General features: G+C 64.8%; 50 protein-coding genes and 3 pseudogenes. 19 read left to right on the top strand and 34 right to left on the bottom strand.

Annotated features, from left to right (window positions below; genetic code table 11):
* The first annotated feature begins 102 nt into the window (after positions 1-102).
* On the top strand, positions 103-834 hold the full coding sequence (locus tag ABIA42_RS37295) for a transglutaminase-like cysteine peptidase (RefSeq protein WP_271527047.1): 732 nt from the start codon (positions 103-105) through the stop codon (positions 832-834).
* Positions 835-893: 59 nt separating this feature from the next.
* Here ABIA42_RS37295 and ABIA42_RS37290 read toward each other — a convergent pair whose 3' ends face one another.
* Positions 894-1,031 carry a hypothetical protein gene (locus ABIA42_RS37290; RefSeq protein WP_370157202.1) on the bottom strand — a complete coding sequence of 46 codons (138 nt, stop codon included), beginning with the start codon at positions 1,029-1,031 and terminating at the stop codon, positions 894-896.
* Between ABIA42_RS37290 and ABIA42_RS37285 the strand changes: the two are divergent.
* Positions 967-2,041, top strand: a pseudogene (locus tag ABIA42_RS37285) (lysozyme inhibitor LprI family protein). The gene ABIA42_RS37290 and the pseudogene ABIA42_RS37285 overlap by 65 nt on opposite strands.
* A gap of 271 nt (positions 2,042-2,312) precedes the next feature.
* Here ABIA42_RS37285 and ABIA42_RS37280 read toward each other — a convergent pair.
* The 6 genes and pseudogenes from ABIA42_RS37280 to ABIA42_RS37255 all read right to left on the bottom strand — a co-directional run bounded on the left by ABIA42_RS37280 (position 2,313) and on the right by ABIA42_RS37255 (position 9,106).
* Entirely contained in the window at positions 2,313-3,512 is a 1,200-nt protein-coding gene (locus tag ABIA42_RS37280) for an ABC transporter substrate-binding protein (protein ID WP_370116016.1), read from the bottom strand.
* A gap of 80 nt (positions 3,513-3,592) precedes the next feature.
* Positions 3,593-5,432: pseudogene (locus ABIA42_RS37275) on the bottom strand (long-chain fatty acid--CoA ligase).
* A 94-nt stretch (positions 5,433-5,526) separates the two neighbouring features.
* Positions 5,527-6,315, bottom strand: a complete 789-nt coding sequence (locus tag ABIA42_RS37270; RefSeq protein ID WP_370116019.1) for an ABC transporter ATP-binding protein — start codon at positions 6,313-6,315, stop codon at positions 5,527-5,529.
* A gap of 3 nt (positions 6,316-6,318) precedes the next feature.
* On the bottom strand, positions 6,319-7,077 hold the full coding sequence (locus ABIA42_RS37265; RefSeq protein WP_370116020.1) for an ABC transporter ATP-binding protein: 759 nt from the start codon (positions 7,075-7,077) through the stop codon (positions 6,319-6,321).
* Positions 7,074-8,225, bottom strand: coding sequence for a branched-chain amino acid ABC transporter permease (locus tag ABIA42_RS37260; RefSeq protein WP_370116022.1), 1,152 nt, complete (start codon positions 8,223-8,225; stop codon positions 7,074-7,076). Before ABIA42_RS37260 ends, ABIA42_RS37265 begins: the two co-directional genes overlap by 4 nt.
* Before the next feature lie 5 nt (positions 8,226-8,230).
* Positions 8,231-9,106: a branched-chain amino acid ABC transporter permease gene (locus ABIA42_RS37255; protein WP_028179067.1), complete on the bottom strand. Its 876-nt coding sequence runs from the start codon at positions 9,104-9,106 to the stop codon at positions 8,231-8,233.
* Positions 9,107-9,368: 262 nt separating this feature from the next.
* Between ABIA42_RS37255 and ABIA42_RS37250 the strand changes: the two genes are divergently transcribed.
* The 5 genes from ABIA42_RS37250 (at position 9,369) to ABIA42_RS37230 (ending at position 14,301) form a co-directional block, all read left to right on the top strand.
* Entirely contained in the window at positions 9,369-10,118 is a 750-nt protein-coding gene (locus tag ABIA42_RS37250) for an ABC transporter ATP-binding protein (RefSeq protein WP_370123705.1), read from the top strand.
* On the top strand, positions 10,115-11,641 hold the full coding sequence (locus tag ABIA42_RS37245) for a permease (RefSeq protein ID WP_370116023.1): 1,527 nt from the start codon (positions 10,115-10,117) through the stop codon (positions 11,639-11,641). The genes ABIA42_RS37250 and ABIA42_RS37245 overlap by 4 nt, the downstream gene beginning before the upstream one ends.
* A gap of 92 nt (positions 11,642-11,733) precedes the next feature.
* Positions 11,734-12,549, top strand: a complete 816-nt coding sequence (locus ABIA42_RS37240; RefSeq protein WP_370116024.1) for an MBL fold metallo-hydrolase — start codon at positions 11,734-11,736, stop codon at positions 12,547-12,549.
* 65 nt (positions 12,550-12,614) lie between these two features.
* Positions 12,615-13,136 carry a hypothetical protein gene (locus ABIA42_RS37235; protein WP_370116026.1) on the top strand — a complete coding sequence of 174 codons (522 nt, stop codon included), beginning with the start codon at positions 12,615-12,617 and terminating at the stop codon, positions 13,134-13,136.
* A 112-nt stretch (positions 13,137-13,248) separates the two neighbouring features.
* On the top strand, positions 13,249-14,301 hold the full coding sequence (locus tag ABIA42_RS37230) for an amidohydrolase (protein WP_370116027.1): 1,053 nt from the start codon (positions 13,249-13,251) through the stop codon (positions 14,299-14,301).
* Between the two features lie 82 nt (positions 14,302-14,383).
* Here the strand turns inward: ABIA42_RS37230 and ABIA42_RS37225 are convergent.
* From ABIA42_RS37225 to pcaB, 3 genes and pseudogenes are all read right to left on the bottom strand, one after another.
* Positions 14,384-14,841: pseudogene (locus ABIA42_RS37225) on the bottom strand (cupin domain-containing protein).
* Positions 14,842-15,250: 409 nt separating this feature from the next.
* Positions 15,251-16,507, bottom strand: coding sequence for an aminopeptidase (locus ABIA42_RS37220; protein WP_194390091.1), 1,257 nt, complete (start codon positions 16,505-16,507; stop codon positions 15,251-15,253).
* A 113-nt stretch (positions 16,508-16,620) separates the two neighbouring features.
* Complete coding sequence (gene pcaB / locus ABIA42_RS37215; RefSeq protein ID WP_370116029.1) at positions 16,621-17,982, bottom strand: 3-carboxy-cis,cis-muconate cycloisomerase; 1,362 nt, start codon at positions 17,980-17,982, stop codon at positions 16,621-16,623.
* Positions 17,983-18,451: 469 nt separating this feature from the next.
* Here pcaB and ABIA42_RS37210 point away from each other — a divergent pair, with 469 nt between their 5' ends.
* Positions 18,452-20,008 (top strand): winged helix-turn-helix domain-containing protein, encoded by a 1,557-nt coding sequence (locus ABIA42_RS37210; protein ID WP_271527056.1) that lies wholly within the window; start codon positions 18,452-18,454, stop codon positions 20,006-20,008.
* 158 nt (positions 20,009-20,166) lie between these two features.
* Here ABIA42_RS37210 and ABIA42_RS37205 read toward each other — a convergent pair whose 3' ends face one another.
* From ABIA42_RS37205 to ABIA42_RS37190, 4 genes are all read right to left on the bottom strand, one after another.
* A complete protein-coding gene (locus ABIA42_RS37205) occupies positions 20,167-20,850 on the bottom strand; it encodes a hypothetical protein (RefSeq protein ID WP_370116030.1) in 684 nt (227 codons plus the stop codon).
* Between the two features lie 90 nt (positions 20,851-20,940).
* Positions 20,941-21,654, bottom strand: a complete 714-nt coding sequence (locus tag ABIA42_RS37200) for a hypothetical protein (protein ID WP_370116031.1) — start codon at positions 21,652-21,654, stop codon at positions 20,941-20,943.
* Between the two features lie 134 nt (positions 21,655-21,788).
* Complete coding sequence (locus tag ABIA42_RS37195; RefSeq protein WP_124159385.1) at positions 21,789-22,037, bottom strand: hypothetical protein; 249 nt, start codon at positions 22,035-22,037, stop codon at positions 21,789-21,791.
* Positions 22,038-22,189: 152 nt separating this feature from the next.
* A complete protein-coding gene (locus ABIA42_RS37190; protein WP_370116033.1) occupies positions 22,190-23,155 on the bottom strand; it encodes an NAD(P)H-dependent flavin oxidoreductase in 966 nt (321 codons plus the stop codon).
* A 107-nt stretch (positions 23,156-23,262) separates the two neighbouring features.
* Here ABIA42_RS37190 and ABIA42_RS37185 point away from each other — a divergent pair, with 107 nt between their 5' ends.
* Positions 23,263-24,825, top strand: a complete 1,563-nt coding sequence (locus ABIA42_RS37185) for an AMP-binding protein (RefSeq protein WP_370116034.1) — start codon at positions 23,263-23,265, stop codon at positions 24,823-24,825.
* 337 nt (positions 24,826-25,162) lie between these two features.
* Here ABIA42_RS37185 and ABIA42_RS37180 read toward each other — a convergent pair whose 3' ends face one another.
* From ABIA42_RS37180 to ABIA42_RS37150, 7 genes are all read right to left on the bottom strand, one after another.
* A complete protein-coding gene (locus ABIA42_RS37180) occupies positions 25,163-25,936 on the bottom strand; it encodes a thioesterase family protein (RefSeq protein WP_271527061.1) in 774 nt (257 codons plus the stop codon).
* A gap of 144 nt (positions 25,937-26,080) precedes the next feature.
* Positions 26,081-27,049 (bottom strand): NAD(P)H-dependent flavin oxidoreductase, encoded by a 969-nt coding sequence (locus ABIA42_RS37175; protein ID WP_370116036.1) that lies wholly within the window; start codon positions 27,047-27,049, stop codon positions 26,081-26,083.
* Positions 27,050-27,332: 283 nt separating this feature from the next.
* Positions 27,333-28,733: an aspartate ammonia-lyase gene (locus ABIA42_RS37170; protein ID WP_370116038.1), complete on the bottom strand. Its 1,401-nt coding sequence runs from the start codon at positions 28,731-28,733 to the stop codon at positions 27,333-27,335.
* Positions 28,734-28,769: 36 nt separating this feature from the next.
* Entirely contained in the window at positions 28,770-29,309 is a 540-nt protein-coding gene (locus ABIA42_RS37165; protein WP_271527064.1) for a hypothetical protein, read from the bottom strand.
* A 150-nt stretch (positions 29,310-29,459) separates the two neighbouring features.
* The gene (locus ABIA42_RS37160) at positions 29,460-30,062 is read right to left on the bottom strand and encodes a YqaA family protein (protein WP_370116040.1); all 603 of its coding nucleotides are present in this window, start codon (positions 30,060-30,062) and stop codon (positions 29,460-29,462) included.
* 45 nt (positions 30,063-30,107) lie between these two features.
* The gene (gene hisE, locus ABIA42_RS37155) at positions 30,108-30,512 is read right to left on the bottom strand and encodes a phosphoribosyl-ATP diphosphatase (protein WP_035671782.1); all 405 of its coding nucleotides are present in this window, start codon (positions 30,510-30,512) and stop codon (positions 30,108-30,110) included.
* Between the two features lie 117 nt (positions 30,513-30,629).
* Entirely contained in the window at positions 30,630-30,998 is a 369-nt protein-coding gene (locus ABIA42_RS37150) for a hypothetical protein (protein WP_271527066.1), read from the bottom strand.
* Between the two features lie 230 nt (positions 30,999-31,228).
* Here ABIA42_RS37150 and ABIA42_RS37145 point away from each other — a divergent pair, with 230 nt between their 5' ends.
* The 6 genes from ABIA42_RS37145 (at position 31,229) to ABIA42_RS37120 (ending at position 38,901) form a co-directional block, all read left to right on the top strand.
* Entirely contained in the window at positions 31,229-32,275 is a 1,047-nt protein-coding gene (locus ABIA42_RS37145; RefSeq protein ID WP_370116042.1) for an ABC transporter substrate-binding protein, read from the top strand.
* 85 nt (positions 32,276-32,360) lie between these two features.
* Positions 32,361-34,157: a glucan ABC transporter ATP-binding protein/ permease gene (locus ABIA42_RS37140; protein WP_370116044.1), complete on the top strand. Its 1,797-nt coding sequence runs from the start codon at positions 32,361-32,363 to the stop codon at positions 34,155-34,157.
* Between the two features lie 190 nt (positions 34,158-34,347).
* The gene (locus ABIA42_RS37135; protein WP_370116046.1) at positions 34,348-35,859 is read left to right on the top strand and encodes a D-alanyl-D-alanine carboxypeptidase family protein; all 1,512 of its coding nucleotides are present in this window, start codon (positions 34,348-34,350) and stop codon (positions 35,857-35,859) included.
* Between the two features lie 191 nt (positions 35,860-36,050).
* Complete coding sequence (locus tag ABIA42_RS37130; RefSeq protein ID WP_370116048.1) at positions 36,051-37,736, top strand: long-chain fatty acid--CoA ligase; 1,686 nt, start codon at positions 36,051-36,053, stop codon at positions 37,734-37,736.
* 16 nt (positions 37,737-37,752) lie between these two features.
* The gene (locus ABIA42_RS37125) at positions 37,753-38,307 is read left to right on the top strand and encodes a DUF924 family protein (protein ID WP_370116049.1); all 555 of its coding nucleotides are present in this window, start codon (positions 37,753-37,755) and stop codon (positions 38,305-38,307) included.
* Between the two features lie 108 nt (positions 38,308-38,415).
* A complete protein-coding gene (locus ABIA42_RS37120; protein ID WP_271527072.1) occupies positions 38,416-38,901 on the top strand; it encodes a peroxiredoxin in 486 nt (161 codons plus the stop codon).
* A gap of 153 nt (positions 38,902-39,054) precedes the next feature.
* Here the strand turns inward: ABIA42_RS37120 and rnhA are convergent, their stop codons facing one another.
* The 3 genes from rnhA to ispH are packed head-to-tail and all read right to left on the bottom strand — an operon-like array spanning position 39,055 to position 41,474.
* A complete protein-coding gene (gene rnhA / locus ABIA42_RS37115) occupies positions 39,055-39,519 on the bottom strand; it encodes a ribonuclease HI (RefSeq protein WP_091895107.1) in 465 nt (154 codons plus the stop codon).
* Positions 39,516-40,499 carry a homoserine kinase gene (locus tag ABIA42_RS37110; RefSeq protein ID WP_271527073.1) on the bottom strand — a complete coding sequence of 328 codons (984 nt, stop codon included), beginning with the start codon at positions 40,497-40,499 and terminating at the stop codon, positions 39,516-39,518. Before ABIA42_RS37110 ends, rnhA begins: the two co-directional genes overlap by 4 nt.
* Positions 40,500-40,505: 6 nt before the next feature.
* Positions 40,506-41,474 (bottom strand): 4-hydroxy-3-methylbut-2-enyl diphosphate reductase, encoded by a 969-nt coding sequence (gene ispH, locus ABIA42_RS37105; RefSeq protein WP_061024173.1) that lies wholly within the window; start codon positions 41,472-41,474, stop codon positions 40,506-40,508.
* 265 nt (positions 41,475-41,739) lie between these two features.
* Here ispH and ABIA42_RS37100 point away from each other — a divergent pair, with 265 nt between their 5' ends.
* A complete protein-coding gene (locus ABIA42_RS37100) occupies positions 41,740-42,435 on the top strand; it encodes a DUF1013 domain-containing protein (protein WP_271527074.1) in 696 nt (231 codons plus the stop codon).
* Between the two features lie 255 nt (positions 42,436-42,690).
* On the opposite strand, the gene ABIA42_RS37095 is transcribed toward ABIA42_RS37100, so the two are convergent.
* The 5 genes from ABIA42_RS37095 to ABIA42_RS37075 form a co-directional block, all read right to left on the bottom strand.
* Entirely contained in the window at positions 42,691-43,437 is a 747-nt protein-coding gene (locus ABIA42_RS37095) for an OmpW family protein (RefSeq protein WP_028180280.1), read from the bottom strand.
* 192 nt (positions 43,438-43,629) lie between these two features.
* Positions 43,630-43,890 (bottom strand): hypothetical protein, encoded by a 261-nt coding sequence (locus tag ABIA42_RS37090; RefSeq protein ID WP_271527075.1) that lies wholly within the window; start codon positions 43,888-43,890, stop codon positions 43,630-43,632.
* A gap of 170 nt (positions 43,891-44,060) precedes the next feature.
* Positions 44,061-45,983, bottom strand: coding sequence for a propionyl-CoA synthetase (locus ABIA42_RS37085; protein ID WP_370116054.1), 1,923 nt, complete (start codon positions 45,981-45,983; stop codon positions 44,061-44,063).
* Between the two features lie 269 nt (positions 45,984-46,252).
* Positions 46,253-47,638 carry a tetratricopeptide repeat protein gene (locus tag ABIA42_RS37080; RefSeq protein ID WP_370116056.1) on the bottom strand — a complete coding sequence of 462 codons (1,386 nt, stop codon included), beginning with the start codon at positions 47,636-47,638 and terminating at the stop codon, positions 46,253-46,255.
* Positions 47,639-47,874: 236 nt separating this feature from the next.
* Positions 47,875-48,633 (bottom strand): tetratricopeptide repeat protein, encoded by a 759-nt coding sequence (locus ABIA42_RS37075; protein WP_370116058.1) that lies wholly within the window; start codon positions 48,631-48,633, stop codon positions 47,875-47,877.
* A gap of 115 nt (positions 48,634-48,748) precedes the next feature.
* On the opposite strand from ABIA42_RS37075, the gene ABIA42_RS37070 reads away from it, so the two are divergent.
* Together ABIA42_RS37070 and ABIA42_RS37065 are read left to right on the top strand one after the other, a co-directional pair.
* Positions 48,749-50,293, top strand: coding sequence for a cation:proton antiporter (locus tag ABIA42_RS37070; protein WP_370116060.1), 1,545 nt, complete (start codon positions 48,749-48,751; stop codon positions 50,291-50,293).
* Positions 50,294-50,348: 55 nt separating this feature from the next.
* Positions 50,349-51,119, top strand: a complete 771-nt coding sequence (locus ABIA42_RS37065) for a hypothetical protein (RefSeq protein WP_370116062.1) — start codon at positions 50,349-50,351, stop codon at positions 51,117-51,119.
* Positions 51,120-51,196: 77 nt separating this feature from the next.
* On the opposite strand, the gene ABIA42_RS37060 is transcribed toward ABIA42_RS37065, so the two are convergent.
* From ABIA42_RS37060 to ABIA42_RS37040, 5 genes are all read right to left on the bottom strand, one after another.
* Positions 51,197-52,003, bottom strand: coding sequence for an SDR family NAD(P)-dependent oxidoreductase (locus tag ABIA42_RS37060; RefSeq protein WP_271527081.1), 807 nt, complete (start codon positions 52,001-52,003; stop codon positions 51,197-51,199).
* Positions 52,004-52,081: 78 nt separating this feature from the next.
* Positions 52,082-52,504, bottom strand: coding sequence for a DUF1850 domain-containing protein (locus ABIA42_RS37055; RefSeq protein WP_271527082.1), 423 nt, complete (start codon positions 52,502-52,504; stop codon positions 52,082-52,084).
* Positions 52,465-54,579, bottom strand: a complete 2,115-nt coding sequence (locus tag ABIA42_RS37050; RefSeq protein ID WP_370116065.1) for a TRAP transporter permease — start codon at positions 54,577-54,579, stop codon at positions 52,465-52,467. Before ABIA42_RS37050 ends, ABIA42_RS37055 begins: the two co-directional genes overlap by 40 nt.
* A 160-nt stretch (positions 54,580-54,739) precedes the next feature.
* Positions 54,740-55,687, bottom strand: coding sequence for a TAXI family TRAP transporter solute-binding subunit (locus ABIA42_RS37045; protein ID WP_370116067.1), 948 nt, complete (start codon positions 55,685-55,687; stop codon positions 54,740-54,742).
* A 358-nt stretch (positions 55,688-56,045) separates the two neighbouring features.
* Positions 56,046-56,525, bottom strand: a complete 480-nt coding sequence (locus ABIA42_RS37040) for a hypothetical protein (RefSeq protein ID WP_370116069.1) — start codon at positions 56,523-56,525, stop codon at positions 56,046-56,048.
* A gap of 193 nt (positions 56,526-56,718) precedes the next feature.
* On the opposite strand from ABIA42_RS37040, the gene ABIA42_RS37035 reads away from it, so the two are divergent.
* Entirely contained in the window at positions 56,719-57,024 is a 306-nt protein-coding gene (locus tag ABIA42_RS37035; RefSeq protein WP_271527086.1) for a hypothetical protein, read from the top strand.
* Positions 57,025-57,067: the final 43 nt, after the last annotated feature.

Genomic DNA, 57,067 nt, shown 5'->3' with positions numbered 1-57,067 from the left:
GCAGAACAAAACGGCCCGCCTCGCACTATCTCCAGGAAAGCAACGAAGCCCGGCACGTCGAGATCGAGGGGGATCTCGCGAAGCCTGGCAAGGGGATGTCAGATGGAGACCGCTGCTCGCTCGCGCGCCTGGCGCGCAATCCTGATCTTGTGCGGCCTGATCCTGCTCGGATCGGCCGCCGAGCTTCGCGCCGGCACGCTGCTGTCGCCAGGCGCCGGCGTCCTCGTACGCAAATCCGCCGAACCGTTCGGCGTGTTCGCCTTCGCCATCTCATCCGGCGGCCTCCAGCAGAAATGGTCCACGCTGAAGGACAAGCTCGACGACGACATGGTGCAGCTCGCGCTGTGCGATGGCGACCGGGACAATTGCGTCTCGCCCGCAGCCCTGAAGCTGCTCGCCATCGTCGACCAGGCCCGCGCCCGCGATGGCCGTGCGCGCCTCGGCGAGACCAACCGCGCCATCAATCTCGCCATCCACGCCGCCAACGACGGCACCGACGATGTCTGGAGCTCGCCGCTCGCGACCTTCGCGCGCGGCGCCGGCGATTGCGAAGACTATGCCATCGCCAAGCTCGCAGCGCTGCGGCTGGCGGGCATTCCTCCCGAAGACCTCCGCATCCTCGTGGTGCGCGACACCCGCGCCGGCGAAGAGCACGCGATTGCTGCTGCACGGCTCGACGGCCACTGGCTGATGCTCGACAATCGCCGCATGGCGATGGTCGAGGACGACGCTGAGCGGAGCTATCAACCGCTGTTCGCGCTCTACCAGTCGGCCGTGATGAAGTATGTCGACGAGCCGGTGCGAGTCTCGATCGCGGCCGCCGAGGCGCGTTGATCCTTCCTGTAGCCCGGATTCAACCACCACAAACTCGTTTCGCCGCGCGATCCCAGACGCTAGCATGGCACCTTCCATTCGGGGGCGACCGGAATGCGATTCATCGTGCTGTCTGTGCTTGCGTTGCTGGCATTGCCGGCGGCCGCCTCGGCGCAATCCGAACGCTCGATCGCCGACAGGCTGCCGCTGTTTGCCAAGAACAACTGCCAGCAGATTCGCGACCCCGGCAACCAATTATTCTGCGGTGACGCCGAGCTGGCCGCCGCCGCCGAGAAGCTGAGCACGGCGATCGAGGCGCGTCTCGCCCGCCTGCCCGATCGCCTGCCTGCAATCGAGGAGAATGCGATCTGGATCCGACAGCGCAATCTCGGCTGCGGCATCGTCGGCCAGGCAGCCATCCGCCCCGACGATTTCGACCGGGTGAAGGCGTGCCTGCTCAAGGTGACCGAGGAGCGCGCCGCGATCGTGCGCGATCCTGATTTCGACTGCCTCGCGGCCAGCACCGCAGCGGGCGCACTGATCTGCGCGGACCCGGCGCTGGCGCTCGCCGAAACCGAGCTCAACGGCCAGGCGCTCGGCCTGATCGGCAAACTGGACCCCGACTGCGGCCCGCTTTGCCTTCGCCGAATATGGAAGGTGGACGCGGGAGCGCGACCGCAAATGCAATCTGGTCGGCAAGGAGAACGTGCCGCTGCAAGAGCTCGAATCCGCGGAGGACTGTCTCGCCGACCATCTGAAGCACAAGACCGACGAAATCCGCGCGGCGAAGGGGGACCCCAAGAAGGTGTTCGGCCGGCAGGTCGCGGCCCGCTCACCCGACACCGACGCGGTCGATTTCTGCGCCGCGCGCATCCATGCGGCCAATTCCTGCGGCAACTTCCTGCGCATCAATCGCGTCTACGCCATCGACAGCCAGGTGACCGAGCAGGAGGCGCAGGTCACCGGCGAAATCGAGATGGCCGTGCTGGCGCCCTTCACCATGTGCAGCAAGATCGCCTCCACCTGCACCGGCACCTGCTGGGACGCAAGGACGGGGCGTCCGCAGCCGGGAGCCGGCAACAAGGGACGTTCCACCGAGGCCTTCAGCGTCACCCGCCGCCTGAGGATCCAGCGGACGTTTGCCTTCGTGAAGGCCGCCGACGGCTGGCGCTGCCGGGAAGACGAGCTGGCTCCGGTGAACTCGGGCACCGCGAGCGGGGGATCATGAACCCTTACCCTCCCTGGAGGGGCAGAGCTATCGCATATGACTTTTCGGACGGGCCTGAGCAAGCGCCTCGTCCTCGAGACGACCGCTTTGCGGTCTCCTCAGGACGAGGCTTCGCTAAAGCGGCACCCTTGAAGCTGCTGCTGAACACTCCGGCCCTCATCCTGAGGGCCCGCCGGAGGCGGGCGTCTCGAAGGATGGCTGCAGGCGAGTTTCCCGCCGCATTTCCTCATATGCGATTGCCCTGCCCTCCAGGGGAGGGTGAAAGCAAACATCAGAACATCAGATTGTCCTTCACCAGCACCCAGCGGCCGCCCTTGACCTGCTGCACCTGGGTGATGGTGTTGGCGAGGTGGTCGGTCTTGGAGAACTTGGTCGGCGGCGAGTTGAAGATGTCGAGGAATTTCTCGCCCGACTCGAGCGAGTCCAACATCTTCTGGCCCGTCAGATCCTTGCCCGCCTTGTTCGCGTAGAAGGCGAACGTCATCATCGCGTTGTAGCCGATGATCGCCTGCGTGTTGGCGTCTGCGTTGAACATCTTCTTGTAGTTGACAAGCCAGTCCTTCACCTTGCCCTTGGCGGTGTCCTCATAGGGAATCTCGAAGCCGCTGGCGGCATAGAGACCCTCGACGGCTTCCTTGCCCAGCGCCGGAACCTCCATCACGTTGGTGGGCGTGGCACCGAGGAAGGTGACGTCCCAGCCGAGCTTCTTGGCTTCGGACATCGCCCCGATGGTCTCGCGGAGCACGGTGCCGAGCACGACGAGGTCGCAGCCGTCGGACTTCATCTTGGCGATCTGCGCGCTGAAATCGGAGGCGCCGCGCTTGTAGCTCGTGATCGACGCCGGCTGCGTCTTCATGGCGGTGAGTTGCTGATTGAAGCCGTCGAGCACGTTCTTCCCGTACTCGTCGTCCTGATGCATGATGCAGGGCTTCTTGAAGCCCTTCCACTCCATCATGTATTTCAGTGCGGCCCGCGTGCTCTCGACGTATGGCAGCAGATTGTTGAACTTCAATCGTTCCTGCGGCTTGGCTGGATCGAACTTGAAGGTGAACTCGGCCGCCGTCAGCGGGAAGAGCTGCAGGACGCCGGCGTCGAAGAGGATGTCCTGCGCGGCGAGCACCGTCGGCGATCCCATCGGTCCTACCATCGCGAAGATCTTGTCGCGCTCGATCAGTTTTTGCGAAGCCAGCACGGCCTTTTTCGGGTCATAGCCGCTGTCCTCGACGACCAGCCGGATCTTGCGGCCGTTGATCCCGCCAGACGCATTGATCTCCTCGGCCGCCATCTTCATGCCGTTTGCGACCGGGACGCCCCAGCCCTTGATCGGGCCCGACAGGTCCTGGTGAGTACCGACGACGATCTCGGTCGCCGAGATGCCTTCGTTGGTGACCTTGGTTTGCGCTGCGGCCGGCAGACAGGTGAGTGCCACCGCGCCCACCGCTAGGCCGAACGTCCTGAACGATTTCGACATTGACGTCTCCTCTCCTCAAGGCCCGTGTTGCACGAAGGGCGGGGCCATGGCTCCTTCGCTTTCTCGAGTTTGCAGGCGCCTCACGCCACCGCGCGCTCGCGATACATCGCCTCGATCTCGGCGGCGTAGCGCTTGTTCACGAAGCCGCGCTTCAGCTTCATGGTCGGCGTCAGCTCCTCGTCCTCGGGAGTGAGCTGGCGCTCGATCAGATAAAACCTCTTGATGGTCTCGACACGGGCAAAATTGCCGTTGACCTGTTCGATCTCGCGCCAGATCAGGTCCTGGATTTCCCTCGCCCGGCACAGGCTTGCGTAATTGGTGAAGGGGATGTCGTGATCCTGGGCGAACTTCTCGACGTTCTCCTGGTCGATCATCACGAGGCAGGTGAGATACGGCCGTTTGTCGCCGATCACCACGGCGTCGGAAATGTAGGGCGAGAACTTGAGCTGGTTCTCGATCTCGGACGGCGTGATGTTCTTGCCGCCGGAGGTGATGATGATGTCCTTCATCCGGTCGGTGATGCGGACGAAGCCTTCATTGTCGATGGTGCCGACGTCGCCGGTGTGCAGCCAGCCGCGCGGATCGATGGTCTCGGCCGTCTTCTCCGGCTGGTTCAGATAGCCCATGAACAGGAAGTCGCCCTTGATCAGGATCTCGCCGTCGGGCGACAGCGCGACCTCGCCCCAGGGCACCGCGGTGCCGACCGAGCCGAGCTTGATCCTTTCCGCCGGCATCATGGTGGCGACCCCGCAATTCTCGGTCTGGCCATAGACCTCGTGTATGTCGATGCCGAGCGCCAGATACCAGCGGATCAGCTCCGGTGCGATCGGCGCCGCGCCGGTGAACGCGATGCGGCAACGATCGAGCCCGATCATGCGGCGAATGTTGCGGAACGCGATCTGGTAGGCGATGCGGTTGGCGATCCGCAGCGACAGCGGCGGCGCCCTGCCCTCGAGCCGGCACTCGACCATGCGGTAGCCGATGCCGATCGCACGCCGATAGACCCATTGCTGCAGCGGCGTCGCATCCTTCAGCGCGATGGTGATGGCGGAATAGAACTTTTCCCAGATGCGCGGCACCGCGAGGAAGACGGTCGGCTGCACCTCGCGCAGATTGTCCGGCACGGTTTCCGGGCTCTCGGCGAAATTCATCACCGAGCCGAGCGCGACCGAGATGTAGTAGCCGCCGATGCGCTCGGCGACATGGCAGAGCGGCAGGAAGATCAGCCGGTCTTCGTCCTCTCGCGCCGGAATGAAGTCGTTGGCATGGCGCATCTGGTGCGTGACGCTGCGGTTGGCGTGCATCGCGCCCTTGGGCGGACCGGTCGTGCCGGACGTATAGACGAGGATCGCGAGATCGCCAGCGCTGCGGCTGTCGATCATCTCCTGCCACAGTGCTTCGCGGCCGACCATGTGGTTGCGGGCCGAGCGCGCGAAGCTCGTCGAGCGACAGCACCATGTCATCACAGAAGCCGCTGAGGCCCTCCATGTCGAACACGATGATCTTCTGCAGGGACGGACAGCGTGCGCGGCAGGTGAGAATCTTGTCGAGCTGCTCCTCATCCTCGGCGAAGATCACCCTGGTGCGGGAATCGTTGACGAGATACTCGACTTGGGACGCGGAATCGGTCGGATAGATTCCGGAAGAGACGCCGCCGGCGCACAGGATACCCATGTCGGCATGGACCCATTCCGGGACGGCGTTGGCGACGATGGAGGCGACGTCGCCGGGCATGAAGCCGATCGCGCGAAGCGCGTAGGCGATCTCCTTCGAGATCTCCAGCCATTCGCGCCAGCTCATCGGCTGCCAGATGCCGAACTTCTTCTCGCGGATCGCCGGCCTGTCGCCCCGCGTCTCGGCGGCGCGCAGGAAGCTCTTCGCGATCGTATCAGCGACCGTCAGCACCGCCGGTCGGGCCATGCGCCTCTCCTCCTCCTTGTCGCCAGCCTCCGCTGCCTGCCTTGCCGGCGGTCTATGTTGCGGATGGCAGGCTCATCTTACTGCCAGCTCTTCCTCACCGCCACGTCTTCTTCTTTTTCCAGCGCCGCTCGCCTCGCGCGCCCGCTTCCTTGGCGCCAAGGTAGAACTCCTGAATGTCCTGGGAATGCATCAAGCGGTCGCAGCTGTCGTTCATCACGATACGGCCGATCTCCAGCACATAGCCGTAATGTGCCGTCTCCAGCGCCACCTTGGCGTTCTGCTCGACCAAGAGGATCGACATGCCCTGCTCCTCATTGACCCTGCGGATGATGGTGAAGATCTCCTTCACCAGCAGCGGTGACAGACCGAGCGAGGGCTCGTCGAGCAGCAGCAGCGTCGGCCGGTTCATCAGGGCGCGTCCGATCGCGAGCATCTGCTGCTCGCCGCCGGAGAGCTGTCCGGCCGGCTGGTTGATGCGCTCCTTCAACCGCGGGAAATAGCCGTAGACACGCTCCAGATCCTCCGCAACGCCGTCCCGGTCCTTGCGCGGATAGGCGCCCATCATCAGGTTCTCGCGCACGGAGAGGAACGGAAACACCTCGCGCCCCTCCGGCACATGACTGAGACCAAGCCGCACGATCCGGTCGGCCTCCATGCGCTGGATCGGCCTGCCCAGAAACTCGATCGTTCCCTTCTGCGGATCGAGGATGCCCGAGATGGTCTTCAGCACCGTGGTCTTGCCGGCCCCGTTCGCCCCGAGCAGCGTGACGATTCGGCCGCGCGGCACTTCCAGCGAGATGCCCCGGATCGCCATGATCGGCCCGTAATAGCTCTCGACGTTGGAGAGCTTCAGGATGGTGTCCGGGGTCGTGGCGGCATCCATCGGTCAGGCTCCCAGATACGCGGCGACGACGTCGGGGTGCTGCTGCACCTCGGCGGGCGAGCCCATCGCCAGCACCCGGCCATAGTTCAGCGCGATGACCCGATCGGAGACGCGATTGACCAGCGACATGTCGTGCTCGACCATCAGCACGGTGACGCCGAGCTCGTTCTTCAGGTCGCGGATCCAGAACGACATGTCGCCGGTCTCCTCGACATTGAGCCCGGACGACGGTTCGTCGAGCAGGATCAGTTTGGGCTCCGAGCACAGGGCGCGCGCCAGCTCGATGACCTTGCGCACGCCGTAAGGCAGCCCCGAGATCAGCTTGTCGCGATAGGGTTCGAGATCGAGGAATTCGATGATCTGCTCGACCCGGCGGCGATGCACCTTCTCGTTGGCCCGCACGCTCGGCAGGAACAGCAGCTCCTGCCAGAGCTGCGTGGTCGAATGGCGGTGGCGGCCGACCAGGAGATTCGACAACACGGTCGCATTCTCGAACAACTCGATGTTCTGGAAGGTGCGGGCGATGCCGAGCCTGGCGATGTCGTAGGGCGGCTGCTCGGTAATGTCCTGGTCCTCGAAGAAGATGCGGCCCGAGGTCGGCCGGTAGATCCGCGAGATCAAGTTGAAGATCGAGCTCTTGCCGGCGCCGTTCGGCCCGATGATCGAGAGGATCTCGCCCTTCTCGACCGCGAACGAGACCGCATCGACGGCCTTGAGGCCGCCGAAATGCAGCGACAGGTTCTCGGCACGGAAATAGCTCATCGATTGCGCTCCGACTTCACATAGATCTTCTGCCGCTTGAAGGTGGCGCGCTTGTAGAGCGGGAACAGCTGGAAGAAGAGCTTGATCTTCAGCCAGCGGCCGTAGAGCCCGAGCGGCTCGAACAGCACGAACAGCACAATGATGATGCCGTAGATCGCGCCCTTCAGGCCATTGAGCGAGGCGAAGGCCGCGACGTTCGACTGGATGTTTCCCGCAGTCGCCGTGCTCGCCCCGAAGGTCGCGGCGATGCCGGCGATGATGCCGGGCATGTCGTCCTTGAGATAGGTCAGGAACGGATCAATCATCACGATGAAGATCGCGCCCAGCACCGCCCCGTGCAGGCTGAAAGTGCCGCCGATCAGGATCACGATGATGAACTCGATCGAGAGCTGGAGCGTGAACATCTCCGGCGAGATGAAGGAGAGCTTGTGCGCGAACAGAACGCCGGCAAAGCCGGTGATCGCCGCCGAGATGGCAAAGGACTTCACCTTGTAGAGCGCGACATTGACGCCCATACTGCGCGCCGCCGTCTCGCTGTCGCGGATCGCGACGAAGGCACGGCCGGTCGGCGAGCGAAGCAGGTTGAGCGTGCCGACGATGGTCAGCACCAGCACGGCAAGACAGAGGTAATAGAAGGTCGGGCTGTCGCGCGGCACCGCGACGCCGAGCAGCGACAGCGTCTTGACCCGCATGCCCTCGTTGCCGTGGGTCACGCTCTCCCAGCGCGCCAGGATCTCCTCGACGATCAAGGCAAAGGAGATGGTGGCGATGACGAGGTAGATGCCGGTGAGCCGCAGGGCAGGAAAGCCGACCATGGCGCCGATGATGCCGGTCAAGAGCCCGGCGGCGAGGAAGTAGACCGGGAACGGCACGTTGTATGTCTGCAAATAGGCCGCGGTGTAGGCCCCGATCGCGAGGAACGCGGCGTGCCCGAGCGAAGCCTGGCCGGTGAAGCCAGTCAGGATCAAAAGCGCCACGCCGACGATTGCGTAGATGCAGACGAAGACGAGCTGGCTCATCAGATAGCTGGACAGCACATGCGGTGCGATCAACAGCAGGGCGAGCAGGACACCGTAGGTGACGACGTAGCCCGAATGCGGAAACAGCCTGATGTCGTCTTCATAATCGGTCTTGAACATGAAGCGCATGGCGTTCAGACCTTCTTGCGGACGTGGAGGCCGAACAGGCCTTCGGGCTTCAGGAGCAGCACCGTCAGCAGCACGACATAGGGCGCGACGTCCTTCCAGCCCTCCGGCAGGTAGAAGCCGGCCATGCTCTCGATCACCCCGATCAGGACGCCGCCGACCACTGCACCGGGGATAGAGCCGAAGCCGCCGAGCACGGCGGCGGGAAATGCCTTCAGGCCGAGCACGAGGCCGACATTGGAGTGGATGAAGGTGATCGGCGCCAGCAGCACGCCGGCGCAGGTCGCGACCGCCGCGCTGATCGCCCAGACGACCGACACCACGCGCTTGACCGGAATGCCCATATAGTAGGCTGCCAGCATGTTCTCGGAACTGGCGCGCATCGCAGTGCCGAGCATGGTCTTGTTGAAGAACAGCCAGAGCAGCGCGCACAGGATCATCGTCGCCGCGATCACCGAGAGCTTGTCATAGGCCAGCACCAGCGAGCCCATGCGCAGCACGCCCTGGCTGAACGGCGTCTCGATCTTCAGGTCGTCGGTGCCCCAGATCATGCCGGCGACCGAGCGCAGGAAATAGCCCAGCCCGATCGTCGCCATGATGATCGAGAACTGCGGATAGCCGAGGATCGGCCGCACCACCACGCGCTCCGCCACCATGCCGAACAGCGCCATCGCGGCCACCGCACCGGCAAAGCCGATCCAGTAGTTCAGGCCCATCATGCCGATGAAGGTGAAGGCGAAGAAGCCGCCCAGCATCATCAGATCGCCCTGGGCGAAGTTGACGACCTCGGTGGCCTTGTAGACGAGCACGAAGCCGAGCGCGATCAGGCCGTAAACGCAGCCGAGCGCAACACCGCTGACCAGCTGCTGAACAAAATCCAGCATCGACGCGTGTCCTCCCGATGCGCCCCGCGGTTCTTCCCGACCGCCTTGCCGCATCTTGTGTCCAGTCGCTACGCAGTCGTTTCGCTGCGTTAGCGCCATTTGTCCCGGCGCCAATTCAGCCTGAACGCCCGCGCGCTGTCAACAAACGGTGACTTGCCTTTGGTCGATCCCGGATGAGGAATTTGAGGCAAAGCGATTCACCGTGCCGAAATATCTTCGGGTCATGGTCTCGGACGATGCAAAACCGGATGGTGTGGCCGTCATGAAGCCGGACAACTCGGCGCTGGAAGTCCGAGGGTTAACGAAGCGTTTTGACCGTCCGGCGGTCGACAGCCTCGATCTCACCATTCACGCCGGCGAATTCTATGCGCTGGTCGGCCCCAATGGCGCCGGCAAGACCACCAGCCTGCGCATGGTTGCGGGCCTGCTGCGCCCCGATGCCGGCGCGATCTCGATCTTCGGCGTCGATGCGTTACAGAGGCCCCCCGCCGCCAAGCAGGTGATGGCATGGGTCTCCGACGAGCCCATGATCTACGACAAGCTCACCCCGCTCGAATACCTCGAATTCGTCGCCGGCCTCTGGGGCATCGCCCCCTCGGCCTCGGAACCGGTCGCGCAAGAGCTGCTCAGCTCGCTCGGGCTCGCGCCGCACCGGCACGAGCGCTGCGAGGGCTTCTCCAAGGGCATGCGCCAGAAGGTCGCTCTCGCGGGGGCCCTGGTGCACGATCCCCGCCTCATCATCCTCGATGAGCCGCTTACGGGGCTCGATGCCGTCTCCGCACGCCACGTGAAGGACCTGCTCAGCGAGCGCGTCCGCGCCGGCTGCACCGTCATCATGACCACGCATATTCTCGAGGTCGCCGAGCGTATGGCCGACCGCATCGGCGTGATCGCGTCCGGACGCCTGGTCGCCGAAGGCACGCTGGCGGAGCTGCGTCAACAAAACGGCCATGCCGACACCAGCCTCGAGGATCTCTTCATCGCGCTGGTGACGCTTCAGGCCGCAGCATGAGCTCGGCAACGGCGCTGTCCTGGTTTGCCCGCCACGAGCTGCGGCTCGCCTGGCGCGAATGGTTCGCCATGATGACCGGCGGGCGGCGCAAGCGGACGCGCGCTGCCGTCATCGGCCTGCTCTGCTTCGCCGCGCTGCTGCACCTGCCGGCCTGGGCGGTGATCGGCCGTTTCGCCGACCTGCGGCTGCCGCTCGACAAATCCTCGCTGATCGTGATTTCGGCGACGATTTTTCTCGCCTGGACCTTGATGCTGTCGCAGGCGATCGAGTCCGTGACGCGGGTGTTCTACGCCCGGGCCGATCTCGACCTGATCATGTCCTCGCCGGCGACGCTGACCAATCTGTTCTCGGTCCGCATCGCCGCGATCGCGCTGACCGTCACCGTGCTGGCGCTGCTGTTCTCGACGCCCTTCATCGACGTGCTGGTGATCGGCGGTGGCGCGCGCTGGCTTGCCGCCTTCGGCGTCGTTATTGCGATGGGCCTGTCGGCCGCGGCGATCGCGATCGCCGTCACCATTCTCTTGTTCCGCCTGATCGGCCCGGCGCGAACGCGCCTGATCGCCCAGGTCCTCGCCGCGATCATCGGCGCGGGCTTCGTGATCGCGCTGCAGGTCGCGGCGATCATGTCCTACGGGACGCTGTCGCGCTTCACCATCCTGACCTCAGGCAGCCTCATCGCCCACGCGCCCGACATCGGCAGCATCTGGTGGTGGCCGGCGCGGGCAACCATGGGTGACACCGAGGCGCTGCTGCTGCTTCTCGCGTTCGCCCTGGTGCTGCTCGGCAGCGTGATGGCGATCTTCTCGCACCGATTCGCCGACACCGCGATCGATGCAGCGGCATACGGCACGTCCGGCCGCGCCCGCGCGAAGGAGCGCCCGTTCCGCGGCGGATCGCGCCAGCAGGCGCTGCGGCGCAAGGAATTCATGCTCCTGTGGCGCGATCCCTGGCTGATCTCGCAGACGTTGATGCAGCTGCTCTATCTGGTACCGCCGGCACTCCTGCTCTGGCGCAACTTTGCCGACAGTTCCGCGGCGCTGACGCTGATCACACCTGTCATCGTGATGGCGGCCGGACAGCTTGCCGGCGGGCTCGCCTGGCTGACGATCTCGGGCGAGGACGCTCCCGATCTCGTCGCCGCCGCGCCGCTGACGTCGTCCAGCGTCATCCGCGCCAAGATCGAGGTGGTGCTGATCGCAATCGCCGTGATCTTCAGCCCGCTGGTCGCGGCGCTGGCCTTCGCCTCGCCATTCCAGGCGGCCATCAGCGCCGGCGCGATCATCGTCGGCGCAGCCTCGGCGACGGCGATCCAGCTCTGGTTCCGGGTGCAGGCCCGTCGCAGCCAATTCCGCCGCCGCCAGACGTCTTCGCGGCTTGCGACCTTTGCCGAAGCGTTCTCCTCGATCGGCTGGGCCGCGACCGCCGCTCTGCTGCTCGTCCTGCCGCTTGCCGGCTTCATCAGCGGCCTGATCACTGCCAGCCTCGTCGCCGTCACCTGGAGGTTCAGCCCAAGGCGGGCGTGAAGGTGCGACACTGACGCGTTGTTGATCGCTAGCTGTTGGCGGCGCACTGCATTGCACGCTAGACTTTCCCCTGGCGTCATTGGGGACAGATCATGTGGCGACTGGTTTCGGCGGCTCTTGCGCTGTTCGGCGTATCCCTCGCACCTGCGCTCGCCCAGCAGCTACCTCAACGCAGCGAATGCCTGGCGATGGCCAACGCGGCGCCCCGCGTGATGCCGGCTGCGTTCCGACAAGCGGCAGCGGCGGCCGAGGTCCAAATCACCTATGCCGGCCATTCCACCTATTTCATCGACACGCCCGCCGGCTTGCGTATCGCGACCGACTATAGCGGCGCATACCAGGTGGGACGGCTGCCCGATGTCGTGACCATGAACCGGGCGCACAGCACGCACTATTCCTTGTATCCGGACAAACGAATTCCCCATGTGCTGCATGGCTGGGCCGATGACGGCAAGCCGGCGATCGTGTCGGAGCGCATCGGCGACACCTTCATCCGCAACGTCACGACCGACATCCGCCGCTATTTCGGCGACGATGCCGGCAGCGACATGATCCGCGACGGCAATTCCATCTTCATCTTCGAGGCGGCCGGGCTCTGCATCGGCCATCTCGGCCACCTTCACCACAAGCTCGATGACAGCCATTTTGCCCAGATCGGGCGGCTGGACATCGTGATGGTGCCGATCGACGGCACCTACACCATGTCGCTGGACGGCATCTCCGAGATCACCAAGCGGCTACGCGCCTCGGTGGTGCTGCCGATGCACCGCTTCGCCACCCCGCTCGACGACTTCATGCGCCGGATCGGCCAGCAGTTCGAGATCGACCGGCGCGTCGAGCGCTCGTTCCGGATGTCGCGGGATGCGCTGCCGCCAAAGCCGACCGTGATCATCCTCGACGGGGTCTGAGGCGCAATTTTCTCCAAGCCGGCTGTCAGCCTTTGGTGTTGATCTCCCCGCGACAGGAGATCGACATGACCGGCTTTGCGAGATTGTTGCACGCGGACGGACCGAATCCCGAGCACGCGGCGGCGCTTCAGCTTTACGGCCGTTTCGTCGGCGACTGGGACGCCGAGATCGCGGCCCATGGACCCGGCGGAACGAAACACGTAGCGCCAGGCGAGATCCATTTTGGCTGGGTGCTGGAAGGGCGCGCCGTGCAGGACGTCTGGATCATCCCCCGCGCCGCAGGCGGGGCGGCCTTCCCGATCGCCGGAAATTGGTACGGCACGACGCTGCGCGTCTATGACCCCGCCATTTCCGCGTGGCGGATCTCCTGGTTCGATCCCGGCCGCAGCGTGTTCCGCCAGCAGATCGGCCGTCCGCGCGGTGAGGACATCGTGCAGGAAGGCTCGACCGAAGCCGGCGAACTGACGCGGTGGAGCTTTACCGAGATCACGGACGACTCCTTTCACTGGCTCGGCGAATCCAAACCGGCCGCCGCGGCCGACTGGCGCCTCGTGGTCGATGTGAGGGCGAAGCGGCGCAAGGGCTGACGAAAGCGCCGCTGTGCTCGCGGCGACGGACGCGGTTGCAGAACGCGCGCTGCTGCGTGAAGAGATCAGATGCTAGGCTCCTTCCACAAAAACATAGAGGGAGCGAACGCCGATGGCCGCAAGCGGTCTGCCTGCCAACACGAGCGGGCTATTCGTCGAGCCGCGCGAGGACTGGCTCGCGCTGCACCAGGAGGAAATCATCGATCCGGCGCGGCCGATCGTCGATCCCCACCACCATCTCTGGAATCGCGGCCATCGCTATCTGATCGAGGAGATGGCCGCCGACATCGCGTCCGGCCACAACATCATCGCCACCGTCTATGTCGATTGCCGCTCGATGTATCGCGCACATGGACCTGAGGCATTCCGGCCCGTCGGCGAAGTCGAGTTCGCCAACGGCGTCGCGGCGATGAGCGCCAGCGGAGGCTACGGCCCGGCCGCGATCTGCGCCGGTATCGTCAGCCACGCCAATCTTCTGCTGGGAGACGCCGCCAAGCCGGTGCTGGAAGCCGAGATCGCGGCGGGCAATGGCCGCATCCGCGGCATCAGGCATTCCTCGGCCTGGGACGAAGACCGTGTCGTCGCCGGCATGTATGCGAACAGGCCGAAGGAGCTGTTGCAGGATCCGAGTTTTCGCAAGGGCTTTGCCTGTCTGGCGCCGCTGAACCTCAGCTTCGATGCCTGGCTATTCCATCCACAGATCGGCGAACTGACCGAGCTGGCGCGCGCCTTCCCCGATACCAGGATCGTGCTCGATCATTGCGGCGGCCCAGCCGGCGTCGGTCGCTTTGCGGGCCGGCGCGAGGAGGTGTTTCCGCAATGGCGCGCGTCGATCCAGGAGATCGCGACGTGCGAGAACGTCGTGGTGAAGCTCGGCGGGCTCGCCATGTGCCTGCTCGGCTACGATTTCCATCTGCGCGAGAGACCGCCGTCATCGGAGGAGCTTGCCGCGGCATGGCGCCCCTATATCGAGACCTGTATCGAGGCATTCGGCGTGAAGCGAGCGATGTTCGAGAGCAATTTCCCGCCGGACAAGGGCCAGTGCAGCTACCAGGTGATCTTCAACGCGTTCAAGCGTATCGCCTCGCCCTTGAGCGAGGCCGAGAAAGCGGCACTGTTCTCGCAGACCGCGACCGACGTCTACCGGCTCGAGCTGCCGTCATGACGAAAAGAGGGGCCGGGATGTTGATCCCGCCCCCTCTTCATCGTGGCCGCTGGGAAGCGTCCTTGAAACCTTATTGTCCGATTTAGCCGGCACCCATCAGCGAGGCCGGCCGGCGTTCGCCGGTGGAGGCGAACCCATCTTCTTCAGCTTGTTGACCACGCGGATCAGGAAGCCGATCATTACCGGATTGGTCTTGCGGCAGAACGCGATCTTCTTGACGTGCCCTTCGACATGCCATTTGGCATGCGCGCCATCACGGAAGAAAATGACATCGCCGGGGCCGTAGCGCTTGGGCGGCATGCCCTCGCTTTCGAGCACGATCGATCCTTCCATGATCATGATCGTCTCGTCGATGTCGTAGTACCAGTTGAAGCGCCCCTCGGTGCAGGACCAGATGATCGTCTGGGCGGTGCCGTCGGCGCTGGTCGACAGGACACGCGAACGGGATACCGGATCGCCCTCGATGATCCAGGACGGCTCGATCGGCCGCAGCTCGAGGTCCACATTGCAACTACCGACTTCAATCAATGCGCGCGACATCTGCTTCCTCGGGAAATGATATTTGCGGCCGGATCCCGGCCCGGGTTGCTTCGAAAGATGCCCGGACGCTAGTGTTCCGCTTTTAATTCTTTCTTACGCCGGCTTCGAGAATCAGCCGGAAGCGGCCAGTGCAAATCGGTTAACGTCCCGATTCCCTTGCAAATCCGCCCACATGCCCCGGTCCTCTCCCGGGTGCGACAAAATGCGCGAAGGCACTGGAGCGGAGCCCGCCAATGGCTCTACACCCAAGCGCTGGTAGCCGGCTCCGGCTGCGCGCGCGTTGCGTCCGCCGCAGGATGCGCACCAGGGCTCTCGATCTAACCGCGCAGGAATTATGGCCGGTAGATGGGCGCAGCGCGAACCTGAGGCCGTCGCGCTCACCTTCTCTCATCCAAGAGAGTGACGCAGGCTATTTCGCCCATTCGCCCTTGCGGAACACGGGCACCTTGCTGCCGTCGGCCAAAATGCCATCGATGTCGGTCTCGGCCGAGCCGATCATCCAGTCGATATGGATCAGGCTCTGGTTGCCGCCTTGCGCCGCGATCTGCTGCGGCGTGAGCTGGGCGCCGTTGACGAAGCATTTCGAATAGCACTGGCCGAGCGCGATGTGAGACGCTGCGTTCTCGTCGAACAACGTATTGTAGAACAACAATCCGCTCTGCGAGATCGGCGAGGAATGCGGCACCAGCGCCACTTCGCCGAGGCGCCGCGCGCCCTCGTCGGTGTCGAGCACCTTGTTCAGCACCTCCGCGCCGCGCGAGGCTTTTGCGTCGACGATCTTGCCGTCCTCGAAGCGCACGGCGATGTTGTCGATCAGCGTGCCCTGATAGGACAGCGGCTTCGAGCTCACGACATGGCCGTAGACGCGACGGCAATGCGGCGTGGTGAAGACCTCTTCGGTCGGGATATTGGCGTTGCAGCTGATGCCGTTCTTGGAGAGCGAGGCGCCGCCTTCCCATTCGTGGCCGTCGGCAAGTCCGATGGTGAGATCGGTGCCGGGACCCGAATATTGCAGCGCGCGAAAACGCTGGCCGTTGAGCCAGTTGGTGCGCTCGCGCAGCACCGCGTTGTGGCTCGCCCAATTGCCCATCGCGTCCTCGCGATCGACGCGGGACGCGGCGAAAATCGCATCCGCGAGCTTGCCGACCGCGACGTCCTCGGGATCATCAGGGAACACCAGCTTCGCCCAGGACGGGCTCGGATAGGCGATGATGTTCCAGTTGGTGTCGAAGTTGACGATCTTCTCCAGCGCGGGCTGATAGGCCATCGAATTCGCCTTGCTCGCGCGCGCCACCTTGGAAGGATCCTCGCCCGACAGCAGCATCGGGTTGTCGCCGACGATGGCGAGGCGTGCGGTGTTGTCCGAGAACGCCTTGGCCATGCCCTCGTAGAGCCAGCCGGCGGCACGATCGAAACTGGCGTCGTGGCCATGGCGGTAGCGCGCCAGCGTCATCTCCTCGTCCGACAGGATCGGCGTCACGAGGCCGGCGCCGGCCTTGTAGGCATGCACGGCGATCCGCCGCACCAGCGGCAGCGCAATCGCGGGCGCCGTCAGAAGCAGATCCTGTCCCGGCCGCAAGCCCAGGCCCACCTTCACCGCCACCTCGGCCAGCCGGTCGAGCTTCGCGGGATCGATGGGAGTGGAGGTGTTGCGTTGATCAGTCATGCCGGGCCCTCTGCCGAAAGTCTCTCGCTCAATCTAAGTCTAGCATCGCAAGACACAAGTGTGCGAGCGTCCTGCAACGCACGAAAGATACGCAGTTTCACGCATTTTGGTTTTCAACGCGTTGCCGATATCAGCACCCGGTCGACCATGGCGGGCGCGAGTCCGAGGTAATTTTTCGGTGAGGTGAGCGCCTCGATTGTGGCGCGATCGATGCGGCTCGATATCCGCGAATCTGCGGACAGCGCATCGGCAAGGCTGATTCCCTTCTCGTTGGCCTGACGGCATGCATCATAGACCACGTCATGCGCCTCCTGCCGCCCGATCTGCGGCGCCAGCCCCATCATGACCGCTTCGGCCACAATCAGGCCGCGGCTGATGGCGAGGTTGTCGTTCATCTTCGCCTCGTCCACGATGAGACCTGCGAGCGCAAATTTCGCCTGGTGCAGCGCGCCAGCGGTCAGCACGAAGCTTTCGGGGATGGCCATCCATTCGGCGTGCCAGGGACCCGTGGCGCGCTCGAAATCCTGCACCATGGCGTCGAGCATCAGGCCTGCGTGCTGGCGCACCGCCTTGGACGCCGCAAGCATCAGTTCGGAGGAGATCGGGTTGCGCTTCTGCGGCATGGTCGAGGAGGCGCCGCGCCCCTTGACGAAGGGCTCGTAGACCTCGGCGAACTCGGTCGAGGCCATGATCATGATGTCGAGCGCGATCTTGCCGAGCGAACCGGTGACGAGGGCGAGGAAGTTCACAGCTTCGGCGAATCCGTCGCGCGCGACGTGCCAGGTCGAGGCCGGAACGCCGAGCTTCAGCTCGGCACAGAGCGCCGCCTGCACCTCGAATCCCTTGTCGCCAAGCGAGGCCAGCGTGCCGGCAGCGCCGGCGAACTGGCCGACCAGCACGCGCGGCTTCATTTGCGCCAGACGCTCGGCATGACGATCGAACATCGCGAGCCAGATCGCGGTCTTGTAGCCGAAGGTCACCGGCAGCGCCTGCTGGAGATGGGTTCGGCCCGCCATCGCCGTGTCGCGATGGCGCTTCGAGAGGTCGGCAAGGATCTTGCGCAGCTCCGCGATGTCGCGTTCGACGATCTCGATCGCAGCGCGCAGTTGCAGCACAACAGCCGTGTCCATGATGTCCTGCGTGGTCGCGCCCCAATGCACGTAGCGGCCGGCCTCGCCGCATTGCTTTGCCATCTGATGCACCAAAGGGAGGATCGGATAGCCGACGACATCGGTCTCCTGCCTGAGCAGATCGAAATCGAGCGCAGCGACGTCGGTCCGCGCCGCGATCGCTGCGGCCGCCTCTTGTGGGATCACACCGCACTTCGCTTCCGCCTTCGCCAGCGCCACCTCGACCTCGGCATAGCGCGCGACCGTCGCGACGTCGGAGAACACCTCGCGCATCTCAGGCGTGCCGAAGGCGTCGCGAAACAGCAGGGAGTCGAGCACCGTGGTGGAGGCGGGGAAAGCTGGCATGGGCGTTTCTTCGTGGTTGGTGTTCTGTGTGGGCGGCAGCTTACGCAGGCCACGCATTTCGGCAATGGACATTCACCGTTCGCCACATTTACCGCGCCACGACATTGTGACGGCACGTCATCCTGTTAATCCGCCATTTGAAGGTGCGAGGCGTGCGATGCGCAGCAGCGCACGAAGAGCCTCGAAGGATGAGCGACCACGATGCAGCGGCCCTCCATCCTTCGAGGCCTCCGCTGCGCCTTGACGCCTCGGGATGACGGTGTGGAGCGACAAGCATGGTCCCGGCCCGGCGGCGATCCGCCGACCGCAACATTCTAGCTCCGGTTGTATTCCCCTCCGGAGAGGGCATGGCTGCCATCACGCAATCGCGATGAACCAAGCGCCCCCTTCGAAAGACACATGATTTTCGACCCGAATTTCATTTCGTCATTTCGCTTGCCCGATTTCACATGAGGTCTGAGTTTTCGAAGTGCAGTTTCTGTTCCGGGACCACCTTCTGGATACCGACCGGCGCGAGCTGAGCCGCGAGCAGGTTCCCATTGCCGTGGAGCCGCAGGTGTTCGATCTCGTCGTCCACCTCATGCAGAACCGCGACCGGGTGGTCAGCAAGGACGAGTTGATCGACAAGATCTGGCACGGGCGCAGCGTGTCCGAATCCACCCTGACCAGCCGGATCAACGCGGCGCGCAAGGCGATCGGCGACAATGGCGCAAGTCAGACACTGATCCGCACCATCACCCGCAAGGGCTTTCGCTTCGTCGGTGATGTCCAGACACAGCTCGGCGCGGTCGCAACGGAGCCGGTTCGTGTCGCCCAGACCCAGGCAGCCTTCGCGCTGCCCGAGCGGCCCGCGATCGCCGTGCTGCCCTTCACGAATATGAGCGGCGAGGCCGGGCAGGATTATTTCTCCGACGGCATCAGCGAGGACATCATCACCGCGCTGTCGAAGCTGCGATGGTTCTTCGTCGTCGCGCGCAATTCCTCCTTCGTCTACAAGGGCCGCGCCGTGCACATCCACGAGGTCGCACGGGAACTCGGGGTGCGCTACGTGGTCGAAGGCAGCGTGCGGCGGAGCGGCGAGCGGGTGCGCATCTCGGCCCAGCTCAACGACGTCTCGACCGGCAGCCATCTCTGGGCCGAACGCTACGACCGAGAGCTCGCCGACATCTTCGCCGTGCAGGACGAGATCACCGAGGCGATCGTCGCCGCGATCGAGCCGCAGCTCTATGCCGCCGAAAGCTTCCGAGCCCAGCAGAAGCCTCCGGGCAGCCTGGATGCATGGGACCTCGTGATGCGCGCCCTGTCGCATTACTGGCGCATTACCCGCGAGGACAATGCCGCCGCGCAAGGGCTACTGGAACAGGCCGTCGCGATCGATCCCGCCTATGGCAAGGCACTGGGCCTGCTTGCGACCAGCCATATGTTCGGCGCGCATATGGGCTGGGCCGACATGGCCGCGACCTTGCCGCTTGCCGAACGTGCGGCGCTCGCGGCGGTGGAGGCCGATCGCGAGGATGCCTGGGCCCATCACGGCCTCGCCTACACCTATCTGTTCCGCCGCCGCTTCGACGACGCGTTGGCAGAATTCGAATTGGCCCTGAGGCTCAACCCGAATTTCGCGATGGCGCACGCCTTTCACGGCGTGACGCTGTGCTATGCCGGACGATGGCAGGACGGCGATGCCGCCGCCCGTCGCGCGCTGCGGCTGAGCCCGCGCGACCCGCTCGCGGCGATCTATTGCGGGGTTGCGGCCTATGCCCGGTTCGTCGGCCGCGACTATGAGGGAGCCGTCCAGATGGCACGGGAATCGATGCGCCAGCGCGGAGATTTCGTCGGCGCGCACCGCGTGCTGACGGCCGCCGCCGGGATGTCAGGAGATCCGGCGCTTGCGGCGTCCGCCCTGGAAGGCCTGCGCCGCGCCCAGCCCGAGGTCTCGCTTGCGTGGATCACGCGCGAGCTGCCGATGCTGCGGGAAGAGGATCGTGCGCATTATCTCGAAGGCCTGCGGCGCGCGGGCATGAAATGACAGTGGCGCGACGTGACGGCGCACTTTGTCCCTTGCAGCGCGATCCTCGCTCGAGCGCCGAAGCATGATCCGGAAAAGTGTGCGGCGGTTTTCCGAGAACATCGTGCTCAAACACTGACCCGGAGCGCGATGACGATACATCCTGGTCTCATCGCGCTTTAGTCGTCATCAGGCCCGAACAGCCTGATCTGCGGAAAACCGCTGCGTGGCCGGCCTGCATAGTCGCGCGCATCGGAATCTTCGCGGACGTTGCGCGCGACGTCATCCCAATCGGTGCGGTCGCGCATGCCGCGCGGTTCGCGCAATTCATAGTGCCGGCGCTCGGCCCAGCGCTCGCGGCGCTCGGCGCGGCGCCGTTCGGTCGCGGCACGCTTCACGTCGGACTCCCGCGCTTTGGCATAGGCATTGTTCGAGGCGGATGACGGCTCGGTCGAGGCCTGCTGCTCGGCAGGTTTTGCCGCCTGTGGTGACGATGGCGGGGCCGGCCTGGACGGCTCGACTGCAGCGGCTTGCGAAGGCTGCGGCGCCGGTGGTTCAGGATTCGCCTGCGCGGTTTGCGTGTCAGGCTTTGCGGCTTCAGGCTTTGCTTCGGCCCGCGCGGGCGCTGCGATCATTGCGCCGAAGGCCTGCGAGCCGGTGAGATAGTTCACGCGCTCGGACGGCCCGTTCGCGGTCGCCGGCGTGGCAGCCTCCGTGCGCTGCGCCACCTTGCTGGTATCCGGGCCCTGCTTGGATGCGACCGGATGCATGATGTTGCCGGCAACGATACCGCCGCCGAGACCAATGGCGATGGCCGCGATGATGGTTCCGGCACCGACAAAATAGGCTGTCGAGGCGCGCATTCATCCACTCCCTCTTTTGGAGCGGGCAACGCGTGGGGATTGCCAGATGTTCCTGATGGCCGCGGCTCCTGAAACAGGAAACCGCGCGGATCAGATTTGCTGCGCGACCTTCTCGAGCCCGATGAGGCGAGCGAGCTTGCGCACTTCTTCCTTCTGGTCGTCACGCAGCTGGAACAACAGCGGCATCGCGGCCGACTTCAACTGCTGCACCTCGTCGCAATTCGGGTCGATCTGCGAACCGGGCGGCGCGTTCGGATTCGACAGCTTGTTCGCCTGGATCTTGCGGGCGACGTTGCGAAGCGCGGTCTCGACCGAGGGCCAGTAATATTCCTGCGACGACGACAGTTTCAGGCGATCCCTGATGCCTGCGATCTGCCCGTCGGACAGCAGCGAATAAGGCTTCTGCGGCTGCGGCTTGGCGACGACCTTCGGCTTGGCCGGAACTTCGACGGTTGGAACCTCCGTCCCGGCGGGCGCCTCGTGCACGCTCGCGTTCGGCATCGCGAAATCGGAGGGCGTCGCGGCGGCGAAGGCCTGACGCAGCGGCTCGGTCAGGACGGGCGCCTGCGAAAGCTTGTCGGCGGCCACCTGGACCGGCTCGATCGCGGCCGAGGCCAGCGCAAGCGTCGGGACCAGACGGTCGGCCTTGGCGGCGCGGTTGGTTGCCAGCGGCTTGGGAGGAGGCGTCTGGGCGATCATCTCGGCGCTGACGCTGGGCACGCTGTCGCGGCCGAGAATGGCGGTGGTGGCGGCGCCGAGGACGAGGAAGCAGGTCAGCGCGACGATGGTGATGGCTTTGGACAAACGTCTCTCCGCGTCCGACTTCAAGTCCACGTGATCAGTGCCCCAAAAACTGGGCGATAATTAAGGCTTAACGGTGCCATTGCAGCGGCAAATCGAGCGGACTGCGGCGACACCGCCCGAAAAGCTCAAGAAAATCAGGCAGCTGCCGCGAGGTCATAGGCATCCTGGATGTCGGCCACGATCTCCGAGGCCTCCCAGACCGCACGCGGCTCGACCGATTGCAGCGTCACCGTCCAATTGCCGCCGCGGCGGGTGCGGGGGACGCTGACGATGTCGAAACGGACGTTGCGGCACAGCGGGTGGCGGGCCAGGGCATGGGCGACGCGGACGCGGATCTCGTCCATCGTCGCAGCTGACTTGCTGTTGAGAAAATCGAAGTCCATCGCCTGTCCCCTCTCGGTCCTGGTTGGCGGCCGTGAAGGGGATTCTTGGCGGGCGATGGTTAATCTGCCGTTAAATGCGGGCGCGCAGGGGCGCGCTCGATTAACTGTGATCGGGCTGGGAGAACATCGATGTCCCGGCAGGACTGGATCGGCTACCGCCCACCCGCCTCGCGATATTCCGCACGCGTCCGCGCGACGAGATCGTCGACCGCGAGCACCTCCGTCACCCCAGATGCGGAGTGCCCGGCGCTCCAGATGTCGCGCCAGCGCTTCGGCCGGTTCTCGCGCGCGGCGACGTCGATGTCCTTGACGATGTCAATCGCGCCGCGCGCCGGCAGGTCGTCCGGATCAAGTCCGGCGGCGACGATTGACGGCCGCAGCATGCTGGTCTGCAAGCCCGTGAACGCGGTGGTGAGCAGGATGTCGTCGGCGCCGCTCTCGACCAGCATCCGCTTGTAGCGAACGTCCGCCATGCTCTCCCGCGTCGCAATGAACTTCGTGCCCATATAGGCGAGATCGCAGCCGAGCACTTCAGCGGCCCGCAGCGCGTAGCCGTCACTGATGCCGCCCGCCAGCACGATGATGCCGTCGTAGAATGCGCGCACCGCGCGGACGAAGGCGAACGGGTTGAGCCAGCCGGTCTGCCCGCCCGCGCCCGCCGTGAGCAGCACCAGCCCGTCCGCGCCGGCTTCCGCCGCACGCTCGGCGTGGCGGATCGAGGCGACATCCGCCAGCACCAACGCCCCGGCATCATGGAGTGGCCTCAACACCTGCGCGGGCGATCCGACCGAGGTGATGACGATCTCCGGCCCGTGCCGCAGCAGCACGGCGAGATCCTGTGCGAGCCGCGCATTGGAGCGGTGCACGATCAGGTTCGGACAGAGCGGCGCGACCTTGCGCCCGGTTTGATCTTCATGCTGTCGCAGCCGCGTGCCGATCTCGGTGAGCCATGCGTCGAGTTGTTCCGTGTCGCGGCAATTCGCGGTGGGAAAGCTGCCGATCACCCCATTGCGGCAAGACGCGACCATGAGCTCGACGCCCGACACCAGAAACATCGGCGCCGCGATCAGCGGCAGCGCGAGACGATCGCGGAAGCGTTGCAGTCGATCCGATGGCATGCATGCCTCCCTGCGCGGGCGTTGTCGTTCCCTCCCGCAGTCTCTGTGCTAGCGTCATCGACAACATTGGCACGCCAGAAGCCGGTGACAAAGCAACGAGGAAACATATGTCTGATCCGCTCCACGCATCGCCTCCAGCTTGTGCGCAGACGCTACGGGCGCTGTCGCGCTATCCCGACCGCACCGCTTTCGCCTGGCCCGGCGGATCGCTGAGCTATCGCGGTACGATCGACCTGATCGGACGCATCCAGGGCGTGTTCATGCGGCTTGGATTGCAGCCCGGCGCGCGCGTCGCCTTCCTCACCGCGAATCGCGCCGATACCTGGTGCGCCGGCGTCGCCGCGCAATTGGCACGGCTCTGCATCACCTGGCTGCATCCGCTGGGATCGCTGGAGGACCAGCTGTTCCAGCTCGAGGACTCCGAGGCCGAGATGCTGGTGGTCGATGCGGCCGCCTTCCGCGACCGCGGTGGCGAGCTCGCTGCCAAGGCCGGCCGGCTGAAGGCGGTCTTCACCATGGGGCCGGCCGGCTACGGCGTCGATCTGCTGGCCGCCATCGAAAATGCCGGACACGCGAGCCCGCTGTGCCTTGCCGGCCCCGACGATCTCGCCACGCTGAACTACACCGGCGGCACCACCGGCAAATCCAAGGGCGCGCTACGCTATCATCGCGAGAATGCCGGAGCCGCCGGCGCGATCCTGGCCGATTTCGAGATTCCGGAGGCTGCGCGCTATCTCACGGTCGCGCCGATCAGCCATGTCGCCGGCACAAAGGTGCTGCCGACCCTGATGCGCGGCGGCACGGTGCACATGCTGAAAGGTTTCGATCCCGAGGCGGTGCTGACGACGATCGCACGCGAGCGCATCAACTTCACGTTGTTCGTTCCGACCATGATCTATGTGCTGCTCGATCATCCCGCACTGGAGAAGACCGATTTGTCCTCGCTCGAGCTCGTGCTCTATGGCGCCTCCGCGATGTCGCCGAGCCGGCTGCTCGAGGGTATCGAATGCATCGGGCCCGTATTCTCGCAGCTCTACGGCCAGACCGAATGCTATCCCGTCTCGGTCCTGCGCAAGGCCGACCACGATCCCAAGAACCCGGAGCTGTTCCTGTCCTGCGGTTTCCCGATCGCAGCGTGCGAGGTCAAGATCCTCGACGACAACGACCAGGAAGTGAAGGCGGGCGAGCCCGGCGAAATCTGCGTGCGTGCCCCGCATGTGATGGCGGAGTACTGGAAGCGGCCGGACGTCACCGCCGAGACGCTGAAGAACGGCTGGGTCCATACCGGCGACATCGCGCGCAGGGACGAGCGCGGCTACATGTTCATCCTCGACCGCAAGAAAGACATGATCGTGTCCGGCGGCTTCAACATCTTCCCGCGCGAGGTCGAGGACGTGCTGTCGCAGCATGCGGATGTGGCGATGGTGGCGGTCGTCGGCATTCCCGACGAGAAGTGGGGCGAGGCCGTCACCGCCATCGTCGTACCGCGCGAGGGGGCAAAGCCCGATCCGGACGAGCTGATCAACCTGGTCAAGACGCGAAAGGGCTCGGCGCATGCCCCGAAGCAGGTTCAGTTCGTAGAGCAATTGCCGATGACCGGCGTCGGCAAAGTCGACAAGAAGGTGCTGCGGGCGGGCTTCTGGAGCGGGCGGGACCGGATGGTGGGATGAGCACCCCGGGATTCTACGGGGGAGTTGTGGCCGGGACACCACAACACGCAACGGAGTTGGGTGGCGGCGAGGTCCACGAATTGCCGGCGAATCAGGGAATCACCTAGACCGCTGATGGGGCTGGGAAGCGGAGTAAGAGATGAGAGTCGCTTCCCTGGAAAGTGCAATCGCCGCGGTCACGTTGATCACGGCGATCATCGTGGTGCTGTGGGAGATCAAGATCTTCTACGGAATGTGAACTGGCAGGATGCCCTGGTCGAGCACGACCTTGCATCCCTTCCGCGGCGGCGGAAGCCTGCCGTTCAATCGGCTCCAAGAGCGACGCTTGCCGTCGCGCTCACCGCTTCTCGATCACCAGGCTCTGCACCGCCCGGCCGAAATAGCCCTGCCGGTCTGCCAGCCGAGACATCGCAAGGCCGGCGCCGTCGGCACCGATCCACGACTCGCCATCGAGCAAGATCCACTCACCGATGGGTTGGCGCGAAAAATTCACGGTGAGATCGGCGTTGATGTAGGTCCAGGCACGGAAGTCGAGCGTTGAGGCAGTGCCGTTGGAGAAGTCGGCGGCGACCACGGCGCGCATCGCCTGCGACACCGCTTCACCGGCGATCAGCGGATGGTCGACGCGAAACCAGATCGCGCCGGCGCCGGCCTGGCCGAAACGGCCGCGCGCGGCGCGCATCGAGACCGATCGCACGAACGGGCTGGTGGCGGCGTGACCGTCCTCGACCAGCGAGTCCTCCGGCGACGGCAGCGTGACCGGCAACTCCTCGACGTCATCGGGCAGGTTCAGCACCTGGCGCCTGACCTTCAGCACGGTGGCTCCGACGACCTGTACGCCGTCCGCGAGCAGCTTGATCCCGCAGAGCTGGATCTTGCGGCCCTCGCGCAAGACTTCAGTCACGATCGTGAGCGGCGCGACCGGCACCGGCCGCATCAGATCGATCGTGACGCGGGCGATGTCCATCGCAACAGGCGTCGGAATGCGTTCGGCCGCCCATGTCACCAGCGAAGCCGGCGCCGAGCCGTGCTGCATGCGCCGGTCCCAGGGGCCGGCCGCATCCGGACTGGTGACGACGCTGTTGCCGTCGACGCGGTAGATGGCGGTCATCATTTCAATCCGTCTCGGTTGACGTTCCCCGGACGCGGCGGTGCGCATAGCGGTGCGCCGTCCGGGGTCCACGCGTGGCGGCGATGAGTCCCCCCGGCTCTGCGGAGCAATGCTACGCATTGCACCGCGTCCGGGACACGAGAACTACAGCGGCGGATCGATCGCTTCCTCGTACTCCTTCTTGAAGCGCGCGATCAGCCCGGCCGCTGGTACGACCTTGTCGATGCTGCCGATGCCCTGGCCGCTTCCCCAGATCTCCTTCCAGGCCTTCGGCTTGGCGCGCTCGCCGGAGGCGTCGGTGCCGAAATTCATCTTGGAAGGATCGGACGTCGGCAGATTGTCGGGATCCATTCCGGCCGCGAGGATCGAGGGCTTCAGATAATTGCCGTGCACGCCGGTGAAGAGGTTGGAATACACGATATCGTCGGCCGACGATCCCGCGATCATCTCCTTGTAGCGCTCGACCGCATTGGCCTCCTTGGTCGCGATGAAGGCCGAGCCGATATAGGCGAAGTCGGCGCCGAGAATGCGTGCAGCGCGGATGGCCTTGCCGTTGCCGATCGCTCCCGACAGCGCGATCGGACCGTCGAACCATTTTCGCGTTTCGGCAACGAAAGCCAGCGGCGAGATGGTGCCGGCATGGCCGCCGGCGCCGGCTGCGACCAGGATCAGGCCGTCGGCGCCCTTCTCGATCGCCTTGTGGGCGAATTTCTGGTTGATCACGTCGTGGAAGACAATGCCGCCCCAGCCGTGCACGGCCTGGTTCAGCTCCTCGCGCGCGCCGAGCGAGGAGATGATCATCGGCACCTTGTACTTGGCGCAGAGCTGCATGTCATGGTCGAGCCGGTTGTTCGACTTGTGCACGATCTGGTTGACTGCGAACGGCGCCGACGGCTTGTCGGGATGGGCGCGGTCATACGCCGCGAGCTCTTCGGTGATCCGCGCCAGCCATTCGTCGAGCAGCTCCGGCGGCCGCGCATTCAGCGCCGGAAACGAGCCGACCACACCAGCCTTGCACTGCGCGATCACGAGATCGGGCACCGAGATGATGAAGAGCGGCGAGCCGATCACCGGGATCGACAGGCGCCCTTTGAACAAGGCAGGCATAGACATTGCGAAACGATCCTCTGTTGACGGTCAAATCGAAGGTTGGGGTCATACCAACAAGGCAATCTTTCCACTGTCAAGTATTGCGTTTTGACGCCGGAGGAGGACGCGGCTGGCGCAATTCCAAGCAGCGGAATTCCTTCTTCGCCTCTCCCATAGGCAGAGGTCGAATCGCGCAGCAATTCGGGTGAGGGGATCAAGTCCCACGAGCGAGCGTAACCCCTCACCCGGCGCTACGCGCCGACCTCTCCCTATGGGAGAGGTAAACACCGCCAGCGCGGCAAAGAGCTCAACCAATCAAATCCGGATTGATCAGCCGCTCGAACGAGAACATCTCGTCCCACTTCTCCTGCGTGAGCAGTTTGCGCTCGACCACGACGATCTGGTGCAGCGGCTTGCCGCTCTTGTAACCCTCGCGCGCGATCTCGGCGCATTGCTTGTAGCCGAGCAGCGGCTTCAGCACGGTGACGATACCGAGCGAGTTCAGCACCATGTTGCGGGTGTGCTCCTCGTTGGCGGTGATGCCGACCACGCAATTCTCGCGCAGGCTGTTGACCGCGCGCTCCATGGTGCGGATCGAGAAGAACAGCGCGAACGAGATCACCGGCTCCATCACGTTGAGCTGGAGCTGGCCGGCGGAAGCCGCGAGCGTCACCGTGGTGTCGAGCCCGATGACGAGGAAGCTGGTCTGGTTGACGACCTCGGGGATCACCGGATTGACCTTGCCGGGCATGATCGAGGAGCCCGGCTGCAGCTGCGGCAGATTGATCTCGTTGAAGCCGGCGCGCGGGCCCGAGGCGAGGAGGCGGATGTCGTTGCAGATTTTCGTCAGCTTGCTCGCCGTGCGCTTCAGCACGCCCGAGAGCTGCACATAGGCGCCGGTGTCGGAGGTCGCCTCGACGAGATCGCCGGCAAGCACGAAGTCGACGCCGGTGAGCGCGCCGAGGTGCCGCACGGCGAGCTTGGGATAGCCGACCGCGGCCGTGACGGAGGTGCCGATCGCGGTGGCACCGAGATTGATCTCGCGCAGCAGCGCGCGCGCTTCCGAGATGCGGTCGACCTCCTCGCCGATGGTGGTGCCCCAGCCGCGGAATTCGGCCCCGAGCGACATCGGCACCGCGTCCTGGAGATGCGTGCGGCCCATCTTCAGCACGCGATCGAATTCGCGGCCCTTGGTGAAGAAGGCCTCCTGGAGCTGGCGCAGCGCCGTCATGTAGCTCTCGAGCCGCAGGATCAGCGCCAGCCGAAAGGCGGTCGGATAGGTGTCGTTGGTCGACTGGCCGTAATTGACGTGATCGTTGGGACTGACGTGCTGGTAGTCGCCCTTGCTGAAACCGAGCGCTTCCAGTGCGAGGTTCGCGATCACCTCGTTGGCGTTCATGTTGGTGGAGGTGCCGGCGCCGCCCTGGATGAAGTCGGTGACGAACTGATCCATCATGTCGCCGGCGATGACGCGGTCGCAGCCGAGGATGATGGCGTCCGCGACCTTGGCTTCGATCGCACCGAGATCGCGATTGGCCATGGCGGCAGCCTTCTTGACGTAGCCAAGCGCCTTCACGAAGTAAGGCTCCTGGCTCATCGGAATGCCGGTGATGTGGAAGTTCTCCTTCCCGCGGATGGTCTGGACGCCGTAATAGATGTCGTCGGCGATCTCACGCTGTCCGAGGAAGTCCTGCTCCGTCCGGCTCATGGGCGCTCCTTGCTGCTTCCGCGCTGGGCCGTCACGTCAGTTCTGGCACAGCGCGCTGGTCACGAAGGTGTCGGTGCGGCAGTCGTCCGGTTTACGCTGCCTGCCAGGAATGAGAACCTTGGCCGAGCACTTCTCGGCGGAGTCGGCATTCAGGCTCTTGCCTTCCTTGTAGCCCTTGCCCTGGCAGAGCTGGTCGGCGGCCTGCTTGCAGTCGGGCGCGCCGTTTGACGAGATGGGGCAGACCACGCGCCCTGATACCATGGTCGAGGGCGTGGCCAGCCGCGACAGGTCGCTCATGGTCTCGCTCGGGCTTTTGATCGGCGGCAGGATCGAAGGCAGCTTGTCGAACAGCTTGCCCATTTCATTGATCAGCCCGGGATTTTCCTCGCGCGGCGGCGCGGCGGAAGAGGCCGGCGTCGAGGGCGACGGCGCGGCCTGGGCCCCCTGCTGCTGGAGGCCGAGCGATGGCGGTGCAGATTGCGTCCACCCGATGCCGCCGCCACTGAGGAGGAGCAGCAGCGCCGCTGACGTCAGCGTCCCGAGCCGCACCGCCGGATTGCCGGATCGAACCATCATGGCGGCAACCGTAGCCGAAGCCGGTCCTGCGGCAAAGCCGCCAGGGCTCCTAAAGCGCGATGCGATTAGGATGAATCGTCATCGCGCTTTACGTTGTTGTTTTAGCATGATCTTTTCGGAAAACCGCTGCGCACTCTTCCGGATCATGCTTTAGATCAACTTGACCGCCACCACGAAGCCGAGCACCAGCACGATCGCGCCGATCGCGACCCACAATCCGAGATGCCGTTCGATCCTGACTCGGATCCAGTCGCCGTAGCGGTTGAGCAGGATCGCGACGACGAAGAAGCGTCCGCCACGCGCGACGATCGAGCAGAGGATGAACAGGATGATGTTGTAGCCGGCAAAGCCCGAGGTGATGGTGACGAGCTTGTAGGGGATCGGCGTCAACCCCTTGAGAAGGATGATCACCGCGCCCCATTCCGCATAGGAGGCGCGGAAGGCGTCGACCTTGTCGCCGAGGCCGTAGACCTGGATCAGCCATTGGCCGACCGAGTCGAACAGCAGCGCTCCGATGGCGTAGCCGACGATGCCGCCGAGCACCGAGGTCGCGGTGCAGACCGCCGCATAGAGCCAGGCACGCTGCGGGCGCGCCAGTGACATCGGAATCAGCATCACATCCGGCGGGACCGGAAAGAAGGAGCTTTCGGCGAAGGAGACGACACCCATGATCCAGAGCGCATAGGGCTTGTGGGCGGCGTCGATGCACCAGTCGTAAATACGTTTCAGCATGGCGCCGCGATGAAGCACCATGGGACGGATTTGTCCATGCCGAGATTGAGGCGAATTATGACGTTTCTAGTGGCGCTTGCGCGCGGCACGGCCCTCGAGCGCGACAATTGGCCGCCTGGCCGCAACGCGGGGTGACGCGACTTTGGGCAGTTTCATCGGTGATTTCGGCAGCTTCTCGGCAATGCCGAGCATGTCCTCACGCCGCGTCATCTCCCGCCAGACGTCCTCGGGACGTACCCCGGCCGAGGCCCACAGCACGGTGAGATTGTAGAGCAGATCGGCACTTTCCCGGATCACGGCCTCGCTATCGCCGTTGACCGCATCGATTACGACTTCGATGGCCTCTTCGGCCAGCTTCTTGGCCATTTTGGAAGGGCCGCGCTGAAACAGCCGGGCGGTGCGCGATGTTGCCGGATCAAGATCTCTGGCCGCGAGCACAGCCAGATATAGCCGCTCAAGCGAATCACTCATGGTACTCAAAACTACTCTAAACCAATGGCAAGCGCGTTAACGCGCGACAATAAAAGCAGAAAACGGGCCGACGCGGCAAGCGCGACGGCCCGTCATGGTCAACCCATGGATGCCGAACTAGTAGCAGTTCTGATAGTAGCCCTGGCCGCAGAACTCGGACGGAGCCGTGCCGCCATAGCGCTGATACTGGTAGTTCGGGCCCGGACCATAATAGGGACCGTAGGCCGGAGCGCTGTAATAGGCCGGACCGCCGTAATAGCCGTAGCCCGGACCGTAGTCATAGGCGTAGGCATTGCGGCTGGCCGCGATGGCGAGACCCGTGCCTATGGCCGCGAAAGCCGCAGCTGCGGCCGCGCCGCCTCCACCGCCATGCCAGTGGCGACCGCCCGCATATGACGCGGTCGGGGCAATCGTGGTCAGCGCCAGCACCGCGGTAGTGGCGAGAACGGCCTTTCGGCCCGCAAATCTGGAGAATCGCTCGAACATGTCTTGGGCCCTCCTTTGGGACCTGGAACGGACGCCTGCGGACAGGCTCATGCCTATCAAAACCCGCATAACCTAAGTTAGGTTCCTCAACCCCAACACAAGCTGAACGGGATTGCGTAACGATGCCGCAACGTCGCTCATCCGCCGTTCATGTTGGCGCGCGCACGGTCGTCGCGGGCCGCGCGCTGCAAGCGTCACGAAACCATAACAATGCGGGACCGGCGCAACCGATGTCAGGATTCAAGACGACCGCATTTCACTGCCTGCTGGCTTTCTCGATCTTGCTTGCGACGCTGATTGCACGCGACGTCAGCGCGACCGAGACCAACGCGCCCGTTGCGATCCACTTCACCTTCGACCGCCCGCCGGACGCAAGCATGGCGCCGTTTTTCCTTGCGGCGAAGGACGGCAGGTTCGGCGCCGAGCGCCTCAACGTGTCCTTCAACAGCGCAAGCGGATCGCCGGAGGCGCTCGCGCGCGTCGCCAGGGGCGACAGCGAGCTTGCGCTCGTCGACATCAACGAGCTGATCCGCTTTCGCGACAAGGACGACGCGGCGCCGGTCAAGGCGGTGTTCGTGCTGTTCAACAGCGCGCCCTACGCGATCGTCGCGCGCAAGAGCCGCGGCATCCAGCTGTTGGCCGATCTCGATCACAAGGCCGTCGGCGTCACCGACAGCGATCTGTCGATTCGGCTGTGGCCGGCGCTGGCGCGGCAGAACGGAATCAATCCATCGCGCGTCAAATTCCACAAGATCAGCGCGGCGGTACGCGAGCCGATCCTCTCCGCGGGCCAGGTCGATGCGGTCGCCGGCTTCAGCTATCTCTCGGCGGTGAACCTGCGCGACCGCGGCGTGCCCGGAGCCGATCTCGTCGTGCTGCGCTACGCGGACTACGGCTGCGAAGCCTACGGCTTTGCCGTGGTAGTCAATCCCGCCTTTGCCGCAGCAAAGCCGGACGCGGTGAAGGGCTTCGTCCGCGCCTTGATGGCGGGCATCACCGCGACCGTCAGGGAGCCGGGGCGAGCGGCGGAGGAGGCAGCGAGCCGCATCGACGACGGCGACCGCAACCTGGAGCTGGAGCGCCTGCGCACCATCCTCGCCGACCACATCCTGACGGACGAGGTCAGGCGCAACGGCCTCGGCGGCGTCGAGCCGGCGCGGCTGGAGCGCTCGATCGACCAGATCGCGCAGGACTTCAAATTCCGCAAGCGGCCCACCGCGGGTGACATCTTCGATGACCGGTTCCTGCCACCGGTCGCCGGGCGGCTGATCAATTGAGCAAAACTGACAGCTTCCGCTATATCTCCCGCACGATCCCTGCTTAAAATACGGGCTCCGTTACCCACTCGAGTTCGTCGCTCGCATGTCGATCCTCCGTCTCTACACCCGCGTTCTCGAACTGCTCGGCAAGGAAGCGCGGCTGGGCTGGATGCTCGCGGTCGCCAATCTCCTGCTCGCGGGCACGCAATTCGCCGAGCCTGTGCTGTTCGGCCGTATCGTCGACGTGCTCTCGGGCAAGTCGGTGGCCGGGTCGAACTCGGCCTGGCCGTTCCTGGCTGCCTGGGTCGCGTTCGGGCTGTTCACCATCGCGTGCAGCGCGCTCGTGGCCTTGCAAGCCGACCGGCTCTCGCACCGCCAGCGTCAGGCGGTGCTGACCAGCTATTTCGAGCACATCCTGCAACTGCCGTTGACCTTCCATTCCGGCACCCATTCCGGCCGGCTGATGAAGGTGATGCTCAACGGCACGGACGCGCTGTGGCGGCTCTGGCTCGGCTTCTTCCGCGAGCATTTTGCCGCGATCCTCTCGGTCGTGGTGCTGCTGCCGCTGTCGCTCTACCTGAACTGGCGGCTGGCGATTCTGCTGTTCGTGCTCTGCATCGTCTTCACCGCGCTGACCACCTTCGTGGTGCGCAGGACCTTCGGCATGCAGATGGCGGTCGAGGAGCACTACAGCGAGCTCTCCGCGCGCGCCTCCGACGCGCTCGGCAACGTCGCGCTGGTGCAGAGTTTCGTGCGCGTCGAATCTGAGGTGAAGGGGCTGCGCTCCGTCGCCGACGAGCTGCTGGCCGCGCAGATGCCGGTGCTGTCGTGGTGGGCGCTGGTCACCGTGATCACACGCGCCTCCACGACCATCACGGTGCTCGCGATCTTCACCTTCGGCATCGCCCTACACGACCAGGGGCTCACCTCGGTCGGCGACATCGTGATGTTCGTGAGCTTCGCGACGCTTTTGATCCAGAAGCTCGAGCAGGTCGTGAGCTTCATCAACAACGTGTTCATGGAAGCCCCGCGCCTGCGCGAGTTCTTCAATGTGCTCGACGCCGTGCCCGCGGTGCACGACCGGCCCGACGCAATCGATGCCGGCCGGCTGTCGGGCCTCGTCGAGTTCAACGACGTCACGTTCTCCTATGACGGCAAGCGGCCTGCGATCGAGGACCTCACCTTCACCGCCCTGCCCGGCCAGACCATTGCGCTGGTCGGCCCGACCGGCGCCGGCAAGTCGACTGCGATTGCGCTGTTGCATCGCGCCTTCGATCCGCAGTCCGGCGTCATCAAGATCGACGGCATGGACGTGCGCGGCGTCACGCTGACCTCGCTGCGGCGAAACATCGGCGTGGTGTTCCAGGAAGCGCTGCTGTTCAACCGCTCGATCGCCGATAATTTGCGCGTCGGCAAGCCGGACGCGACCGAGGCCGAGATGCGCAAGGCGGCGGAGCGCGCGCAGGCGCTCGAGTTCATCGAGCGCAGCGGTGGCTTCGAGACCAATGCCGGCGAACGCGGCCGCATGCTCTCCGGCGGCGAGCGCCAACGCCTGTCCATCGCCCGTGCGCTGCTGAAGGATCCGCCGATCCTGATCCTGGACGAGGCTACCAGCGCGCTCGACGCCGTCACCGAGGCCAAGGTGAATGCCGCTCTCGACGAAGTGATGAAGGGCCGCACCACCTTCGTGATCGCCCACCGCCTATCGACCATCCGCAACGCCACGCGGATCCTGGTGTTCGAGAATGGGCGCGTGATCGAAAGCGGAACTTTCGATGAACTCGTGGCCAAAGGCGGCCATTTCGCCGAGCTTGCCAGGGCCCAGTTCATGGTTCAGGAGGACGCACGGGCCAGCGTGACGGCGGCCGAGACTGCCGCGACGGCTGCCAAATCCCCATAGCAAGTCCCCACGGCACCGTCGAAATTCGGCCTATTTCATTGCGGAATACCGCGGCGATCCCCCTATTCTCGACGCACGAGCCGGTATAGGTTTGCGACGCCGCAAGCGGCGGCGCTGGATTTCAGGAACCGACCATCAGATCACGAGAGCCGACCGGAACCGGCGGATCTCCAAGGACCGGAATCGGATAGTGCACGCCCTTCGCCCGCTGCTTCGCAAATCGCTGTTCAACCTGTTCGCTGCGGGCCTCGCATGCGCCGCATTGCTCGCGCCGCGCGCGGCGAGCGCCGAAGCGCTGCTGCTGATCGAGGCCGACAGCGGCAAGGTGCTGCAGGCCGACAACGCGACCATTCCCTGGTATCCGGCCTCCGTCACCAAGATCATGACCGCCTATGTCACGCTGAATGCGGTCAAGGACGGCAGGCTGACGCTCGACACGCTGCTCACGGTGTCGCCGACGGCGGCCTCGCAGTCGCCCTCGAAGATGGGATTCCGCCCAGGAACGCAGCTCACGGTCGACAACGCGCTGAAGATGATGATGGTCAAGTCGGCGAACGACATGGCCGTGGTGCTGGCCGAAGGCGTCGGCGGCTCGATCGACGGCTTCTCCGCAATGATGAACGACACCGCGAAGAAGCTCGGCATGACGCAGACGAGCTACGTCAATCCGAACGGCCTGCCCGCCGACGGCCAGATCACGTCCGCGCGCGATCTCGGAATCCTGGCGCGCGCGTTCCTGCGCGACCTGCCGGAATACGAGTACTTCGCACACATCCCGGCGATCCGCTTCGGCAAGCGCGTGACCGGTAATTTCAACAAGCTGATCGGCCGCTATCCCGGCGCCGACGGTTTCAAGACCGGCTTCATCTGCGCCTCCGGCTACAACCTCGTGGCCTCGGCCACGCGCAATGGCCGCCGGCTGATCGCGGTGGTGCTCGGCGCCAGTTCCGGCACGGCGCGCGCGGTGAAGGCGGCGCAGTTGCTCGAGCGCGGCTTCGCTCAAGACAATCTCACCTGGCTGCGCCCCTCGCTCGGCACCGTCGACAATCTCGTGCCGGTCGACGCCTCGCCGCCGAACCTGCGCGACGAGATGTGCGGGCCCCACCGCAGGCGGCCGGCCAGTGACGACGACGATGCGCTGATTGCGGCCAATGGCGGCGCGACCGGATCGGCCTCGGCCACTGGCGGAGAAGCCCAGGTCACCTTCTTCACGGCGGGCCTGCAGCCGCCCCTGATGATGAAGGCTTCCGAGCTGATGGCCTCGGCCCCCGCGGCGGCCGAACCCGTGCTGGTCTATACCGGCCCGACGCGCACCGGCACCGCCCTGATCGCGGCGGTCGCGGCCGATGCCGACCAGCAGGCCGCGTCCAAGCCGCGCGGCAAGAAGTCGCGCGTCGCCAAGAAGCCTGACGCCGCCGACAAGCCCAAGGATGGAAACAAGGACGCAGGCAAGGACACCAAGACGGCGGCGGTGAAGCCGGACGCCAAGTCCGAAGCCAAGTCTGCCGCCAAATCCAGTGCCAAGAGTGACGCCAAGGGTGACGCCAAGACCGCAGCCAAGCCGGCCGGGTCCAAGCAAGCCGCGACCAAACACGATGCCGTGGCGAAGCCTGCGGCAGGCGGCGATCAGGCGGCCAAGCCCGCCAAGCCCAAGGCCGCGACCAAGCCCGCCGCTGCCGCCAAGCCGGCGAACAACAGTTAACGTTTCCCGGGATTAAACCGCAGCCCGCGCTTCGCACCCGCGGCAGCGCGGTTTGCGACGATTCCAGTAGCTACGCCCCGACCTTTGCCCTAAGCCACGACGGCTTGCCACCAGTTCCGGCAGGCTGGATACTGGCGGCAATGCGGCAAGCCCGTGACACAACGGGCTCTGGTCAATGAGGGGAGTTTTCCATGGAGCGCATCTGGCTCAAGCAATATCCGCCCGGCGTGCCCGCCGATATCGAGCCGACGCAATACGCATCGCTGGTCGACCTTCTGGAGGAGAGCTTCACCAAGTTCGCCGACCGCAAGGCGTTCATCTGCATGGACAAGTCGATCAGCTATCGTGACCTCGACCAGATGTCGGTCGCGTTCGCCGCCTACCTGCAGGGCCGCGGGCTGCAGCGCGGCGCCCGTGTTGCGATCATGATGCCGAACGTACTGCAGTACCCCGTCGCGATCGCCGCCGTGCTGCGCGCCGGATACGCGGTCGTGAACGTCAACCCGCTTTACACCCCGCGCGAGCTCGAGCACCAGCTCAAGGATTCCGGCGCCGAAGCCATCATCGTGCTGGAGAACTTTGCTCACACCGTCGAGCAGGTGATCGCGAAGACGCAGGTGAAGCACGTCATCGTCGCCAGCATGGGCGACCTGCTCGGCTTCAAGGGGATCATCGTCAATCTCGTCGTCCGCCGGGTCAAGAAGATGGTCCCGGCCTGGTCGCTGCCGGGGGCGGTGGCGTTCAACGACGCGCTCTCGGCCGGCCGCGGCATGACGTTCAACAGGCCGAAACTCTCGCCGGGCGACGTCGCGTTCCTGCAATATACCGGCGGCACCACCGGCGTCTCCAAGGGCGCGACGCTGCTCCATCGCAACATCGTCGCCAACGTCCTGCAGAACGACGCCTGGCTCCAGCCGGCGCTCACCGCGCCGCCACACGTCGACCAGCTCATGATCGTGTGTGCACTGCCGCTCTATCACATCTTCGCCCTGACGGCCTGCTACCTGCTCGCGGTGCGCGCCGGCGGCTGCAATCTCCTGATCCCCAACCCGCGCGACATTCCCGGCTTCATCAAGGAGCTGGCGAAATACCAGGTCAACAGCTTCCCGGCCGTGAACACGCTGTACAACGGGTTGATGCACCATCCCGACTTCAAGAAGCTCGACTTCTCCAAGCTGAAGATCTCCAACGGCGGCGGCATGGCGGTGCAACGCCCTGTGGCCGATCAATGGAAGGCGATCACCGGCTGCTTCATCGCCGAGGGCTACGGCCTGTCGGAGACCTCGCCGACGCTGACCTGCAACCCGGCGACGGCGACGGAGTTCACGGGATCGATCGGCATCCCCGTGCCCTCGACCTGGATCTCGATTCGCGACGACGACGGCAACGAAGTCCCGCTCGGCCAGCCCGGCGAGATCTGCGCCAAGGGCCCGCAGGTGATGTCGGGCTACTGGAACAGGCCGGAAGACACCGCGAAGGTGATGACGGCGGACGGTTATTTCCGCACCGGCGACATCGGCATCATGGACGAGAAGGGCTACACCAAGATCGTCGACCGCAAGAAGGACATGATCCTGGTCTCCGGCTTCAACGTCTATCCGAACGAGGTCGAGGAAGTGATCGCGAGCCATCCGGGCGTGCTCGAATGCGCCGTGATCGGCATCCCCGATTCCAAGTCGGGTGAGGCGGTGAAGGCCTTCGTGGTGAGGAAGGACCCCAACCTCACCGCCGAGGCGGTGATCAAATTCTGTCACGAGCAGCTCACCGGCTACAAGGTGCCCAAGCACATCGAATTCCGTACCGACCTGCCGAAAACCAATGTCGGCAAGATTTTGCGCCGGCAGCTCCGCGACGAGCAAAAGGCCGAAGCGGCGTAAGCCGCTCCTCCGGTTGATGACCGACGTCGACGACATCTCGCCGTCAGGCATTCTCGCCTTCTGGCGCGAGGCCGGCCGCGAGCGCTGGTACGCGCGCGACGAGGCTTTCGACGCGGAAATCGGGCGCCGCTTTCTCATGCTCTGGCACAAGGCGGCCGCCGGGGAGCTGGCGGACTGGGCGACGAGCGACGACGGCGCGCTGGCGCTCGTCATTCTGCTTGACCAGTTTCCGCGCAACATGTTTCGCGGCACGCCCCAAGCCTTTGCCAGCGATGCGCTGGCGCGCGACGTTGCCCGCCGCGCCATCCATCGGAGGACCGATCGCAGGATCGATCCCGCCCTGCTCGAATTCCTCTACATGCCCTTCATGCATTCCGAGCACCTGGCGGACCAGGAGCGCTGCGTCGCGCTGTTCGAGGGCGCCGGTGACGCCGAGAGCCTGAGATACGCCCGGGAGCACGCAGACATCATCCGCCGCTTCGGCCGCTTTCCTCACCGCAACCGCATCCTCGGCCGCGAGACCGCGCCGGAAGAACAGGCTTTCCTGGACGGGGGCGGCTTTGCCGGCTGATGACGTAGCCATGAAGGCCGGGCGGCCTTGCTGCTTCCTCGGCCGGCAATATTGTGCAGTCCCGCCGCACGGTCTAAAACGCGGGACCGATTTCCAGGGAGACTGATGATGGCGATCCAGATTGGCGAAAAGCTACCCGAGGCGAAATTCCGCGTGATGACGGCGGAAGGCCCGCAGGTGAAGACCACCGACGACATCTTCAAGGGCAAGAAGGTGGCGCTGTTCGCGGTGCCCGGCGCCTATACCGGCACCTGCCACAAGATGCATCTGCCGAGCATCTTCCTCAACGCCTATGCCATCAAGGACAAGGGCGTCGACACCATCGCCATCGTCTCCGTCAACGACGCCTTCGTCATGAACGCCTGGAAGCGCGACACCGACCAGCGCGACGAGGCCGTCTTCCTCGCCGACGGCAATGCCGACTTCACCAAGGCGATCGGCATGGAGCTCGACGCCTCCGCCAACGGCCTCGGCATCCGCTCCAAGCGCTATTCGATGCTGGTCGAGGACGGCGTGGTGAAGAAGCTGAACCTCGAGGCAATGCCCGGCAAGGTCGAGGTCTCCGGCGGCGATACGCTGCTCGGGCAGCTGTAAGCGCTTCGCGACAACAGACGCTGTCATGCCCCGGCTTGACCGGGGCATCCAGTACGCCGCGGCCTCTCGGCTCAATCACAACCGACTCTGGAATACTGGATCGCCCGCCTTCGCGGGCGATCACAGTTGAAGGTGGAGCGACGACGTCGTCGCCTACTCCCGCACCCGCTGCTGCAACCGCGCCATCGCGATGCCGTCGCGCGCGAGCTGATCGGCGCGCTCGTTCTCTGGGTGCCCGGCGTGGCCCTTGACCCAATGCCAGCGGACCTCGTGCTGCTTCAGCGCGGCATCCAGGCGCTGCCATAGCTCCACATTCTTCACCGGCTTCTTGTCGGCGGTGCGCCAGCCGTTGCGCTTCCAGCCGAAGATCCAGCCCGTGATGCCCTGCCGGACATACTGACTGTCGGTGTAGAGATCGACCGTGCACGGCTTCTTCAGCGCCTCGAGCGCGGAGATCGCCGCCATCAGCTCCATCTGGTTGTTGGTGGTATGTCGCTCGCCGCCGTTCAGCTCCTTTTCCTTGTCGCCGAACTTCAGGATCGCGCCCCAGCCGCCCGGCCCGGGATTTCCCGAGCAGGCGCCGTCGGTGTAGATCGTGACATTGGGAAGCTCGCTCACGCCACCAGCCCCGACGGCGTCAGCCCATAGTCTCGCACGCTCGTCACGCTCTGGTGGAAGCGCAGCTTGCGGAAATATTCGAGGGGATCCTTCGGCCTGACCAGCGCGCCCGGCGGCACGTTGAGCCAGTCGACCAGCCGCGTCAGCAGGAAGCGGATCGCAGCGCCGCGCGCCAACAGCGGCAGCGCCGCCTCTTCCGTCTCGGAGAGCTTGCGCACCCGGCCATAGGCGTTGAGAAAAGCGCGCGCCTTGGTGACGTTGAAGGAATGATCCGGCTCGAAGCACCAGGCGTTGAGACAGATCGCGACGTCATAGGCCAGCATGTCGTTGCAGGCGAAGGTGAAGTCGATGATGCCCGAGAGCTTGTCGCCGAGGAAGAAGACGTTGTCGTTGAAGAGGTCGGCGTGGATCACGCCCTCCGGCAGATTGGTCGGCCAGACGCCGCTCGAGAGATAATCGAGCTCGGCGGCAAGAAAATCGCGCAAGCCCGGCTGCACCTCGTCGGCGCGGCTTGAAGCCGCGTCGAACAGCGGCCGCCAGCCGGAAACCGAGAGCGCATTGGTGCGCTTGATCGCAAAGTTCGCGCCGGCCAGATGCATCTTCGCCAGCCCGTCGCCGACCCCGGCGCAATGGGCCGCATTCGGCTTGCGCGGCCAGATGCCTTCGAGAAAGGTGATGATCGCCGCGGGCCTGCCTGCCAGCTCGCGCAGGGCCTCGCCATCTTTCGCCTTCACAGGCAGCGGACAATTGACGCCGTGCTCGGCCAGATGCGTCATCAGCGCGAGGAAGAACGGCAGATCGTTCTTCGCCACGCGCTTCTCGTAGAGCGTGAGAATGAACGAGCCCTTGCTGGTGTGCAGCAGGAAGTTGGAGTTCTCGACACCCTCGGCGATGCCCTTGTAGGAGAGCAATTCGCCGAGATCGTATTGTTTCAGGAAATCCGCAAGCTCGTCGGCGGCGACGTCGGTGTAGACCGCCATAAAGATCTACTCGGCGGCAGCTTCGGGGCGCACCTGACGCGGCAGCGGGAAGAACTCGTTCTCCTCCGCGGCCGAGACCGTCTCCACGTGCAGCGTGTAGCGCTCGGCGAAGGCGTCCATGATCTCCTCGACGATCACTTCAGGCGCGGAGGCGCCCGCCGTGATGCCGAGACTGGTGATGTTGCCGAACCTGGTCCAGTCGATGTCGGTGGCGCGCTGCGCCAGCACCGCGATCTTGCAGCCCTCGCGCTCGGCGACCTCGCGCAGGCGCTGCGAGTTCGACGAATTCGGCGCACCGACCACGATCAGGGCGTCCACCACCGGCGCCACCTTCTTCACCGCGAGCTGGCGGTTGGTGGTGGCGTAGCAGATGTCTTCCTTGTGCGGGCCGTTGATGTTCGGGAAGCGCTCCTTGAGCAGCGCCACGATCTCCGCGGTGTCGTCGATCGACAGCGTGGTCTGGGTCACGAAGGCGAGGTTGTTGGGGTCCTTCGGTGTGATCGTCTTGGCGTCCTCGGCGGTCTCGATCAGGGTCACGGCGCCGGGCGGAAGCTGGCCGAGCGTGCCGACCACTTCGGGATGGTGGGAGTGGCCGATCAGGAAGATCTCGCGGCCGCGCTTGAAGTGGATCGCGGCCTCGCGGTGGACCTTGGTCACCAGCGGGCAGGTCGCATCCAGCGAGAACAGATTGCGGGACTGGGCGTCGGCCGGAACCGACTTCGGCACGCCATGCGCCGAGAACACCACCGGGGCGGTGGTGTTTTCCGGGATTTCAGCGAGCTCCTCGACGAAGATGGCGCCCTTCTTCTTCAACCCATCGACGACGTACTTGTTGTGCACAATCTCGTGGCGAACATAGACCGGGGCGCCGTACTTATCGAGCGCCCGTTCCACAGTGTCGATCGCCCGGACCACGCCGGCACAGAAGCCGCGGGGAGAACAAAGCACGATCTTGAGGTCTGGTTTGGCTGACATTGAGCGATCTCGGGACCGAATCGCCCGTTTCGCCTTCTGGCGGGGGCGGTCGATGGATGGAATAGGGGCTTAAAACGGTCGGCTTGAACCCTACAGCGGTTCAAAGGGAATTGGGCCCCCTTTCGGGCGGTGTCAAGGCACTATCTATAGCAGAACCATTGCGTGGCTACCCCCTCCCGGCTTATATAGCGCGAATTCCATGTCATCGCTGATGACCACCGGTTTCGCCTCCAGAGGGGTGGGCGAAGCACAAAGGAGATTTGCCATGAGCAACGCACCTCTGATGCCCAAGGCGACCGCCGTCTGGCTGCTCGACAATACCGCGCTGACCTTCGACCAGGTCGCCGATTTCACCAAGATGCATCCCCTCGAGGTCCGCGCGATCGCGGACGGCGACGCCGCCCAGGGCATCAAGGGCATGGATCCGCTCTCCAACGGCCAGCTGACCCGCGAGGAGATCGAGAAGGGCGAGAAAAACCCGGATTACCGGCTCCGCCTCCAGGAGAGCAAAGTGGTGCTACCGCCCCAGCCCAAGCGCAAAGGACCGCGTTACACCCCCGTCTCGCGCCGCCACGAACGTCCGAGCGCCATCCTTTGGCTGCTGCGCAACCATCCGGAACTCAAGGACGCCCAGATCATGCGCCTGGTCGGCACCACCAAGAGCACGATCGCGAGCGTGCGCGACCGTACCCACTGGAACACATCGGCGCTGACCCCTATCGACCCCGTCACCCTCGGCCTGTGCTCGCAGATCGAGCTCGATTTCGAGGTGCAGCGCGCTGCCAAGGAAAAGCCGATCGACGCAACCTATGGCGGCGCGACCCTGCTGCCGGCCTCCGAGACCACCCGCAAGGACGAGTACGAGCCCGCGGAGAAGTCCAGCGACGATCTCAATGTCGACGCCGTGTTCGCCAAGCTGAAGACGCTCGGCGGAAAGAAGCACGAAGACGAGGAGGAGTAGTTCCTCTCTCGTTCATTCACCATCGAATGCAAACGCGGCGGGAAAACCCGCCGCATTTTTGTTTCGTGTACTCCACCCTCGGTGGGTCGTCCCCGCGAACGCGGGGACCCATAACCCCAGGACGTAGTTTGGCGAAGACTTGTCGTTTGGTACTTCTACCAACAACAATCGATAAATTCCGCGGTATGGGTCCCCGCGTTCGCGGGGACGACAGCGGAATTTGTCGCGACGCCAATGCCCTCTTTTGGCGCGCTCTCAGAACTTATACGTCACACCCGCGCCGACCAGCCACGGATCGATATGCGCGGTGCCGGTGACCGGCAGGCCGGAGACGGTCGCCGAGTAGTTCGGACGCAGCCAGAGCTTCTTGACGTCGACGTTGAGACCCCAGTGCCGGTCGATCATGTAGTCAAAGCCGAACTGGACGGCGCCGCCCCAGGCGTTGCTGACGTGCAGGTTGGTGGTGGTGGCGACGATCGCGGGCGGACCGGCGATTGCAGCCGGCGCATTCGCGGCGGAATTGTTGAAGAACACCGTGTAGTTCACGCCGGCGCCGATATAGGGCTTGAACGCGCCGAAATTGTCGAAGTGATATTGCAGCGTGAGCGTCGGCGGCAGCAGCGTGGTCTTGCCGATCGGCAGGTTCGCCAGCGAGCCGGTGCCGCTGATCGAGTGCCTGGTCACGCCAAGGATCAGCTCGGCCGCGATGTTCTTGGTGAAGAAATAGCTGATGTCGAGCTCGGGGACGACCTGATCGCTGATCGAGAGGCCGGAATTCGGCGAAGAAAGCGAGGGCACGCCCGCCACGTTCACGCTGCTGCCGCCGCCATCAGGCAGCACGCCGAGCGCGCGCAGGCGGATCATCCATGGATTGAACGCCTCTACCGGCGGCGGCGCCTTCTTGTAGACCGGCAAATCGGCAGCCTGCGCCGAGGCAAAGGTGCCCACGAGCATCGCGCCAATCGTGGCGAGCCGCGCCAGGTTTCTCGTCGTTCTATGCATTTCAATCCCCTTCAGCCATCTCTCGCGCATCGTTGCGCGACATCAGCGTCAGAGCAGAAAGGGGACAGTGAAGGATTTGATGCCGATCAAATCAGGCGAAACGCGGTACGATTTGTGTCGCGGCGTTGCAGATGTGTCACGAAAAGCGCGAATGCAAGGCGCGAGGCGCGGCACCATGATGCCGCGCTCACATCAGGGCCGCTCGGGATGGTTCAGCATGTACTCGCCGAGGTCGCGCTGGCGGCGGTCGGCGCGGGCGATGGCGGCATTGCGCTGGACGTCGCGATCCTTACGGCAGGCCACGTATTCCGGCGAGCCCTGCGCATAGCCACGGCTCAGGCAGACCGCGTCATCGTCGTCGCCGCCCATCGCCACCGGCGTCTGGTAGCGCGCGGAGCAGGCGGAGAGCATGAGGCCCGCAAACACAATCGCAAGAAACGACTTCGAATTCATGGCAGCTCTTTCGTCCTCATGGTGAGGAGCCCGCGCAGCCGGCGTCTCGAACCATGAAAGGCCCGGATGCAGCAGCGGGGCCTTTCTTCCTTCGAGACGCGCGCAGGGCGCGCTCCTCCGGATGAGGGTTGAGCGGAAAAATGCGACCTATTCAAGCCCCATCGGGACCGTCACACCCTTCCCTTCAGCGCCTCCCCGATCTCGTCGAGTGCCTTGGGATCCTCGATGGTCGCCGGCATGGTCCAGGATTCGCCGTCGGCGATCTTCTTGATGGTGCCGCGCAGGATCTTTCCGGAACGCGTCTTGGGCAGGCGGCCGACGGTGATGGCGAGCTTGAAGGCGGCGACCGGGCCGAGCTTGTCGCGCACCAATGCGACGATCTCCTTCTCGATCTCGGCCGGCGGGCGCTTCACGCCGGCCTTGAGCACCAGGAAGCCGCAGGGCACCTCGCCCTTGATCGCGTCCTTGACGCCGAGCACGGCGCATTCGGCGACATCAGGATGCGAGGCCAAAATCTCCTCCATGCCGCCGGTGGAGAGCCGATGGCCGGCGACGTTGATGATGTCGTCGGTGCGGCCCATGACGAAGACATAGCCGTCCTCGTCCTTGTAGCCGGCATCGGAGGTTTTGTAATAGCCGGGGAATTCGCTGAGGTAGGCCTCCTTGAAGCGCTCGTCCTGATTCCACAGCGTCGGCAAACAGCCCGGCGGCATCGGCAGCTTGATGACGATCGAGCCCATGGTGTTGGGGGCGACCGGCTTTGCCGCTTCGTCGACGACATCGACCTGGTAGCCCGGCATCGGCACCGTCGGCGAGCCGTGCTTCACGGGCAGCATGCCGAGGCCGACCGGATTGCCGGCGATGCACCAGCCGGTCTCGGTCTGCCACCAATGGTCGATCACGGGCACCTTCAGCTGCTGCTCCGCCCATTCCACCGTCGGCGGATCGGCGCGCTCGCCGGCGAGGAACAGCGTGCGGAATTTGGAGAGGTCGTACTGCCGGATGAATTTTCCTTCCGGATCGTCCTTGCGGATGGCGCGGAATGCGGTCGGAGCGGTGAAGAAGGCCACCGCCTTGTGCTCGGAGATCACGCGCCAGAACGCGCCGGCATCGGGCGTGCCGACCGGCTTGCCCTCGTACATGATCGAGGTCGCGCCATGAAACAGCGGTCCGTAGACGATGTAGCTGTGGCCGACCACCCAGCCGATGTCGGAGCCGCACCACCAGACCTCACCCGGCTTGACGCCATAGAGGTTGAACATCGACCATTTCACCGCGACGAGATGCCCGCCATTGTCGCGCACGACGCCCTTCGGCACGCCGGTCGTGCCCGAGGTGTAGAGGATGTAGAGCGGATCGGTCGCGGCGACAGGCACGCAGGGCGCCTTCTTGCCGTCGTTCATCGCCCTGCGGCGCAGGCTGGCCCAGTCGTAGTCGCGGCTTGGCGTCATCTCGCAGGTGAGCTGCGGACGCTGCAGCACGATACAGGCTTTCGGCTTGCTGCCGGCAAGCCTGATCGCCTCGTCGAGCAGCGGCTTGTAATGGACGATACGGCCGGGCTCGATGCCGCAGCTGGCGGAGAGGATCAGCTTCGGCTGCGCGTCGTCGATGCGGGTGGCGAGCTCTTTCGCCGCGAAGCCGCCGAACACGACGGAGTGCACCGCGCCGATGCGCGCGCAGGCCAGCATCGCGACCACCGCTTCCGGCACCATCGGCATGTAAAGGATGACACGGTCGCCCTTGGCGACCCCGAAGTCCTGCATGACGGCGGCGAGCGCCTGGACCTCGTTCAGCAGTTCGGCATAGGTGAGTTTTGTGACCGAATTGGTCAGCGGCGAATCATGGATCAGCGCGACCTGGTCGGCGCGGCCGCGTTCGACATGGCGGTCGAGCGCGTTGTAGCAGGTGTTGACGACGCCGCCGGCGAACCAGCGGCCGTAGGTTCCTTGCGAGGGATCGAAGATCTTTTTCGGCGGCTCGATCCAGTCGATCTCCTTCGCCGCCTCGGCCCAGAAGCCAGCGGGATCGGCCAGCGAGCGCGCATGGACCTCATGATAACGACTTTTGCCGTCGGCGTTCCCTTGGACGTTCATTCCCGCGCTCCCGTGCCTTATTCGCCTGCCCTTGACCCTTGTGGCAGGACAGGCGCCCCGCCATGACCAGGATCAATTGCCGGCCTTGTTGTGAAGCTATTTTCGCGGGAACGGGCCGCGGTTCAAGCTCAAAAGGATGGGCCTTTCGGGGAAGACACACCTACCGCCGCGCGGGCGGTGCGCCCCCTCGCCCCGCTTGCGGGGGGCGGGGTCTCCGGAAGGACGGTGGCGGTTCGACTCGAGGAGAGACGACGAGTTCGGAACGCTTCTCAGCTCTCCATCGCGTTCAGCTTCTGCAACCGCTGCTGCATGATCTTCTTCAGATCATAGTCGGGGCGGCCGAAACTGGCGTTGCGCGTGGCGAGGAAATCGCGCTGCGTCCTGCGCAATTCGCCGGCCGAGCGCTTGTTCGCCAGCTTCAGCACGCGCTCGTAGGCCTCGGCGATCTGGCGGTCGAGCACGCCGAGCTGCGGATCGGCACAGATCACCTTCTCGACCTCGCGCTTCGCCGTCGCGCAATCGAACGACGGGCCGTTGCCGGAAGCCGCATTCAGCGGACGCAGCGGCTCGGCACCGAACTTCGCGATCTCGGCGATCATGGCGCGGCGGCCGTTGGCTGCATTCTCGTTGCCCGGATCGAGCTTCAGCGCCGTCTCGTAGTCCGCCAGCGCCTTCTTGCGCTCGCCCATCTTCTTGTAGAGCACGGCACGGTTGTTGTAGGTCTTCGCAAAATTCGGATCGAGCTCGAGCGCGGCGTCATAGTCGCTCAGCGCGGCCCCGAGCTCGCCCTTGAACTGGTAGGAATCGCCGCGGTTGGTCAGGAAGTTGGCGCGCCGCTCACGCCGGATCGCTTCGTCGTAATCGGCGATGGCCTTGTCGTACTCGCCCATCGCGGCATAGGCGAGGCCGCGATTGTCGTAATATTCCGGCACCTTCGGATCGAGCCTGATGGCCGCGGTGTTGTCGGCGACCGAATTGTCGTTCTGGCCGAGCTTCTTCCAGGCCGCGCCGCGGTTGGTGTAGGTGCGAGGCCGGTTGGGGTCGAGCCGCAGGGCCTCGTCGAAATTCCTGATCGCCTTCTCGTTGTCTCCGCCGAGATAATAGGCCACGCCGCGGTCGGACCAGGCCTGCGCATCGTCCGGCTTCAGCTTGATCGCCTGGTCGTAATCGGCAAGCGCGCGGTCGAGCCGGCGCTGATTGGTGTAGACCACGCCGCGCGACTCGTAAGCCTCCGCATCCTGCGGATCGAGCTCGATCGCCCTGGTCAAATCGGCCGCAGCGCGGCTGAGATCGCCGCCGGCCTCGCGCAGGAGGTCGCCGCGCAGGCGCCAGGCCTTTGCGTTCCTGCCGTCGAGCGCGATGGCGCGGTCCAGATCGCGCAGCGCCTGCGATTGCCCTCCAAGGGTTCGCGCATTGGCTTCGGCGCGGACAACGAGGGCCGCGCTGCGATCGGAGGCCGAATTTGCAGTCTTGTCGATGATGGCGCTGCATGCCGCAATCAACTCTGCCGGGGCAGCCTTGCTGCCCAGCACGCACTCGGTGCTCGCCGAGGCTGGGGAAGCGAGAACAAGGCTCATTGCCGCGCTGAGGAAAAAGGCGCGAAGCGAGATTTTGGCAGGCGAAGGCGCTTGCGCGGAGGCTTGAGTGCCGCACATGACAGAGGGCTCCGTGACGTCGGGTTCTCACCGTTGTCGCGGCTGGCAAGGGATGGGTTCAAATCGGGCCCGTCCGCGCCGTCATGGCCGGGCCTGTCCTTGGCCTGTCCCTGCCATCGACGTCTTACCCGCGGCACACAGACCGTGGATGCCCGCGCCTTCGCAGCGCCGAAGGGCTTCGGCCCCGCAGGCGGGACAAGCCCGCGCATGACGGCTCCTCGTGAGCCGAAGGCCCGTCAATATCCGTCGACCCCGTTCAACCGTTGCAGGCGCGCTTGCATCGCCTTTTTGAGATCATAGCCCGGCCGGCCGAAACCGGCATTGCGGCGCGCAATGAATTCATCCTGCTCGCGCTGGAGCGCCTTCGCTTCATCCGCATTGCGCGCCGCGCGGATCACGCGGGCGTTCGATGCAAAAATCTCCCGGTCGAGATCGGCGAGCTCGCGATTGCCGCAGATCGCCCTTTCCACCGCGCGGCGCGCTCGCGTGCAATTGAAGCTGGGCTTGCCGGCGACCGCCATCTGCGCGCCGATTCGCTCGAGCTCGCGCGCCATCGCCTTGTGATTGGCCTTGGCCTTCGCGTGGTTCGGATCGATCTTGAGTGCTGCGCCGAAATCCTGCACCGCCTTGGGCTTGTCGCCCTTCTTCAGCCAGAGCTCGCCGCGCGCGTTGAAGATATCGGCGAGGGTCGGATCGAGCAAAAGAGCGCGGCTGTCGTCGGCGATCGCACGGTCGACCTGGTCGTGCCGCGCCAGCAGTGCGCCGCGCGCGATCAGTGCCTTGATCAGATCCTCCTTCGCCGTCTTCTCATTGTCGATCACGGCAGCGCAGGCGGTGGCCGCCTTGTCCACGTCGTCGGCCGCGGTCGCCGCGAGGCAGAGCTCGACATCGACCTGCGTCACCGCAACCGGCTCGCCTCCGGTCGCAGCATTGGCCGCGGCGAGCGAGAGTGCGTAGAGCAGACCGGCGCCGAACAGGTGAATGAGAGAACGCATGCTCGTTGCAGTTGGAGAGTCTTGTCTTAGGGTCTTGCCTTGGCGCCGTACTATCCATCATACGGCCGGTTTGGTGCTAGCTTGGGGCGCCGCTCAGATCGTCTCGGGGATCATCGTGTCGACATTCGAATGGATCATTGCACTTCTGCTCGGCGCTGTTGCCTTATCGGCGCTGGCGCGGCGGATCAAGGTCCCTTACCCGACCTTTCTCGCCATCGGTGGCGCGCTGATCGCCTTCGTGCCGTCCAGTCCGTCCTGGGCGCTGGAGCCGGACCTGGCCTTGGCCCTTTTTGTCGCACCGGTCCTGCTCGATGCCGCCTTCGACACCTCGCTGCGCGATCTACGGAACAACTGGGTTCCGGTCTCGACCCTGGTGGTCGCCGCAGTCGGCCTGACCACGGCCGCCGTGGCCTATGTCGCACACCGGCTGATGCCCGACATGCCCTGGGCCGCCGCGGTCGCGCTCGGCGCGATCGTGGCGCCGCCGGATGCGGCCGCTGCCGTCGCAATCCTGAGCCAGGTGAAGCTGCCCCACCGCATGGTGAAGGTGCTTGAGGGCGAGAGCCTGCTCAACGACGCCAGCGCGCTTCTGATCTATCGCATCGCCGTCGGCGCGGTCGCCACCCAGCATCTGACATGGAGCCAAGTCGCGCCGACCATGGTGCTGGCCCTCGTCGGCAGCGTCGTCGCAGGTCTCGCCGCAGGCCGCATCATTCCGCTGTTCATGGAGCGGGTGAGGGAAGCGCCGAGCGCCATCATCGTGCAGTTCGCCACCACTTTCCTGGTCTGGATCGCCGCCGAGCATCTCGGCCTCTCCGGCATCCTCACCATCGTGGTCTATGCCATCACGGTCGCACGGACGGCGCCGGCGCGCATGCCGGCGCGGCTGCGGGTGCCGTCCTATGCGGTCTGGGAGACGATGGTGTTCGTGCTCAACGTGCTCGCCTTCATGCTGATCGGCATGCAGATGCGGCCGATCTGGACGCGGCTCGACGCGGACGTGCGCTGGGAATATTGCGTGGCCGCCGCCTGGATCCTGCTCACGGTGATGCTGGTGCGGCTCGGCTGGGTGACGTTCTATCGCACGACCCTGCGCGTGCTGATCGCACACGGGCTCTATCATCCGAAGGATCCGAAGCAGATCGCTTCGCCCAAAGGCGGCCTCATCATCTCCTGGTGCGGCATGCGAGGCCTCGTTACGCTCGCGACCGCCTTTGCCCTGCCGGAAAGTTTTCCCTATCGCGACTTCATCGTCTTCATCGCCTTTGCGGTGGTGCTGGGATCGCTCGTCATCCAGGGCCTGACGCTGCGGCCGCTGATCCTCGCCTTCGACCTCAAGGACGATGATCCCGTCGGCATCGAGGTCGCGCGCGGGCGCGCGGTCGCCTATCGCGCGGCGCTCGATGCGATCGAGAGCGATCCGTCGGAGGAGGCGGAAATCCTGCGGCTCGAATATCGCGCCATCCTGATGCAGGCCGAGACCGATCCGAACGGCGGCATCGCCAATGGCGAATTGCCCGCCGATCCCCTGCGCCGCCGCGCCATCGAGGCCGCGCGAAAAGCGATCTTCGACCTCCGCGCCACCGAGGTGATCGGCGACGACGCGTTTCATCGGCTGGAGGAAGAGCTCGATCGCGCAGAACTGAGCGCAGGCGGATAGATCGACGACGATGGTGGGGTTTGAACCAAACCTCGCCTTCCCAGACTCACTCCAGATGACAACTCTGATCGACGACCGTCGTGTGCGCGCGCGTGATGCGTCGCCTGCACGATATTTTTATCTCCACATGGCCCTGGCCTGCGCGGCCACCGCCTTTCTCGGCTTCGCGCCGACCTATTGGGTGCCGCTCGCCAACCGGACGCTCTCCGCAAGCCCCGTGATTCACTTTCATGGACTCTTGTTCTTCACATGGTCGCTCTATTTCGTGCTCCAGACCTGGCTCGCGGCCTCGGGCCGTGTGGTCAATCACCGCTCGCTGGGCATCGCCGGCGTATCGCTCGCGACCGCGATGACGATTTTCGGTTTCCTCGCCTCGGTGCACGTCATGCAGCATTCCGCCGCGCTCGGGCAGAAGGAAGCCGGCATCGGCTTCTCGATCGTGCCGATGAGCGGAATCGCGTTCTTCGCCGTGGTGTTCGTGCTGGCGATCATGAACACGCGCAGACCGGAGGTCCACAAGCGCTTGATGCTGCTGGCGGCGGTCTCGATCCTCGATGCCGCGATCGCGCGCTGGTTCCTGACCTTCCTCGCCCCTCCCGGACCGCCCGGCCCGCCGCCGGTGCCCGTGACGATTGCGCCGGCTGTCGTCGCTTCCCTACTGCTCGTCGTCGCCATGGTGCGCGACTGGCGCACCGAAGGCCGCGTGCATCCGGTCTACATCTACGGCACGCTCGCGCTGCTGGCGGTGAAGGTGCTGAACTGGCCGGTCAGCGAGAGCGCCGCGTGGCATGCCTTCGCCGGCGGCATCCTGACGCTGGCGCAGTAGGTAGCGACAACCTCCGTTGTCATCCCGGATCGGCGCGCTTAAGGGCGGGCTGGTCCGGGACGACGGTGGAGATTGCACTAAGCCCCCGCCTTGCACGTGATCCCGCCGTCGACCACGAGCTCGATTCCCGTCACGTATTTCGACTCATCCGAGGCCAGGAAAAGCGCGGCGTTGGCGACGTCGAAGGCATCGCCCATATGGCCCATCGGCACCTGCGCATCGCGCGCGCGCCACATCGCTTCCACGTCGCCCTTGGCGTAGCTGGCGGCAAGCCCCGCTGAATGTTCGACCATCGGCGTCTTCATCAGGCCGGGCAGGATCGCGTTGACGCGGACATGATGGCGCGCGAACTCGATCGCCGTGGTGCGCGTCATCTGGTTCATCGCCGCCTTCGAGGTGCCGTAGGTGACGTAGGAAATGCCCATGTGGCGGATCGAGGCGATCGAGGAGATGTTGATGATCGAGCCGCCGCCCTGCTTCACCATGACGGGGATGACATGCTTCATGGCGAGATAGGCGCTCTTGAGGTTGACGCTGAAGACGCGGTCCCAGCTTTCCTCGCTCACCTCGACCACGCTGCCCATCTCGGCGATGCCGACATTGTTGTCGAGCACGTCGATGCGGCCATAGGCCTTCAGGCACGCTGCGACCATCGCCTCGATCTCGCTTGCGCGCGACACGTCGGCGGTGAACGCCGTCGCCTTGCCGCCTTCCTCGATGATGATCTTCGCGGTCTCCTCGGCCGCAGCACCATTGCGATCGACGCAAAACACCTGCGCGCCCTCACGCGCAAACGTCACCGCGGTTGCCTTGCCATTGCCCCAGCCGGGCCCAATCGAGCCGGCGCCCACCACCATCGCAACCTTGCCCTTGAGCCTATCCATCGTGCGTCTCCCCTTGCTGTTTTGTAGCCCGGATGAGCGCAGCGATATCCGGGCCACCATCCCCGGATATCGCTGCGCTCATCCGGGCTTCGGATCGCTGCAAATCCTCATCGTGGTGACGTTAGCACCGATCGGATGGCCGACAATCTCCGACAACGTCCGGCACTTCCCGTCATGGCACAACCGCCACTCCCCGGCCGCTCCGGAATTACCGAGCACGACCTCGTGCATCGGCGGACGCCGCGGCCGCCATTGAAACCAGCCATCGACGAGCCGCGCCTCGGGCGGCGGCTCCATGCCGGGGCCGGTGCCCTTGACGCGGGCCTGCACCAGCTCGAGGCCGGCGGGCGTGACACGCCAATCTTCCTGCCATTCGACCTTCGCGACCGAATGCGTCCAGGCCAGCGTGAAGGCGGACAGCGCCAGCGCCTTCACGCCTGATGCCGTTGCGAAGCAGAGGCTCACGCCGCCTCGACCGCCGCCGGCGGGCGCTGCCGCCATTGCCACACCACCAGCGCAGCAGCAAGCACGAAGCCCGCCGTGTCGCTGAACGGGAACTCGCCGAGCAGGCAGAACGCGGCGCCGAGCGCGACCAGGCGCTCGATCAGCGTCAGCCGCGTGAACAGGAAGCCGATCGCGACCATGCCGAACAGGCCGATCGCCACCAGCGCCTTGGTGGCGGCCAGCGCCACCGCGCCGTAGAAGCCGAGCTTGGCCGCCATGGGATCGCCGGCCTGCAGCATCAGGGCAGGCGAATAGACGAAGATGAAGGGGATGACGTAACCGGCGAGCGCGATGCGCATCGCCTCCCAGCCGATCTTGTCCGGGTTCTCCTTGGCGATCGGCGCCGCCGCGAGCGCGGCGAGGGCCACCGGCGGGGACAGATCGGCCATGATTCCGTAATAGAACGCGAACATATGGCTCGCGATCAGCGGCACGCCGAGTTTCGCGAGTGCCGGCGCGGCGAGCGCGGCGGTGATGATGTAGGTCGGGATGGTCGGAATGCCCGTGCCGAGCAGGATCGACAGCAGCATGGTCATGACCAGCGCCAGGAACAGGCTCTTCTCGCCAAGACCGATCACCCAGCCGCCGAAGATGGTGCCGACACCGGTCTGCGACATCATGCCGATGATGACGCCGACGATGGCGCAGGCCATGCCGACGGTGATGGCGGACTTCGCACTTTCAGCCAGCGCATTGCGGCATTCGCGCAAGGCTTTGAACCCGCCGCGCACGAACGCCGTGATCACGATCAGCCCGACCACGATGCACGCGACCGGCACGATCTGGAGACCGTCGCGCGACAGCGCGGCAACGACGAGCGCAAGCCCGATCCAGAACACGTAGCGGATCACCATCGACGAGGCACCCGTCGTGATGGCGGTGCCAAGGATCAGCGCCACCGTCAGCGCGAGACCCATGCTGCCGGCATAGAGCGGCGTGAAGCCCTCGAACAGCATGTAGACGAGCGCGGCGAGCGGCAGCACGAGGTACCAGCGCGTCACCAGCGCCTTCCAGGCGCTCGGGATCTCCGAGCGCTTCATGCCGACGAGGCCGTGCTTGCCGGCTTCCAGATGCACCATCCAGAAGGCTGAGGCGAAATAGAGGATCGCAGGAATCGCGGCGGCCTTGACGATCTCGGAATATTGCACGCCCAGCGTCTCCGCCATGATGAAGGCGACCGCGCCCATCACCGGCGGCATGATCTGTCCGCCCATCGACGCCGTCGCCTCGACGCCGGCGGCGAAGGCGCGGCGGTAGCCGAACCTGATCATCAAGGGAATTGTGAACTGGCCGACGGTGACGACATTGGCGACGCCCGAGCCCGAGATCGTGCCCATCATGCCCGAAGCGAACACCGCGACCTTGGCAGGTCCCCCACGCGTGCGGCCGAACAGGCCGAGCGAGACGTCGGTGAAGAGCTGGATCATGCCGGCGCGCTCCAGGAACGAGCCGAACAGGATGAACAGGAAGATGTAGGTCGCCGACACGTAGATCGGCACGCCGTAGAATCCTTCGGTACCGAACGACAGATGCGTGACGATCTGGTCGAAATCATAGCCGCGATGGTTGAGCGGCGACGGCAGGTACTGGCCGAAAAACCAGTAGAGGAGGCACGCGCCGCACATCAACGGCAGCGCCGCGCCCATCAGGCGCCGCGTGCCCTCGAAGATCAGCACCGCCAGCAGCGTGCCGACCACCAGATCGAGCCGGGTCGGATCGCCGTCGCGCGCGATCAGGTCGGCGTAGAAAATCCATTGGTAAAGGCCGCAGAGGAAGCCGGCGCCGCCGATCACCCAGCCGAGCGCACGGCCGAAATTGCTCTTTGCGGTGAAGTTGGCGATCAGGCCGAAGGTGAGCAGAACGAGGAAGCCGACATGAACGCCGCGGACCACCTGGCTCGGCAGATAGTTGAAGGCGGCGACATAGAGCTGGAAGGTCGCGAATGCAATGCCGATCCAGTAGGCGAGCTGGCCCCACCAGCCCGGACCGAAGCCTTCCGGGAAGCCATGCTCGAAATTGTCGAACTCGACCTTGATGGGGGCAGCTTCAGTGCCCTCTGCCTTTTCCAGCATCCAATTCGTTCCCAACCATCAGCGCTTATAACATGGGCAGAGCGTCTCCAGACCGTCATGCCCGGGCTTGTCCCGGGCATCCACGATCTTTCTCGCCTAGCCTCAGAACGTGGATGGCCGGGACAAGCCCGGCCATGACGTACGACAGCGAGAGCCGATCTTACTTGATCAGCCCTTTTTCCTTGTAATAGCGGGCCGCGCCGGGGTGTAGCGGAACCGGGCTGCCATTGGCGGCGTTCTCGAGCTTGATCTCCTTGCCGGCCGCGTGCGCGTTGACGAGCTCGGGGAGCGACTCGTAGACCAGCTTGGTCATCTGATAGGCGAGATCGTCCGACACGGCGGAGCTCGTGACCAGATAATTGATCACGGCCGCAGTCGGCACGTCCTTGTCCTGACCGGTATAGGTCTTGGCCGGAATGATCGCCGAGACGAAGGGCGGGCCGATCTTGTCGACGGTTTCCTTCGGCACCGACACCACAGTGATCGGGCTCGAGGTCGACAGGTCCTTCAGCGAGGCGACGCCGAGCCCGGCCGATTGCAGCGTGGCGTTGAGCTGCCGGTTCTTCATGAGATCGACCGATTCGGCGAAGGGCAGATATTCGACCTTGCCGAGATCCTTGTAGCTCATGCCGGCGGCCGCGAGGATCGCGCGCGAGTTCAGCTCCGTGCCGGACTTCGGCGCCCCGACCGACAGGCTCTTGCCCTTGAGGTCGGCCAGAGTCTTGATGCCGCTCTCGGCGGTCGCGACGATCTGGATGTAGTTCGGATAGATTGCGCCGATGGTCCTGAGCTTGTCGAGCTTGGTCTTGAAGCCCGCCTCCTCCTCGCCGTCCCAGGCCGCTTTCAGCGAGTCGCCCAGCGTGAACGCCAGTTCGCCGCGGCCCTGCTGCAGCAGGATCAGGTTCTCGACCGACGCCTTGGTGGCCTGCACCTGCGTCTTCACGTTCGGAATCTTGTCGCCGTAGATCTTTCCGATTGCGACGCCGAGCGGATAGTAGACGCCAGAGGTGCCGCCGGTCAGCACGTTGATGAAGGATTGCGCCTGTGCGCAAGGCGCCGACGCCGCCAGAGCAAGAGCCGCGGCCACGCCAAAAATCGTCCGTTTCATGGTTGTTGTTCTCCCCAAACCGGCCGCGAAATTGGGCCGGATGAGGGGTGCGGGTCAACCCATCCAAAAGGCAAAACAGGACTGCGGCGAACGGCCGATTCGGCTCGATTTCTGGGAACTCGCGGCTGCGGCGAGTTGGCGCAGCGCGAGGCCAGTGCTGCGTCAGATGCGATCGCTGGAGCGGCTTGCTCGGTCACCTCTCCCGTGTGCGGGAGAGGTCGGCGCGTCCGGGCGATGCGCAGCATCGTCCCGCGCGCCGGGTGAGGGTTCTCTCCTCTAGGGGACTATCCCATCGTGGAGACGCCCTCTCCCAGCCCTCCCCCGCAAGCGGGGGAGGGAGCGCACCGTCGCAGGCGCTCTACTGGAACGTCATGTCCAGGCACTTCGAGATGTCGGAGCCGAGGCCGGAGGAGATGATGATGCAGCCGCGGATCTTCTGCGCGCCGACGTCGGCGGCCCAGACCGAATATCCGCCGGGACCGAAGAATGAGTTGGTGTTCGGCGGCTCGGTCTCGGTCGCGTCGAAATCATATTTGCCGTCGGTCTCGAAGATACGCGGCTTTTTGGTACAGCCGCCGTCCGTCTGGACGTTGATGACCTCCTTGTTGTCGCGGGTCAGCGCCAGGGAAACCTGGCAGCGGAAATATTCCGAGGTCTTGGTGTTGAAGAGATAGGTGTAGGACTTGCAGGTCGCCGTGTTCAGCTTGCCCGGGGCGAGGCCGCGGCTGCACGAAATGCGCTGATTGTGGCTGAGCTGGTAATCATCGGCCCGGGCCGCTGGCGCCATCGCCGCCAGCGACAATGCAGCAGCCCAGCAAAGCTTGATCACATGGCGCATCCGAATCATCCCTACCAGTAATTTTGTCGAATTGCGTTCTAGACGGAAAGCGGAACATAGTCGCGAGGGGACGAAGGGAAAATCACAAGCTGCTGGGCAAGACGTGATGCGCTGCGGCGCTTTCGCAAATTGACCCGATCATGTCGTTCGTGATTTGTTCAAGCCCGGAATGTCCCGACCGTGGGAGGATGGGATGACGGCATTTTCAACCAAGACATTTGCAATCGCAGCCGCGCTCGGCGCATGCGCAGGGCCCGCATTGGCGCAAACCGGAGCGACGCCCTGGGAGCTCAAGTCGGACACGGGCTATGCCTATGACAGGGATGGCAAGACCTTTTCCTACAAGATGGGCACTAGCAACGCCGGCGAGCTCCTGAAGGGCGCCAAAAAGGTGCCGAAGGGCACACTGTTCTTCATCGGCCAGAACGGCCAGCTCTACATGCGGAGCGGCCCATATCTGGAGGGCGACGGCAAGTTCAAGTTCGGGCCGGACCAGTAACGGCTTGAGCACGCGGCCGACCGCGCTGCCTCGCACGCGGTGA

Origin of the sequence: Bradyrhizobium sp. USDA 327 (assembly GCF_041262065.1) — a bacterium.
Taxonomy (GTDB): Bacteria; Pseudomonadota; Alphaproteobacteria; order Rhizobiales; family Xanthobacteraceae; genus Bradyrhizobium; species Bradyrhizobium liaoningense.
The sequence above is the reverse complement of the archived record's forward strand: the minus strand, read 5'-3'. Positions and strand labels throughout refer to the sequence as shown.

Coding starts and splice junctions, on each gene's coding strand:
- ABIA42_RS37150 (WP_271527066.1), bottom strand. CDS start 30,998: ATGTTCGAGCGATTCTCCAGATTTGCGGGCCGAAAGGCCGTTCTCGCC.
- ABIA42_RS37295 (WP_271527047.1), top strand. CDS start 103: ATGGAGACCGCTGCTCGCTCGCGCGCCTGGCGCGCAATCCTGATCTTG.
- ABIA42_RS37255 (WP_028179067.1), bottom strand. CDS start 9,106: ATGCTGGATTTTGTTCAGCAGCTGGTCAGCGGTGTTGCGCTCGGCTGC.
- ABIA42_RS37140 (WP_370116044.1), top strand. CDS start 32,361: ATGTCGATCCTCCGTCTCTACACCCGCGTTCTCGAACTGCTCGGCAAG.
- ABIA42_RS37045 (WP_370116067.1), bottom strand. CDS start 55,687: ATGAAACGGACGATTTTTGGCGTGGCCGCGGCTCTTGCTCTGGCGGCG.
- ispH (WP_061024173.1), bottom strand. CDS start 41,474: ATGTCAGCCAAACCAGACCTCAAGATCGTGCTTTGTTCTCCCCGCGGC.
- ABIA42_RS37125 (WP_370116049.1), top strand. CDS start 37,753: ATGACCGACGTCGACGACATCTCGCCGTCAGGCATTCTCGCCTTCTGG.
- ABIA42_RS37060 (WP_271527081.1), bottom strand. CDS start 52,003: ATGGATAGGCTCAAGGGCAAGGTTGCGATGGTGGTGGGCGCCGGCTCG.
- ABIA42_RS37245 (WP_370116023.1), top strand. CDS start 10,115: ATGAGCTCGGCAACGGCGCTGTCCTGGTTTGCCCGCCACGAGCTGCGG.
- ABIA42_RS37085 (WP_370116054.1), bottom strand. CDS start 45,983: ATGAACGTCCAAGGGAACGCCGACGGCAAAAGTCGTTATCATGAGGTC.
- ABIA42_RS37055 (WP_271527082.1), bottom strand. CDS start 52,504: ATGGCGGCAGCGCCCGCCGGCGGCGGTCGAGGCGGCGTGAGCCTCTGC.
- ABIA42_RS37230 (WP_370116027.1), top strand. CDS start 13,249: ATGGCCGCAAGCGGTCTGCCTGCCAACACGAGCGGGCTATTCGTCGAG.
- ABIA42_RS37090 (WP_271527075.1), bottom strand. CDS start 43,890: ATGAATTCGAAGTCGTTTCTTGCGATTGTGTTTGCGGGCCTCATGCTC.
- ABIA42_RS37035 (WP_271527086.1), top strand. CDS start 56,719: ATGACGGCATTTTCAACCAAGACATTTGCAATCGCAGCCGCGCTCGGC.
- ABIA42_RS37220 (WP_194390091.1), bottom strand. CDS start 16,507: ATGACTGATCAACGCAACACCTCCACTCCCATCGATCCCGCGAAGCTC.
- ABIA42_RS37205 (WP_370116030.1), bottom strand. CDS start 20,850: ATGCGCGCCTCGACAGCCTATTTTGTCGGTGCCGGAACCATCATCGCG.
- ABIA42_RS37270 (WP_370116019.1), bottom strand. CDS start 6,315: ATGGATGCCGCCACGACCCCGGACACCATCCTGAAGCTCTCCAACGTC.
- ABIA42_RS37160 (WP_370116040.1), bottom strand. CDS start 30,062: ATGGTGCTTCATCGCGGCGCCATGCTGAAACGTATTTACGACTGGTGC.
- ABIA42_RS37145 (WP_370116042.1), top strand. CDS start 31,229: ATGTCAGGATTCAAGACGACCGCATTTCACTGCCTGCTGGCTTTCTCG.
- ABIA42_RS37100 (WP_271527074.1), top strand. CDS start 41,740: ATGAGCAACGCACCTCTGATGCCCAAGGCGACCGCCGTCTGGCTGCTC.
- ABIA42_RS37240 (WP_370116024.1), top strand. CDS start 11,734: ATGTGGCGACTGGTTTCGGCGGCTCTTGCGCTGTTCGGCGTATCCCTC.
- ABIA42_RS37130 (WP_370116048.1), top strand. CDS start 36,051: ATGGAGCGCATCTGGCTCAAGCAATATCCGCCCGGCGTGCCCGCCGAT.
- ABIA42_RS37235 (WP_370116026.1), top strand. CDS start 12,615: ATGACCGGCTTTGCGAGATTGTTGCACGCGGACGGACCGAATCCCGAG.
- ABIA42_RS37175 (WP_370116036.1), bottom strand. CDS start 27,049: ATGTCTATGCCTGCCTTGTTCAAAGGGCGCCTGTCGATCCCGGTGATC.
- ABIA42_RS37170 (WP_370116038.1), bottom strand. CDS start 28,733: ATGAGCCGGACGGAGCAGGACTTCCTCGGACAGCGTGAGATCGCCGAC.
- ABIA42_RS37180 (WP_271527061.1), bottom strand. CDS start 25,936: ATGACCGCCATCTACCGCGTCGACGGCAACAGCGTCGTCACCAGTCCG.
- ABIA42_RS37095 (WP_028180280.1), bottom strand. CDS start 43,437: ATGCATAGAACGACGAGAAACCTGGCGCGGCTCGCCACGATTGGCGCG.
- ABIA42_RS37250 (WP_370123705.1), top strand. CDS start 9,369: ATGAAGCCGGACAACTCGGCGCTGGAAGTCCGAGGGTTAACGAAGCGT.
- ABIA42_RS37195 (WP_124159385.1), bottom strand. CDS start 22,037: ATGGACTTCGATTTTCTCAACAGCAAGTCAGCTGCGACGATGGACGAG.
- ABIA42_RS37265 (WP_370116020.1), bottom strand. CDS start 7,077: ATGAGCTATTTCCGTGCCGAGAACCTGTCGCTGCATTTCGGCGGCCTC.
- ABIA42_RS37075 (WP_370116058.1), bottom strand. CDS start 48,633: ATGCGTTCTCTCATTCACCTGTTCGGCGCCGGTCTGCTCTACGCACTC.
- ABIA42_RS37165 (WP_271527064.1), bottom strand. CDS start 29,309: ATGATGGTTCGATCCGGCAATCCGGCGGTGCGGCTCGGGACGCTGACG.
- ABIA42_RS37190 (WP_370116033.1), bottom strand. CDS start 23,155: ATGCCATCGGATCGACTGCAACGCTTCCGCGATCGTCTCGCGCTGCCG.
- ABIA42_RS37120 (WP_271527072.1), top strand. CDS start 38,416: ATGGCGATCCAGATTGGCGAAAAGCTACCCGAGGCGAAATTCCGCGTG.
- ABIA42_RS37185 (WP_370116034.1), top strand. CDS start 23,263: ATGTCTGATCCGCTCCACGCATCGCCTCCAGCTTGTGCGCAGACGCTA.
- ABIA42_RS37050 (WP_370116065.1), bottom strand. CDS start 54,579: ATGCTGGAAAAGGCAGAGGGCACTGAAGCTGCCCCCATCAAGGTCGAG.
- pcaB (WP_370116029.1), bottom strand. CDS start 17,982: ATGCCAGCTTTCCCCGCCTCCACCACGGTGCTCGACTCCCTGCTGTTT.
- ABIA42_RS37065 (WP_370116062.1), top strand. CDS start 50,349: ATGACAACTCTGATCGACGACCGTCGTGTGCGCGCGCGTGATGCGTCG.
- ABIA42_RS37110 (WP_271527073.1), bottom strand. CDS start 40,499: ATGGCGGTCTACACCGACGTCGCCGCCGACGAGCTTGCGGATTTCCTG.
- ABIA42_RS37080 (WP_370116056.1), bottom strand. CDS start 47,638: ATGTGCGGCACTCAAGCCTCCGCGCAAGCGCCTTCGCCTGCCAAAATC.
- ABIA42_RS37260 (WP_370116022.1), bottom strand. CDS start 8,225: ATGCGCTTCATGTTCAAGACCGATTATGAAGACGACATCAGGCTGTTT.
- hisE (WP_035671782.1), bottom strand. CDS start 30,512: ATGAGTGATTCGCTTGAGCGGCTATATCTGGCTGTGCTCGCGGCCAGA.
- ABIA42_RS37280 (WP_370116016.1), bottom strand. CDS start 3,512: ATGTCGAAATCGTTCAGGACGTTCGGCCTAGCGGTGGGCGCGGTGGCA.
- ABIA42_RS37040 (WP_370116069.1), bottom strand. CDS start 56,525: ATGCGCCATGTGATCAAGCTTTGCTGGGCTGCTGCATTGTCGCTGGCG.